Source organism: Streptomyces sp. NPDC107538 (genome assembly GCF_055657445.1).
Map to the genome: position 1 here is coordinate 971829 of NZ_JBVKAY010000001.1, position 52863 is coordinate 1024691.

Annotated in this window: 62 protein-coding genes and 1 pseudogene (2 of these 63 running past the window's edge); 32 read left to right on the forward strand and 31 right to left on the reverse strand. The window is 71.1% G+C overall.

Features of this window, described 5'->3' with window-relative positions:
• From ACZ7MG_RS04200 to ACZ7MG_RS04210, 3 genes are all read left to right on the forward strand, one after another.
• Positions 1-311 carry the final stretch of a MurR/RpiR family transcriptional regulator gene (locus ACZ7MG_RS04200; RefSeq protein WP_471392343.1) on the forward strand. The gene continues 631 nt to the left of window position 1, outside the view, so 311 of the gene's 942 nt are visible here — the last part of the coding sequence; its start codon lies off the left edge, out of view; the stop codon is at positions 309-311.
• A 51-nt stretch (positions 312-362) separates the two neighbouring features.
• Entirely contained in the window at positions 363-953 is a 591-nt protein-coding gene (locus ACZ7MG_RS04205; RefSeq protein WP_471392346.1) for a DinB family protein, read from the forward strand.
• A 104-nt stretch (positions 954-1057) separates the two neighbouring features.
• Positions 1058-1450 (forward strand): helix-turn-helix domain-containing protein, encoded by a 393-nt coding sequence (locus ACZ7MG_RS04210; protein ID WP_471392349.1) that lies wholly within the window; start codon positions 1058-1060, stop codon positions 1448-1450.
• A gap of 25 nt (positions 1451-1475) precedes the next feature.
• On the opposite strand, the gene ACZ7MG_RS04215 is transcribed toward ACZ7MG_RS04210, so the two are convergent.
• On the reverse strand, positions 1476-2069 hold the full coding sequence (locus ACZ7MG_RS04215; RefSeq protein WP_471392352.1) for a ClpP family protease: 594 nt from the start codon (positions 2067-2069) through the stop codon (positions 1476-1478).
• Positions 2069-2725: an ATP-dependent Clp protease proteolytic subunit gene (locus ACZ7MG_RS04220; protein WP_471392354.1), complete on the reverse strand. Its 657-nt coding sequence runs from the start codon at positions 2723-2725 to the stop codon at positions 2069-2071. Before ACZ7MG_RS04220 ends, ACZ7MG_RS04215 begins: the two co-directional genes overlap by 1 nt.
• Before the next feature lie 255 nt (positions 2726-2980).
• Between ACZ7MG_RS04220 and ACZ7MG_RS04225 the strand changes: the two genes are divergently transcribed.
• Positions 2981-3460: a VOC family protein gene (locus ACZ7MG_RS04225; protein ID WP_471392357.1), complete on the forward strand. Its 480-nt coding sequence runs from the start codon at positions 2981-2983 to the stop codon at positions 3458-3460.
• Between the two features lie 161 nt (positions 3461-3621).
• Positions 3622-4635 carry a TerC family protein gene (locus ACZ7MG_RS04230; protein ID WP_471392359.1) on the forward strand — a complete coding sequence of 338 codons (1014 nt, stop codon included), beginning with the start codon at positions 3622-3624 and terminating at the stop codon, positions 4633-4635.
• 18 nt (positions 4636-4653) lie between these two features.
• On the opposite strand, the gene ACZ7MG_RS04235 is transcribed toward ACZ7MG_RS04230, so the two are convergent.
• The 3 genes from ACZ7MG_RS04235 to ACZ7MG_RS04245 all read right to left on the reverse strand — a co-directional run bounded on the left by ACZ7MG_RS04235 (position 4654) and on the right by ACZ7MG_RS04245 (position 6920).
• A complete protein-coding gene (locus ACZ7MG_RS04235; RefSeq protein WP_471392362.1) occupies positions 4654-5583 on the reverse strand; it encodes an SGNH/GDSL hydrolase family protein in 930 nt (309 codons plus the stop codon).
• Between the two features lie 126 nt (positions 5584-5709).
• Positions 5710-6387 (reverse strand): DUF3105 domain-containing protein, encoded by a 678-nt coding sequence (locus ACZ7MG_RS04240; RefSeq protein ID WP_471392365.1) that lies wholly within the window; start codon positions 6385-6387, stop codon positions 5710-5712.
• A gap of 110 nt (positions 6388-6497) precedes the next feature.
• Positions 6498-6920 (reverse strand): DUF6153 family protein, encoded by a 423-nt coding sequence (locus tag ACZ7MG_RS04245; protein ID WP_471392367.1) that lies wholly within the window; start codon positions 6918-6920, stop codon positions 6498-6500.
• 198 nt (positions 6921-7118) lie between these two features.
• Between ACZ7MG_RS04245 and ACZ7MG_RS04250 the strand changes: the two genes are divergently transcribed.
• Positions 7119-7928, forward strand: coding sequence for a VOC family protein (locus tag ACZ7MG_RS04250; RefSeq protein WP_471392369.1), 810 nt, complete (start codon positions 7119-7121; stop codon positions 7926-7928).
• Positions 7929-8026: 98 nt separating this feature from the next.
• Positions 8027-8782: a ribonuclease H family protein gene (locus ACZ7MG_RS04255; RefSeq protein WP_471392372.1), complete on the forward strand. Its 756-nt coding sequence runs from the start codon at positions 8027-8029 to the stop codon at positions 8780-8782.
• A gap of 7 nt (positions 8783-8789) precedes the next feature.
• Here ACZ7MG_RS04255 and melC2 read toward each other — a convergent pair whose 3' ends face one another.
• Positions 8790-9614: a tyrosinase MelC2 gene (gene melC2, locus ACZ7MG_RS04260; protein WP_471392375.1), complete on the reverse strand. Its 825-nt coding sequence runs from the start codon at positions 9612-9614 to the stop codon at positions 8790-8792.
• Positions 9615-9670: 56 nt separating this feature from the next.
• Positions 9671-10030 (reverse strand): apotyrosinase chaperone MelC1, encoded by a 360-nt coding sequence (gene melC1, locus ACZ7MG_RS04265; protein WP_471392378.1) that lies wholly within the window; start codon positions 10028-10030, stop codon positions 9671-9673.
• A gap of 338 nt (positions 10031-10368) precedes the next feature.
• Between melC1 and ACZ7MG_RS04270 the strand changes: the two genes are divergently transcribed.
• Complete coding sequence (locus ACZ7MG_RS04270) at positions 10369-11580, forward strand: FAD-dependent monooxygenase (RefSeq protein WP_471392380.1); 1212 nt, start codon at positions 10369-10371, stop codon at positions 11578-11580.
• Positions 11581-11618: 38 nt separating this feature from the next.
• On the opposite strand, the gene ACZ7MG_RS04275 is transcribed toward ACZ7MG_RS04270, so the two are convergent.
• Entirely contained in the window at positions 11619-12245 is a 627-nt protein-coding gene (locus ACZ7MG_RS04275; protein WP_471392382.1) for an alpha-ketoglutarate-dependent dioxygenase AlkB, read from the reverse strand.
• A 96-nt stretch (positions 12246-12341) separates the two neighbouring features.
• Positions 12342-13016, reverse strand: a complete 675-nt coding sequence (locus ACZ7MG_RS04280; protein WP_471392384.1) for an AIM24 family protein — start codon at positions 13014-13016, stop codon at positions 12342-12344.
• A gap of 103 nt (positions 13017-13119) precedes the next feature.
• On the opposite strand from ACZ7MG_RS04280, the gene ACZ7MG_RS04285 reads away from it, so the two are divergent.
• On the forward strand, positions 13120-13791 hold the full coding sequence (locus ACZ7MG_RS04285; protein WP_471392387.1) for an NUDIX domain-containing protein: 672 nt from the start codon (positions 13120-13122) through the stop codon (positions 13789-13791).
• Positions 13792-13848: 57 nt separating this feature from the next.
• On the opposite strand, the gene ACZ7MG_RS04290 is transcribed toward ACZ7MG_RS04285, so the two are convergent.
• Entirely contained in the window at positions 13849-14766 is a 918-nt protein-coding gene (locus ACZ7MG_RS04290; protein ID WP_471392390.1) for a LysR family transcriptional regulator ArgP, read from the reverse strand.
• Between the two features lie 78 nt (positions 14767-14844).
• On the opposite strand from ACZ7MG_RS04290, the gene ACZ7MG_RS04295 reads away from it, so the two are divergent.
• From ACZ7MG_RS04295 to ACZ7MG_RS04305, 3 genes are all read left to right on the forward strand, one after another.
• The gene (locus ACZ7MG_RS04295) at positions 14845-15450 is read left to right on the forward strand and encodes a LysE/ArgO family amino acid transporter (protein WP_471392798.1); all 606 of its coding nucleotides are present in this window, start codon (positions 14845-14847) and stop codon (positions 15448-15450) included.
• A gap of 118 nt (positions 15451-15568) precedes the next feature.
• A complete protein-coding gene (locus tag ACZ7MG_RS04300; protein ID WP_471392393.1) occupies positions 15569-16897 on the forward strand; it encodes an MFS transporter in 1329 nt (442 codons plus the stop codon).
• A 117-nt stretch (positions 16898-17014) separates the two neighbouring features.
• On the forward strand, positions 17015-17983 hold the full coding sequence (locus ACZ7MG_RS04305; RefSeq protein WP_471392396.1) for an aldo/keto reductase: 969 nt from the start codon (positions 17015-17017) through the stop codon (positions 17981-17983).
• Between the two features lie 71 nt (positions 17984-18054).
• On the opposite strand, the gene ACZ7MG_RS04310 is transcribed toward ACZ7MG_RS04305, so the two are convergent.
• Entirely contained in the window at positions 18055-18393 is a 339-nt protein-coding gene (locus ACZ7MG_RS04310; protein ID WP_471392399.1) for an alpha-L-rhamnosidase C-terminal domain-containing protein, read from the reverse strand.
• Positions 18394-18485: 92 nt separating this feature from the next.
• Between ACZ7MG_RS04310 and ACZ7MG_RS04315 the strand changes: the two genes are divergently transcribed.
• On the forward strand, positions 18486-18716 hold the full coding sequence (locus ACZ7MG_RS04315) for a MafI family immunity protein (protein ID WP_471392402.1): 231 nt from the start codon (positions 18486-18488) through the stop codon (positions 18714-18716).
• 42 nt (positions 18717-18758) lie between these two features.
• Here the strand turns inward: ACZ7MG_RS04315 and ACZ7MG_RS04320 are convergent.
• A pseudogene (locus ACZ7MG_RS04320) lies at positions 18759-18928 on the reverse strand (IS5/IS1182 family transposase); the annotation flags it as partial.
• A 242-nt stretch (positions 18929-19170) separates the two neighbouring features.
• Between ACZ7MG_RS04320 and ACZ7MG_RS04325 the strand changes: the two are divergent.
• From ACZ7MG_RS04325 to ACZ7MG_RS04340, 4 genes are all read left to right on the forward strand, one after another.
• The gene (locus ACZ7MG_RS04325; RefSeq protein WP_471392405.1) at positions 19171-19914 is read left to right on the forward strand and encodes an NUDIX hydrolase; all 744 of its coding nucleotides are present in this window, start codon (positions 19171-19173) and stop codon (positions 19912-19914) included.
• On the forward strand, positions 19915-21078 hold the full coding sequence (locus ACZ7MG_RS04330; RefSeq protein ID WP_471392407.1) for a 5'-methylthioadenosine/S-adenosylhomocysteine nucleosidase family protein: 1164 nt from the start codon (positions 19915-19917) through the stop codon (positions 21076-21078).
• Entirely contained in the window at positions 21075-23054 is a 1980-nt protein-coding gene (locus ACZ7MG_RS04335; RefSeq protein ID WP_471392410.1) for a hypothetical protein, read from the forward strand. The genes ACZ7MG_RS04330 and ACZ7MG_RS04335 overlap by 4 nt, the downstream gene beginning before the upstream one ends.
• 86 nt (positions 23055-23140) lie before the next feature.
• On the forward strand, positions 23141-23674 hold the full coding sequence (locus tag ACZ7MG_RS04340; protein WP_471392413.1) for a hypothetical protein: 534 nt from the start codon (positions 23141-23143) through the stop codon (positions 23672-23674).
• 359 nt (positions 23675-24033) lie between these two features.
• On the opposite strand, the gene ACZ7MG_RS04345 is transcribed toward ACZ7MG_RS04340, so the two are convergent.
• Positions 24034-24534 (reverse strand): cyclodeaminase/cyclohydrolase family protein, encoded by a 501-nt coding sequence (locus tag ACZ7MG_RS04345; RefSeq protein WP_471392416.1) that lies wholly within the window; start codon positions 24532-24534, stop codon positions 24034-24036.
• A 116-nt stretch (positions 24535-24650) separates the two neighbouring features.
• The gene (locus ACZ7MG_RS04350; RefSeq protein WP_471392418.1) at positions 24651-25184 is read right to left on the reverse strand and encodes a MarR family winged helix-turn-helix transcriptional regulator; all 534 of its coding nucleotides are present in this window, start codon (positions 25182-25184) and stop codon (positions 24651-24653) included.
• Positions 25185-25223: 39 nt separating this feature from the next.
• On the opposite strand from ACZ7MG_RS04350, the gene ACZ7MG_RS04355 reads away from it, so the two are divergent.
• Complete coding sequence (locus ACZ7MG_RS04355; protein ID WP_471392420.1) at positions 25224-26249, forward strand: EamA family transporter; 1026 nt, start codon at positions 25224-25226, stop codon at positions 26247-26249.
• Here the strand turns inward: ACZ7MG_RS04355 and ACZ7MG_RS04360 are convergent.
• The gene (locus ACZ7MG_RS04360; protein WP_471392422.1) at positions 26234-26995 is read right to left on the reverse strand and encodes a DUF6193 family natural product biosynthesis protein; all 762 of its coding nucleotides are present in this window, start codon (positions 26993-26995) and stop codon (positions 26234-26236) included. The genes ACZ7MG_RS04355 and ACZ7MG_RS04360 overlap by 16 nt on opposite strands.
• 228 nt (positions 26996-27223) lie before the next feature.
• On the opposite strand from ACZ7MG_RS04360, the gene mraY reads away from it, so the two are divergent.
• Complete coding sequence (gene mraY, locus ACZ7MG_RS04365) at positions 27224-28291, forward strand: phospho-N-acetylmuramoyl-pentapeptide-transferase (RefSeq protein ID WP_471392424.1); 1068 nt, start codon at positions 27224-27226, stop codon at positions 28289-28291.
• Between the two features lie 61 nt (positions 28292-28352).
• Here mraY and ACZ7MG_RS04370 read toward each other — a convergent pair whose 3' ends face one another.
• From ACZ7MG_RS04370 to ACZ7MG_RS04380, 3 genes are read right to left on the reverse strand one after another with little or no spacing between them, the layout of a single operon-like run.
• Positions 28353-28952 (reverse strand): DUF6624 domain-containing protein, encoded by a 600-nt coding sequence (locus tag ACZ7MG_RS04370; RefSeq protein WP_471392426.1) that lies wholly within the window; start codon positions 28950-28952, stop codon positions 28353-28355.
• Between the two features lie 14 nt (positions 28953-28966).
• The gene (locus ACZ7MG_RS04375) at positions 28967-29386 is read right to left on the reverse strand and encodes an ATP-binding protein (RefSeq protein ID WP_471392429.1); all 420 of its coding nucleotides are present in this window, start codon (positions 29384-29386) and stop codon (positions 28967-28969) included.
• Positions 29383-29538: a hypothetical protein gene (locus tag ACZ7MG_RS04380; protein WP_471392432.1), complete on the reverse strand. Its 156-nt coding sequence runs from the start codon at positions 29536-29538 to the stop codon at positions 29383-29385. Before ACZ7MG_RS04380 ends, ACZ7MG_RS04375 begins: the two co-directional genes overlap by 4 nt.
• A 130-nt stretch (positions 29539-29668) precedes the next feature.
• On the opposite strand from ACZ7MG_RS04380, the gene ACZ7MG_RS04385 reads away from it, so the two are divergent.
• Positions 29669-30505: an SDR family NAD(P)-dependent oxidoreductase gene (locus tag ACZ7MG_RS04385; RefSeq protein WP_471392435.1), complete on the forward strand. Its 837-nt coding sequence runs from the start codon at positions 29669-29671 to the stop codon at positions 30503-30505.
• A gap of 26 nt (positions 30506-30531) precedes the next feature.
• Here ACZ7MG_RS04385 and ACZ7MG_RS04390 read toward each other — a convergent pair whose 3' ends face one another.
• A complete protein-coding gene (locus tag ACZ7MG_RS04390) occupies positions 30532-31944 on the reverse strand; it encodes a hypothetical protein (protein WP_471392437.1) in 1413 nt (470 codons plus the stop codon).
• A gap of 303 nt (positions 31945-32247) precedes the next feature.
• Between ACZ7MG_RS04390 and ACZ7MG_RS04395 the strand changes: the two genes are divergently transcribed.
• The 5 genes from ACZ7MG_RS04395 to ACZ7MG_RS04415 all read left to right on the forward strand — a co-directional run bounded on the left by ACZ7MG_RS04395 (position 32248) and on the right by ACZ7MG_RS04415 (position 35473).
• On the forward strand, positions 32248-33069 hold the full coding sequence (locus ACZ7MG_RS04395) for a helix-turn-helix domain-containing protein (protein ID WP_471392801.1): 822 nt from the start codon (positions 32248-32250) through the stop codon (positions 33067-33069).
• 3 nt (positions 33070-33072) lie between these two features.
• Positions 33073-33324, forward strand: coding sequence for a DUF397 domain-containing protein (locus ACZ7MG_RS04400; RefSeq protein ID WP_471392439.1), 252 nt, complete (start codon positions 33073-33075; stop codon positions 33322-33324).
• 230 nt (positions 33325-33554) lie between these two features.
• Positions 33555-34100 carry a hypothetical protein gene (locus ACZ7MG_RS04405; RefSeq protein WP_471392441.1) on the forward strand — a complete coding sequence of 182 codons (546 nt, stop codon included), beginning with the start codon at positions 33555-33557 and terminating at the stop codon, positions 34098-34100.
• Positions 34101-34134: 34 nt separating this feature from the next.
• Positions 34135-34944, forward strand: coding sequence for an SAM-dependent methyltransferase (locus tag ACZ7MG_RS04410; RefSeq protein WP_471392444.1), 810 nt, complete (start codon positions 34135-34137; stop codon positions 34942-34944).
• A gap of 103 nt (positions 34945-35047) precedes the next feature.
• Complete coding sequence (locus tag ACZ7MG_RS04415) at positions 35048-35473, forward strand: MarR family winged helix-turn-helix transcriptional regulator (RefSeq protein ID WP_471392447.1); 426 nt, start codon at positions 35048-35050, stop codon at positions 35471-35473.
• Here the strand turns inward: ACZ7MG_RS04415 and ACZ7MG_RS04420 are convergent.
• The 6 genes from ACZ7MG_RS04420 to ACZ7MG_RS04445 form a co-directional block, all read right to left on the reverse strand.
• Positions 35466-37211: a PP2C family protein-serine/threonine phosphatase gene (locus tag ACZ7MG_RS04420; RefSeq protein WP_471392450.1), complete on the reverse strand. Its 1746-nt coding sequence runs from the start codon at positions 37209-37211 to the stop codon at positions 35466-35468. The two genes, ACZ7MG_RS04415 and ACZ7MG_RS04420, sit on opposite strands and share 8 nt — an antisense overlap.
• Positions 37208-38296 (reverse strand): SpoIIE family protein phosphatase, encoded by a 1089-nt coding sequence (locus ACZ7MG_RS04425; protein WP_471392453.1) that lies wholly within the window; start codon positions 38294-38296, stop codon positions 37208-37210. The genes ACZ7MG_RS04420 and ACZ7MG_RS04425 overlap by 4 nt, the downstream gene beginning before the upstream one ends.
• On the reverse strand, positions 38296-38736 hold the full coding sequence (locus tag ACZ7MG_RS04430) for an anti-sigma regulatory factor (protein ID WP_471392804.1): 441 nt from the start codon (positions 38734-38736) through the stop codon (positions 38296-38298). The genes ACZ7MG_RS04425 and ACZ7MG_RS04430 overlap by 1 nt, the downstream gene beginning before the upstream one ends.
• Positions 38736-39176 (reverse strand): STAS domain-containing protein, encoded by a 441-nt coding sequence (locus tag ACZ7MG_RS04435; protein WP_471392456.1) that lies wholly within the window; start codon positions 39174-39176, stop codon positions 38736-38738. Before ACZ7MG_RS04435 ends, ACZ7MG_RS04430 begins: the two co-directional genes overlap by 1 nt.
• Positions 39173-40072, reverse strand: a complete 900-nt coding sequence (locus tag ACZ7MG_RS04440; protein WP_471392459.1) for an STAS domain-containing protein — start codon at positions 40070-40072, stop codon at positions 39173-39175. The genes ACZ7MG_RS04435 and ACZ7MG_RS04440 overlap by 4 nt, the downstream gene beginning before the upstream one ends.
• 70 nt (positions 40073-40142) lie before the next feature.
• The gene (locus ACZ7MG_RS04445) at positions 40143-41327 is read right to left on the reverse strand and encodes a PP2C family protein-serine/threonine phosphatase (RefSeq protein WP_471392461.1); all 1185 of its coding nucleotides are present in this window, start codon (positions 41325-41327) and stop codon (positions 40143-40145) included.
• A 63-nt stretch (positions 41328-41390) separates the two neighbouring features.
• Between ACZ7MG_RS04445 and ACZ7MG_RS04450 the strand changes: the two genes are divergently transcribed.
• Complete coding sequence (locus tag ACZ7MG_RS04450) at positions 41391-41864, forward strand: MarR family winged helix-turn-helix transcriptional regulator (RefSeq protein WP_471392463.1); 474 nt, start codon at positions 41391-41393, stop codon at positions 41862-41864.
• A 178-nt stretch (positions 41865-42042) separates the two neighbouring features.
• Here the strand turns inward: ACZ7MG_RS04450 and ACZ7MG_RS04455 are convergent, their stop codons facing one another.
• Complete coding sequence (locus ACZ7MG_RS04455; RefSeq protein WP_471392466.1) at positions 42043-42447, reverse strand: STAS domain-containing protein; 405 nt, start codon at positions 42445-42447, stop codon at positions 42043-42045.
• 118 nt (positions 42448-42565) lie between these two features.
• Positions 42566-43393, reverse strand: a complete 828-nt coding sequence (locus ACZ7MG_RS04460; RefSeq protein ID WP_471392807.1) for an RNA polymerase sigma factor SigF — start codon at positions 43391-43393, stop codon at positions 42566-42568.
• A gap of 384 nt (positions 43394-43777) precedes the next feature.
• Here ACZ7MG_RS04460 and ACZ7MG_RS04465 point away from each other — a divergent pair, with 384 nt between their 5' ends.
• From ACZ7MG_RS04465 to ACZ7MG_RS04475, 3 genes are read left to right on the forward strand one after another with little or no spacing between them, the layout of a single operon-like run.
• Positions 43778-44617, forward strand: coding sequence for a SigB/SigF/SigG family RNA polymerase sigma factor (locus ACZ7MG_RS04465; protein ID WP_471392468.1), 840 nt, complete (start codon positions 43778-43780; stop codon positions 44615-44617).
• 39 nt (positions 44618-44656) lie between these two features.
• Entirely contained in the window at positions 44657-44959 is a 303-nt protein-coding gene (locus ACZ7MG_RS04470; protein ID WP_471392471.1) for a DUF5133 domain-containing protein, read from the forward strand.
• A 39-nt stretch (positions 44960-44998) separates the two neighbouring features.
• The gene (locus tag ACZ7MG_RS04475) at positions 44999-45484 is read left to right on the forward strand and encodes an ATP-binding protein (protein ID WP_471392474.1); all 486 of its coding nucleotides are present in this window, start codon (positions 44999-45001) and stop codon (positions 45482-45484) included.
• Positions 45485-45506: 22 nt separating this feature from the next.
• Here ACZ7MG_RS04475 and ACZ7MG_RS04480 read toward each other — a convergent pair whose 3' ends face one another.
• The 3 genes from ACZ7MG_RS04480 to ACZ7MG_RS04490 form a co-directional block, all read right to left on the reverse strand.
• The gene (locus tag ACZ7MG_RS04480) at positions 45507-45941 is read right to left on the reverse strand and encodes an ATP-binding protein (RefSeq protein ID WP_471392477.1); all 435 of its coding nucleotides are present in this window, start codon (positions 45939-45941) and stop codon (positions 45507-45509) included.
• Between the two features lie 164 nt (positions 45942-46105).
• Positions 46106-47833 carry a PP2C family protein-serine/threonine phosphatase gene (locus tag ACZ7MG_RS04485; RefSeq protein WP_471392480.1) on the reverse strand — a complete coding sequence of 576 codons (1728 nt, stop codon included), beginning with the start codon at positions 47831-47833 and terminating at the stop codon, positions 46106-46108.
• A gap of 240 nt (positions 47834-48073) precedes the next feature.
• On the reverse strand, positions 48074-49162 hold the full coding sequence (locus ACZ7MG_RS04490; RefSeq protein ID WP_471392483.1) for a glutamate--cysteine ligase 2: 1089 nt from the start codon (positions 49160-49162) through the stop codon (positions 48074-48076).
• 192 nt (positions 49163-49354) lie between these two features.
• Between ACZ7MG_RS04490 and ACZ7MG_RS04495 the strand changes: the two genes are divergently transcribed.
• The 3 genes from ACZ7MG_RS04495 (at position 49355) to ACZ7MG_RS04505 (ending at position 52232) form a co-directional block, all read left to right on the forward strand.
• Positions 49355-49588 (forward strand): hypothetical protein, encoded by a 234-nt coding sequence (locus tag ACZ7MG_RS04495; protein WP_471392486.1) that lies wholly within the window; start codon positions 49355-49357, stop codon positions 49586-49588.
• Between the two features lie 329 nt (positions 49589-49917).
• The gene (gene rox, locus ACZ7MG_RS04500) at positions 49918-51345 is read left to right on the forward strand and encodes a rifampin monooxygenase (RefSeq protein WP_471392809.1); all 1428 of its coding nucleotides are present in this window, start codon (positions 49918-49920) and stop codon (positions 51343-51345) included.
• Between the two features lie 263 nt (positions 51346-51608).
• Positions 51609-52232 (forward strand): GNAT family N-acetyltransferase, encoded by a 624-nt coding sequence (locus ACZ7MG_RS04505; RefSeq protein ID WP_471392489.1) that lies wholly within the window; start codon positions 51609-51611, stop codon positions 52230-52232.
• 23 nt (positions 52233-52255) lie between these two features.
• On the opposite strand, the gene ACZ7MG_RS04510 is transcribed toward ACZ7MG_RS04505, so the two are convergent.
• On the reverse strand, positions 52256-52863 hold the 3' portion of the coding sequence (locus tag ACZ7MG_RS04510; protein ID WP_471392492.1) for a class I SAM-dependent methyltransferase. Its footprint extends 148 nt past the window's final position; only the last 608 of its 756 coding nucleotides appear in the window; its start codon lies beyond the right edge, outside the window — the gene reads right to left on this strand; its stop codon occupies positions 52256-52258.

Below are 52863 nucleotides of genomic sequence, written 5' to 3' on the forward strand. Positions count from 1 at the left end.
TGATCTTTCAACCGGGCCGCGCCCTGCACGAGTTGACCGTCCTCGTCGAGCGCGCGCGGGCGGTCGGCGCCCGGGTCGTCCTCGTCACCGACGAACTCGGCGAGGAGTTCGGCGACCGCGTCGACGCCGTCCTGACCGCCCCGCACACCCCCACGGGCATCACCTCGGAGGCCCTCACCCCGCTCGTCGTCGCCGACGTCCTGCTCCTCGCCCTGACCACCCTGGACGAGACCCGGGCCGTGGACACCTCCCACCAACTGACGGTGCTGCGTGAGCAGTTGATGCCCTCCAAGGGCAGCCGGAAGGGGTGACGAACGGAATGCGGTGGCGGACCGGGGCGGCGAGAGCCCATGATCCTCGGCATGAGTGACAGCTTGGAGACACGGCCCGACGAACCGCCCCTGCCGGAGCGGAAACCCGGCTGGGGCGACCGCTTCGTCGGCCCCGAGGGGGATCCACGCGGCGAAGGGGGCTTCGAGGGCGAGCGGGCCACCCTCGTCGGCTATCTGCGCAACCAGCGCCTCACCCTGGAGCTGAAGTGCGCGGGCCTCGACGCCGAGGCCCTGGCCCGCCGCTCGGTACCGCCCTCGAACATGTCGCTGCTCGGCCTCGTACGCCACCTGGCCGGCGTGGAACAGTACTGGTTCCGCGAGGCGTTGGCGGGCGAGCCGGCCCCGCGCCACTACCGGGCCGGCGACGACCCCGACGGCGACTTCAACGACGCCGTGGCCGACCCGGAGGCCGTAGCCGACGCCTGGCGCACCTGGCGCTCCGAGGTCGCCTTCGCGGAACGCCTAGTGGCCGGGGCCCCGGACCTCGCCGTCACCGGACGCCACGACGGCGAGCCCATCGCCCTGCGCGAAGTCCTGGTCCACCTGATCGAGGAGTACGCCCGCCACAACGGCCACGCCGACCTCCTGCGCGAACGCATCGACGGCCGCATAGGCCAGTGACGCCCGGAGCGGGTGACGGGTTGTGAGTTCTGGCTCCCGACGATTTCCCTCAGGGCGGAACGCCGCCCTCTTCCCCTCCCGCCCCGAGTTCCTAGGCTGAGGGGGTGAGCCGACAAGCGTCGAACGAAGCCCGAGTCATCCCCCTGCGCCCGGCGGCGGCCCGGCCCCGCCCGGCGACGGCCCCTCCGGCCGGCCCGCCCGCCAAGGAACCCCTCTGGCGCGACCTCGTCGGTGACGTCCTGCGCCGCGAACGCCTCGCCCAGGAACGCACGTTGAAGGACGTCGCCGACGAGGCCCGCATCTCGATGCCGTACCTGTCCGAGGTGGAACGGGGCCGCAAGGAGGCCTCCTCCGAGGTCCTCGCGGCAGCCGCCCAGGCGCTGGGCCTGAGCCTGGGCGACCTGCTCTCCCTGGCCCGGACCGAACTGACCCGCGGCACACCCAGGGCACCCAGGGCGTCCAGGGCCCCCTACAACGGCCTGTGCCTCGTGGCCTGACAGGGGATCGCCGTGCCGCGCCCCGTCAGGGGCGTCGGCTCAACACCTCGTCCGCCAGCCCGTACACCACCGCCTCCTCGGCCGTGAACACCTTGTCCCGGTCCATGTCGGCCCGCAGCTCCCGCGCCTCACGTCCGGTGTGCCGCGCCAGCACCCCCTCCACCTGGGCCCGGATCCGCACCATCTCCTTGGCCTGGAGCGCGAGATCGGACACCGTGCCCTGACGGCCCCCGCTCGCCGGCTGCCCCAGCAGCACCCGCGCGTGCTCCAGCACGAACCGCCGCCCCGGGTCCCCGCCCGCCAGCAGTACCGCCGCCGTCGAGGCCGCCTGCCCCACACAGAGCGTCGAGATCGGCGCCCGTACGAAGGTCATCGTGTCGTAGATCGCCATCAGCGAAGTGAACGATCCCCCGGGCGAGTTGATGTACACCGAGATCTCGCGGTCCGGCACCGCCGCCTCCAGATGGAGGAGCTGCGCGATGACGACGTTGGCCACCCCGTCGTCGATCTCCGTGCCGAGGAAGATGATCCGCTCGGACAGCAGCCGGCTGAACACGTCGTACGACCGCTCGCCCTGCGCGGTCCGCTCGACCACGTTCGGAATGGTGTAGGTCCCCATCACTGCAGTCCCATCCGTCGGCGCGAGGAGGCCGGCCGTACGTCGTCGAGCGACTCGACGACCCGGTCGACCATCCCGTACTCCTTGGCCTGCGCGGCCGTGAACCAGCGGTCGCGGTCGCCGTCCCGGGAGATCGTCTCCTCGGTCTGGCCGGTGTGCTCCGCGGTGATCCGCTCGATGGCCCGCTTGGTGAAGTCCAGGTTCTCCGCCTGGATCTCGATGTCGGCGGTGGTGCCGCCGATCCCCGCCGACGGCTGGTGCATCATGATCCGCGCGTTGGGCAGCGCGAACCGCTTGCCGTGGGTGCCCACGCTCAGCAGGAACTGGCCCATGCTCGCCGCGAAGCCCATCGCCAGGGTGGCGACGTCGTTCGGGATCAGCCGCATCGTGTCGTAGATGGCGAGCCCGGCCGTGACCGATCCCCCCGGGCTGTTGATGTAGAGGCTGATGTCGGTGCGCGGGTCCTCCGCCGACAGCAGCAACAACTGGGCGCAGACCCGGTTCGCGGAGACCTCGTCGACCTGGTTGCCGAGGAAGACGATCCGCTGGGCGAGCAGCTGCGCGGCGAGATGGTCGTCGAAGCGGGACGGCGGTGTGTCGCCCTCCTGCGCGTGCGGGGCGAGCGCGGGGGCCCGGCCGGTGAACGGGGGAGTCACGGTTCCTCCTCAGGGACGGTGGACGGAAGCGACCGTGCGGGCCGCTGCTTCCACCCTCCCCGTGAACCGGCCCCCACCAGGCCTTTCTCTGCCCACGGCAGATTCGCCGACAGCAGAGCCCCCGGTACCCGTCCCGCCCCGCACCCGTCCGCCGCACCGGATGTCCGCGTCACCGATGAGTTTCCGGACCAGGATCGGTCGATACGGATGACACACACCCAGGGGCGACGACAGCCCCCGCCGGAGGAGGCACCCATGTCCAGCGACGGATTCACCACCTGCCTGTGGTTCGACGGCCAGGCCGAGGAGGCGGCCGCCTTCTACGTCTCGGTCTTCAAGGACTCCCGGCTCGGCCGTGTCACCCACGTCGGCGAGGGCGCGCCCCAGCCGGCCGGTTCCGTGCTCACCGTGGACTTCGTGGCCAACGGCCAGCGGTTCGTGGCGCTGAACGGCGGCCCGATGTTCAAGTTCACCGAGGCCATCTCCTTCCAGATCCTCTGCGCCGACCAGGACGAGATCGACTACTACTGGAACAGCCTCACCGAGGGCGGCGAGCCCGGCCCCTGCGGCTGGCTCAAGGACCGGTTCGGAGTGTCCTGGCAGGTGTTCCCCGCCGAACTCATCGACATGATCAGCGACCCCGACCCGCAGGCGGCGGCCCGCGCGACCGCGGCGTTCATGGCGATGGGCAAGTTCGACCTGGCCGCCCTGCGGAAGGCGTACGCGGGGGAGTAGCCGCCCGCGCAACTCCTCGTCACCCTGGTGGGCGGTCCCCGCGACAGGGCCCCCACCAGGGCGCGCACGAGGATTTCGGCCATTCTTTACCCGATCCGGGTAGCGGATGCAAAGGTCTCCGGTGAGGCTTTCCTGTGCACCAGCTGTTACCCGGAGGAACCTTGAACGTCACCCTGACCACCTGGCTGCTCACCGTCGTCGCCCTGTGCGTGCTGGTGGGGGTCGACTTCTTCATCGGCCGCAAACCCCACGATGTGTCGATCAAGGAGGCGGGGATCTGGTCGGCCGTCTGGGTCGCCCTGGCGATCGCGTTCGGCCTGGTCCTCCTGGCCGTCGGCGGGGGCAAGCCCGCGGGCGAGTTCTTCGCGGGCTTCATCACCGAGAAGTCCCTGAGCGTCGACAACCTCTTCGTCTTCGTCCTGATCATGGCGAAGTTCTCGGTGCCCTCGCAGTACCAGCAGCGCGTGCTCATGGTCGGCGTGCTGATGGCGCTGGTCCTCCGGGCGATCTTCATCGCCGCCGGCGCGGCGATCATCTCCACCTTCTCCTGGGTCTTCTACATCTTCGGCGCGTTCCTGATCTACACCGCCTGGAAGCTGGTGGAGGACGCCCGCAAGGGGAGCCACGAGGAGGAGTACGAGGAGAACAAGCTCCTCAAGGCCGTGGAGAAACGATTCGGAGTGGCCGACCGGTACCACGGCACCAAGCTGTGGATCGAGGAGAACGGCAAGCGCGTCATGACGCCGATGCTGGTCGTGATGCTCGCGATCGGCTCCACCGACGTCCTCTTCGCCCTCGACTCCATCCCGGCGATCTACGGCCTCACCCAGGACCCGTACATCGTCTTCACCGCCAACGCCTTCGCCCTGATGGGCCTGCGCCAGCTGTACTTCCTCATCGGCGGCCTGCTGAAGAAGCTCGTCCACCTCTCCTACGGCCTGTCGATCATCCTCGGCTTCATCGGCGTCAAGCTGGTGCTGCACGCCCTGCACGAGTCCGGTGTCCACGTCCCGGAGATCTCCATCCCCTTCTCCCTGGGCTTCATCGTCCTGGTCCTCGCCGTCACGACCGTGACGAGCCTGTGGGCGTCGAAGAAGCAGCAGGAGGCGGAAGCGGCGGCGGCCGGGGCGGCGGCGGACGCGGGCGACGACGAGCCCACGTCGGAGCGGGTCTGAGCAGGGTCTGGGCGGGGTCTACGGACGGCTCGCGTCGGCGATGGCCCGGGTGATCTCCCGGGCCATCCGCGTGATCCCGGGGGACAGGACCGGGCAGGGCCGTGGCTTGGAGGTCGTCGGGGCGAGACAGAAGTGCAGGAAGTCCTCGTCGTGGTGGAGGGCGGTGCGGGACCGGCCGGGCTGGGTGCAGTAGCCGTCGTGCTCGCGCTCGTAAGCCGTGCACGGCAGGTACTGGGCCCACGTGTAGCGGTCGGTGGCCGGGCTCACCGCCTTGCCGGCGTCGGCGACCAGATCACCGGAGGCCTCGGCCTGCTTCTCGTACAGCGCGTTCACCCGGCGGATCCGGTCCGGTGTCATCGGGTCCGGGCCCTGCAGCACCCACACGATCGTTGGCCGGTGTGTGCCACCGGCGTTCGCGATCTGCTCGGTGAGCCGCTCGGCGGCGGCCGTGTACCGCCGGAAGTACTCGGCGCGCGCCTTGTCGTAGGTGACGCCGTCCATGCAGGGCGTGTAGTCCCAGGCGTTCCCCCAGAACTGCAGGACCACATAGTCCGGGCGCAGCCGCCGTACCAGCGCGGCGGCCTTGTCCCGCGGCGGGACCAGCGACCGGTCGGCGGTGCCCTCCAGGTAGTCGCACAGGGTGGTGCCCGAGTACGGGGCGCTCGTGTAGCGCGCGTCCAGGCCGTCCTTCAGTAATGTGCCCAGGACCTTCTGGTTCTCCGTGGCCAGCGAGTCCCCGAGGTAGAGCACCTCGGGTGCGGGCTTCGCCGGGTCGGTCTCTTCGGCGGGGGCGCCCGTGGCGGCCCGCTGACGTGTGGTCGACGACGGGTCCGGTGCCGCGGCCGACGGCGGGGCCTCGTCCGGCCCGGACGCCGGATCCCCGCACGCGCCGAGCAGCAGCGCGGCGAGCACCGCCCCGGCCACTCCCACGATCCACGGCTTGCGCATACGGCGACTCCCGCCCCGGCGTCGAAACGGTTCCCCAGGCAAGCACAGCCCGGGGCGGGGCGGAAGACCTGTGTCGGCCATGAGGCGCCCGGCACGGAACGCACCGGACGCCTCCGCCCGCTCAGGTCACGGCGTCATGCCGCCGGAGCACGCGGCCCCCGGCTCCGGCGTCTGCTCGCCCTGCACATACTTGTCGAGGAACTTTTGCACCCGCGGGTCGGACGCCTTGTCCACCTTCAACTGGTGCTCCCAGGCGCTCAGCACGATGGGCGAGGACTGGTCCTCGTAGGGGCTCATGAAGGTGTACGTCGTCTTCTTCACGAGGTCGGTCAGCGACGTGACGTCGGCCTTCGCCGCCTTGTCGTTGTACGTGATCCAGACCGCGCCGTGCTCCAGCGCGTGCACCGCGTTCTCGTTCGGCACGACCTTGGTGTACACCTGCTTGTCGCAGTTGACCCACACCTGGTTGTGGTCGCCGCCGACGGGCGGGCTCATCTTGTAAGTGACGGGCTCGGTGACATGGTTCTGGGTGAGCTTCGACCAGCTCTTCACCCCGTCGACCGGTGCCGCCTTCGCCTCCTCCTTCTCCTGCGCGGCGTCGATCAGGTACCAGCCACCGCCCACCAGCCCGGCCAGGATCACACCGGTGACCCCGAGCGTGAGCAGCCGCATACGCCGCTCCCGGGACTGCTCGGCCTTGCGTATCTCCTCGACGCGGGCCCGCCGCGCCGCCTCCCGGGCCTTGGGGCTGGTGTTCTTGCCCTTGGGCCCGTTGTTCTTGGCCTTCGACTTGGATGAAGCCATGGGGATCGTCCTTCTGCTCCCTGCCGTGTCCGCACGGGCACGGCGGTCCTGAAACGCGAGTCGTCGGTGGGCCCGTCGTACGGGTGTTCTGCCGTACGGGCCGGGCCGGTCTAGACGCGGAGCAACTGCAGTTCGTGGAGATCGGGAGGACGGGCCCGCCCCGGTTCCCGGGAGCGGCCGGACACGACCGGGGCCGGTTCCGTCGCGGGCTGCCAGGGCCCGGCGGCGTGGTCGGCACCGGGCAGCGACAGCTGGCCCAGCACGGCGGCCGGGTCGGCGGCGTGGCAGTCGTGCCCGCCGGGGCTGTGGTCACAGGGGTCGCGCTCCACCTGACCCGCCCGCGCGCCGTCCGGCCGCTCCACCGGCAGATCCGCCGACACCGAATGCGGGCGCGGCGCCGGAGCCTCACCGGGCGGTGAACCGGCGCAGAACAACAAGAACGTGGAGAGGGTCAGCGACACCACGAGCAGCAGACGCCACGACCGGCCCCGGGCGCACGGCAGCACCGCGGGACTGAACGGCCTGCCGGACATGGTGACACCTCACTAGTCGAGGCGAACGGGAGTGCGAGCGCCGCTGAAATTATCAGACGACGCACAGCCGTGGTCCCGTCCCACGGATCCCGTGCCGGTTTCACGTGGTCCGTCCCGTTCGGCGCGCGTCCCAGGCCGGTCCTGGCTAGCGTGAGAGCCGGGGAAACCACCCGTCGAACACCGAGGAGAGTGGCAGCCATGGCCGCACGTCCCGAGGGAACGCCCTGTTGGGCCGACGCGATGTTCAGCGACGTCGAGGCGGCGAAGAGTTTCTACGGCGACGTACTGGGCTGGACGTTCGGCGAGTCGTCCACCGAGTACGGCAACTACACCCAGGCGTACGCGGACGGCAAGGCGGTGGCCGCGGTCGTCCCGCCGATGCCCGGCCAGGAGGGCCAGTCCGCCTGGTGCCTGTACCTCGCCTCACCCGACGTGAACGCCACCGCCGCCAGGGTCCGGGAGAAGGGCGGCGAGGTGCTGATGGAGCCGATGCGGGTCGGCGAGTTCGGCTCCATGCTGCTGGCCCGCTCCCCGGACGGTGTCGTCTTCGGCGTCTGGCAGGCCGGCGTCCACGAGGGCTTCGAGACCATGGGCGTGCCCGGCGCCTACATCTGGGCCGAGGTCTTCACCCGTGAGCCCGAGAAGTCGGACGCGTTCTTCCCGGCCGTCTTCCCGTTCCAGGTCAAGCAGATGGAGGACCCGGACAACCCGCACATGAACTTCCGGGTCTACGACCTGGGGGAGGAGCCGCTCCTCGGCCGGATGGAGATGACCGCGGAGGACTTCCCGCCCGAGGTGCCCTCGTTCATCAACGTGTACTTCACCGTCCCCGACTGCGACGACGCGGTCGCCAAGGCCACCAAGCTGGGCGGCGTCCTGCGCTTCGGCCCGATGGACACCCCCTTCGGCCGCTTCGCCGCGCTCAGCGATCCGCAGGGCGCGTCGTTCTCGGTCATCGACGTCAGCAACGCCCAGGGCGAGATGCCGACGCTGACGGACGTGAGCTGAGCGGACGGGGACCGAGCGTACGGGGACCGAGCGGACGGGGAGGGTGGCGTGCGCGGGGGCGTGGGACCCGTGGACGGTCCCACGCCCCCGCGCATGGCATGATCGAGCGCATGCCGGAACGTGTTGTGGCCGCCTGCGACGGAGCCTCCAAGGGAAACCCCGGACCAGCGGGCTGGGCCTGGGTGGTCGCCGAGAACGACGAGATCCCCTCGCGCTGGGAGGCCGGCCCTCTGGGCAGGGCCACCAACAACATCGCCGAACTCACCGCGCTGGAGCGGCTGTTGGCCGCCACCGACCCGGCCGTCCCGATCGAGATCCGGATGGACTCCCAGTACGCGATGAAGGCGGTCACCACCTGGCTGCCCGGCTGGAAGCGCAACGGCTGGCGCACGGCCGCCGGCAAGCCGGTCGCCAACCAGGAACTCGTCGTTCGTATCGACGAGTTGCTCACCGGCCGCGCCGTGGAGTTCCGCTACGTCCCCGCCCACCAGGTCGACGGCGACCGCCTGAACGACTTCGCCGACCGCGCGGCCAGCCAGGCGGCGGTCGTCCAGGAACCCGCCGGCACCGAGCTGGGCTCCCCGGAACCCCCGGCCGCCCCCGACCCTGTCCCATCCCGTTGGAGCGCGGCGAAGAAGTCCGCGAAATCCGCGAAGGCCGGGAAGTCCGGCAGGTCCGGCACCCGGAACGGCTCGTCCTCGTCCTCGTCGTCGGGCTCAGCCCGCACCATCAAGGCGAAGTTCCCCGGCCGCTGCCTGTGCGGCCGTCCCTACGCCGCCGGTGAGCAGATCGCCAAGAACGACCAGGGCTGGGGCCACCCGGAGTGCCGTACGGCGGCCGCCGGGACGCCGTGAGCGCCGGTCAGACCGCGTCGAACGTGTAGTGCGCGGTGTGGTCCAGGAGCGCGGCCGGTGACGAGTCGTTCCACGGTTTCATGGTCTCGTTCAGGTCGACCACGTTCGGCGTCCCGGCGCCCGGTACGTACGCCGAGTCCGGGTGCAGCCGCTGCCAGTCGGCCCACAGCCGGTCGACGAACGCGTGGTGCAGCCAGAAGACCGGGTCGTTGGGGGAGACCCCGGTGCCCATCTGGCCGCCCACCCAGACATGCACCCTGTTGTGCAGGTTCACACCGCGCCACCCCTCCAGATGGTTACGGAAACCGTCCGAGGCGCTGTTCCAGGGCGCCATGTCGTACGTGGACATCGCGAGCACCGAGTCCACCTCGGCCCGGGTCGGCAACTGCCGTACCGCTCCGCCGAGGGAGCGCCGCAGATACGTGCGGCCGTCGATGCGTACGGTGATCGGCCAGTTCCCGGTGGACGCGGCGAACGGCCCGTCCATCACCCGCCCGTCGCGGCTGCGGCCGGTGCCGCCCAGGAAGTCGGGCGCCCACAGGGACGAGCGGGCGGTGCGGTCGGCCGTCCAGTCCCAGTAGGGGAGCGCGACGGTGGAGTCCACGGACTGCAGGGCCCGTTCGAACTCCAGCAGGAATCTGCGGTGCCAGGGCAGGAAGGACGGTGAACGGTGGCCCGTCCGTTCGCCGTTGTCGGTGTCGCCCAGGATGAAGGCGTTGTGCGTCGTGACGAACTCGTCGTAGCGGCCGGAGCGCTTCAGCGCGATCAGCGCGTCGACGAAGCGCCGCTTCTCGGCGGCGGTCAGGGTCGCCTGGTTCTTGCGTACGGTCATGGGTCTGCGGCTCCTTGCGGTGGTTCGGGCGGTTCAGGTGGTGCGGGTGACGCGGGTCAGTTGAAGGGGACGAGACGGGCGCCCTGGAGTTCGTCGACGGCGGCGCGGGCGGCGGCGCGCGGGGTCGGTACGGGGGCGTAGTGGCTGACGACGCTGATCCAGCTGCCGTCGGCGTTCCGCATCACATGCAGCTCGGCCCCGTCCACGAACACGGCGTACCCGGCGCCGTGGTGGTGACCGCCGCCCTCGGTGGCGTGGCCCTGTATCCGGCGGCCCCGGTAGACCTCGTCGAAGGCCTGCGGGTCGTCCTGGTGACCGCCGTGGTCGTCCGCGACCGCGGCGGTGAGCGGGGCGCCGGCGGTCGCGGCGAGCGCGGCGGCGCCGCCGAGGACGTGGCGGCGGGTGAGGTCGGGCATGCGAAAGCCTCCTGGGAGAGCGGGGGTTGATGTCCCGTCATGCCTATCGATCCGGTGGGGAACGGGAGAAATCCCAGGAAGTCGGTTGGCTCCGATCCGGACAATCCCTCATATGTCGTGCAAGGTTGAACAAAGATGATCTTGCTGTGGAGGCCTCGCGGGTGCGGGTGGAGGGGGATATTCCGCCCGGTGGGGGCGGTCGCACCGATGATCTTGCGGCATCGTGCCGGATCGCGTGGCCGGGGTCACGCGGGCGAAGTGACGTGAATCCGGAGCGCGCGTACGCTGCTACTCTTCGTGGTCAATTGATCGCTTTACGCAGCGAAATGGGAGTTCGCGTGAAGATCGCGTGCGTCGGCGGCGGACCCGCAAGCCTCTACTTCTCGATCCTGATGAAGCGGCAGGACCCGTCCCACGACATCACCGTCCATGAGCGGAACCCGGCCGGATCGACCTACGGCTGGGGCGTCACCTACTGGTCCGAACTGCTGGACAAGCTCCGCGAGAAGGACCCCGAGACGGCCCTCGCCATCAGCGAGAACTCCGTCAGCTGGAACAGCGGCGTGGCCCACGTCCGCGACCGGACGACCGTCCAGCCCGGCGACGACGGCTTCGGCATCGGCCGCCGTCGCCTGCTCGAGCTGCTCGCCGAACGGGCGCGGGCCCTCGGGGTCCGTGTCGCGTACGAGGACGAGGTCAAGGCCGACGATCTGCCGGACGCCGATCTAGTCGTCGCGGGCGACGGCGTCAACAGCGCGGTGCGTGAGCGGCACGCCGACCGCTTCGGCAGCGACATCACCCTCGGCCGCAACACCTACATCTGGCTCGGCACCACGAAGGTCCACGACGCCTTCACCTTCTCCTTCCAGGAGACCGACCACGGCTGGATCTGGGCCTACGCCTACCCGTTCAGCGACGAGCAGAGCACCTGCGTCATCGAGTGCTCCCCGCGCACGCTGAGCGGCCTCGGGCTGGACCGCATGGGCGAGGCGGACGGCCTGGCCCTGCTGGAGAAGCTGTTCGCCGACATCCTGGACGGCCATCCGCTGCTGGGCCGCGCCCAGGACGACGGCACCGCCCAGTGGCTCAGCTTCCGTACCCTGACCAACCGCACCTGGCGGCACGGCAACCTGGTCCTGCTCGGCGACGCCGCCCACACCACGCACTACTCCATCGGCGCCGGCACCACCCTCGCCCTGGAGGACGCCATCTGCCTGGCCGACGCCCTCGGCGCGCATCCGGAGACGGAGGCGGCGCTCGCCGCGTACGAGCGCCGGCGCAAGTCCGAGCTGCTGCGGCTGCAGAGCGCGGCCCGGCACAGCGCCCAGTGGTACGAGAACATCCAGCGGTACATCGATCTGCCGCCGGAGCAGATGTTCGCGCTCCTCGGCCAGCGGCACTCCCCGCTGCTGCCGTATGTGCCGCCGCAGCTCTACTACCGCCTCGACCGGGCCGCCGGCCGCCTGGAGGCGCTGCGCCGCCTCAAGCGCTGGCTGGGCCCGAAGCTGGCCCGCACCTCGCAGTCCCGCGCGCTCGCCGGCCGCAAGTAGCGGACGCCGGGCGCACGCCCTCTGCCGGGTGGACGCCCCTAACGCACTCCGTGCGGCCGGAACTGGATGCTGATGCGCGGCCCCACCGCCCGCGTGGACTTGGGGATCGCGTGGTCCCAGGTGCGCTGGCAGGAGCCGCCCATCACGATCAGATCGCCGTGCCCCTGCGGGAACCGCAGGGTCGGGCCGCCGCCGTGCGGGCGCAGGGCCAGATCGCGGGGGTCGCCCACGGACAGGATGGCCACCATCGTGTCCTCCCGGGCGCCCCGCCCGATCCGGTCGCCGTGCCAGGCCACGCTGTCCCGGCCGTCGCGGTAGTAGCAGAGCCCGGCCGTGGCGAACGGCTCGCCCAGCTCGGCGCCGTAGTGCGCGGAGAGCGCCGCGCGGGCCTCGTCCAGGACGGGGTCCGGGAGGGTGTCCTCGGCGCCGTAGTAGGCGAGCAGCCGGGGTACGTCCACGACCTGCTCGTACATCTGCCGTCGCTCCGCCTTCCAGGGCACCTCCCGGGCGAGCCGTGAGAACAGAGCGTCGGCCCCGCCGAGCCATCCGGGCAGCACATCGACCCAGGCCCCGGCGCCCAGCTCACGCCGGCGCAGCCCGTCGAGGGGGCCGAGGCGGAGGTCGTCGGACTGGTCGAAGAGGGAGCCCTGGAAGTGCGTGGCCATACCCGCAGCGTACTCCGAGATTCGAAAATCTGTTCGTTCGCTGGTCGGGGTGGGCCGCATCGCTGCTGGACGCGGGCCCCCTCTTCGCCCTCCGGCTCAGTGCTGCTGCGCCTGCGGGGTCACCTCGCTCGGCCGTACGACCACGAAGCCCTCGCCCTCCAGCTTCAGCTGCACGGCCTCGCCGGAGCCGCCGCGGATCATCGAGCCGAAGGACTGCGAGCGGTGCAGCGAGGTGTTGAGGTGGGCGGTCCAGCCCACGACCGCGTCCGTGTCGACGAACACCGGCAGCTGCGGCGAGACCGGGATGACCAGCGGGTTGCCGTCACAGACGAGGCCCAGCTTGCCCTGCCCCGTGAACACGCTGTTGAACAGGCCGCCGCCGGTCATGCCGGCACCCTTCACGGTCTTGATCTCGTACGCCAGCGAGGCGTCGAAACAGAGCACGTTGCGACCGTTGACGGTGAAGACGTCACCCGGCTCGATGTCGACGATGAAACAGTTCTGCGCCTCGTGCGCGAACCAGGCCTCGCCCTGACCGCGCACCGCCATCAGCGGCAGCCCCTCCCCGGTGACCGCGCGCTTGAGCATGCCGCCCACGCCCTGGCCCTTGCGTTCGAACTGGAGGTTCCCCCGGAAGGCGATCATCGCGCCCTGCCGGGCGAGCATCTCACCGTTGACGGCGTACTTGATCGACTTGGCGTTTTGGACGGTCATGCCCGGCGCGTAGGCGGGCTGGACCATGTTCTCGTTGGAGAAAAGATCGCTCTTCATACGGGCATGCTGTCCCGGAGTGCCCGGTTCCGCCAAGCGACGCGCGCATCAAGCGAATTGAGCGGCCTGACAACGTCTCGACCGGAATGGTAGAAGCGGACACATGACCAACAAGACCGTCGGCGTCGACACCCCGGACCGCCGGGGCCGTACCGGGCTCGACCGCACCGGCCGGGACCTCACCGGCAACCCGCGCGTCAAGGTGCGGGACGTCCAACTGCTCTCCAGCCACTGGTACGTGGAGCGCACCACGACCTTCGACTTCCAGCACGCCGACGGCACCTGGAGCACCCAGGAGCGCGAGACGCACGACCGGGGCAACGGCGCCACCGTCCTCCTCTACGACACCGACCGCGAAACCGTGCTGCTCACCCGGCAGTTCCGCTACCCGGTGTATGTCAACGGCCACCCCGACGGGATGCTGGTCGAGACACCGGGCGGGCTGCTGGACGAGGAGGACGAGCATCCCGAGGTCGCCGTGCGGCGCGAGGTCGTCGAGGAGACCGGCCACACCATCGGCGAGATCCAGCACGTCTTCGACATCTACATGAGCCCCGGCTCGGTCACCGAACGCGTCAGCTTCTACGCCGCCCCGTACGGCCCCTCGACCCGCACGCACGAGGGCGGCGGCCTCGACGAGGAGGGCGAGGACATCGAACTCGTCGAACTGCCCTTCCGCCGGGCCCTGGAGATGATCCGCACCGGCGAGATCGCCGACGCCAAGACCATCATGCTGCTCCAATGGGCGGCGCTGGAGGGGCCGTTCCAGCGCTGACCGGCGCGACCGCGGCCGTTGCCGTCGCCGTCAGACGCTCTCCCGTCCCGGTGGTCGTCAGACGCTCTCCAGCGCCTCGGCGGCCTCCGCCGCGACCGCCTCCGCCACGGCTGTCAGCGCGGGGGAGTCGAGCTTCCACTGCTGCCAGAACAGCGGGGCGTCCATGGTCCGTTCCGGTGCCAGATTGACGAGGCGGCCCGCGTCGAGCAGCGGCTCGGCCTGCACGGCGGGCACCATGCCCCAGCCCATCCCGGTGACCACGGCGTCCACGAAACCCTCCGAGGTCGGCACATAGTGCCGTCGCGCACCGGCCGGGCGGCCCCGCGTCAGCCGCCGTACGAAGGCGTCCTGGAACTCGTCGCGCCGGTCGAAGAACACCACCGGCGCGTCCACGATCACGTCCTTCAGCGGCACCCCCGACCCGGCGCCGAGCCACCGCTCCGCGAACGCGGGCGCCGCACAGGGCACGTACCGCATCCGGCCGAGCGGCCGCACCGAGCAGCCCGCCACGGCGTCCGGAGCCGAGGTGACCGCCGCCATCACCAGCCCCTCGCGCAGCAGTCGGGCGGTGTGCTGCTCGTCCTCGCGGAGCAGCTCGTAGCAGGGCCGCAGCCCCTCCGGCACCCGGATCAGGGCGGGCAGGAACCAGGTGGCCAGCGAGTCCGCGTTCACCGCGATCGACACGCGCGTGGTCGCGGTCTCCCCGCCGCCGGTCATACCGAGCGCGGCGTGCGCGTCGTGTTCGAGGCGGGCCAGCTGCCGCGCGAACCGCACGATCACCTCACCGGACTCGGTCGGCCGTACCGGCTTCTCCCGGATCAGCAGCACCCGGCCGACCCGCTGCTCCAGCGCCTTGACCCGCTGGCTGACCGCCGACGGCGTCACATGCAGGGCACCGGCCGCCGCGTCGAACGTACCTTCGTCCACCACCGCGAGCAGGGTGCGCACCAGATCGAGCGGAAGCTGAGACATCACAAGCGCTAATGATACGTAAGAATCTTTAGCTGTACGCATGGCCCAGGGTTTCCTAGCGTCGTGGCTGTGTTCAGCGAAATGACCGCCCTCGCGGCCGGATTCGGCACCGGCCTGTCCCTGATCGTCGCCATCGGCGCCCAGAACGCCTTCGTCCTGCGCCAAGGCCTGCATCGCGACGCCGTCCTCCCGGTCGTCGCGATCTGCGCCCTCTCCGACGCACTGCTGATCGCCCTCGGCATCGCCGGCGTCGGCGCGGTGGTCGTCGCCTGGCCCGGCGCACTGAAGGCCGTCGCCCTGGTCGGCGGCGGCTTCCTCCTGGTCTACGGCGCCCTGGCCGCCCGGCGCGTCCTGCGGCCCGGCGACGACGCGCTGCGCACCGAGAACGGGTCGGCGGGCACCCGGCGCCGGGCCGTCCTCACCTGCCTCGCGCTGACCTGGCTCAACCCGCACGTCTACCTGGACACCGTGTTCCTGCTGGGCTCCCTCGCCTCCGACCACGGCTCCCTGCGCTGGACCTTCGGCCTGGGCGCCGGCCTCGCCAGCCTGTGCTGGTTCGCCGCCCTCGGCTTCGGCGCCCGGCTGCTCAGCCGCCACCTGGCCCGCCCCTCGGCCTGGCGCGTCGTCGACGGCCTGGTCGCGGTGACGATGCTCGTGCTCGGCGGGATGCTGATCGCCGGAGCGTGAGCCGGCGTGATGGGTGCGGACGGCGACAGCATGTGAGACGGCCGCGTAATCGCCTGTCCCGGCGGTGGTGATCTCCGCGATAGTGGTGCCCGTATCGAAAGATGTATCGAGCATCAGGATGCCCGTGGACACCACCAAGAGCAGCGCCGGCGACGACACCGCACCGGAGGACGACGACACGGCACCGGGGGACGGGGCGCCGCCACCGCCCCGTCGGGGCTGGCGCCGCTGGGCGATGGACACCCGCCCGCTGCGCCGCCCCGCCTACCGGCGCCTGTGGTCCTCGACCATCGTCACGGCCGTCGGCAGCCAGCTCACGGCCGTCGCCGTGCCCAAGCAGATCTACGACATCACGGGCTCCTCCGCCTGGGTCGGCTACGCCAGCCTCGCCGGACTGCTGCCCCTGGTGGTGTTCGCGCTGTGGGGCGGCGCGGTCGCCGACAGCGTGGACCGCCGCACCCTGCTGCTCGTCACCAACACCGGTATCGCCGTCACCTCGGTGCTCTTCTGGGTGCAGGCCGTCACCGGGCTCGAATCCGTCTGGGCGCTGATGGCCCTGCTCGCCCTCCAGCAGGCCTTCTTCGGCCTCAACTCACCCGCCCGCAACGCCTCCATCGCCCGACTGGTCCCCGCCGGTGAACTGGCCGCCGCCGCGGCCCTCGGCTCGACCGTGATGCAACTCGGCCTGGTGGCCGGCCCGTTGCTCGCCGGCGCCCTCATCCCGGTGATCGGCCTGGCCGAGCTGTATCTGATCGACGCCCTCGCCCTCTGCATCACCCTCTGGGCGGTCTACAAGCTCCCCTCCCTGCCACCCCTGGACACGGCGACGCCCCGGCGGGCGGGCTGGCGCGAGGTCCTCGCCGGCTTCCGCTACATCGCCCTGCACAAGGTGCTCCTGCTGTCCTTCCTCGCCGACATCATCGCGATGGTCCTGGGCATGCCCCGCGCCCTCTTCCCTCAGCTCGCCGCCACCACGTACGCGCCCTACGGCGAAGGCCTCGCCCTCGGCCTGCTGTTCGCCGCGATCCCCATCGGCGCGGTCGTCGGCGGCCTCATGTCGGGCACCTTCTCCCGCTCGAACCGGCACGGCCTCATGGTCATCGCGGCCGTACTGGCCTGGGGCGCGGCGATCACGGGCTTCGGGCTGAGCAGCAGTCTCTGGTTCGCCGTGCTGTTCCTCGCCGCCGCCGGGGTCGCCGACATGGTCTCCATGGTCTTCCGCGGGGCCATCCTGCTGTCCGCCGCCACCGACGAGATGCGCGGCCGGATGCAGGGCGTCTTCACCGTGGTCGTGGCCGGCGGTCCCCGCCTCGCCGACGTCCTGCACGGCACCGCCGGGGCGGCCTTGGGCGCCCGTACGGCCGTCGTCGGCGGCGGACTGCTCGTCATCGTCGCCGTACTGCTCCTGGCGACGGTGACCCCGGCCCTGCGGCGGTACCGGATCTGACCGACCGGCACCTCCGCCCTCGCCCGACCGGCACCTCCGCCCTCGCCCGACCGACGGGTACGCCCGCTCCTCCCTAAGCTTGGTCAGCCGCACACCCCGCAGACAGGAGTCGCAACGATGCAGTACGTGAAGCTCGGCTCGACGGGTCTGGACGTGTCCCGGATCTGTGTCGGATGCATGAGTTTCGGCCTCCCCGACCGAGGCACGCACGAGTGGACCCTGGACGAGGAGGCCTCCCGCCCCCTCATCCGGCAGGCGCTGGACGCCGGGATCAACTTCTTCGACACGGCGAACATCTACTCCGACGGCACCAGCGAGGAGATCGTCGGCCGCGCCCTCGCGGAGTTCGCGCGCCGCGAGGAGATCGTCCTCGCGACCAAGGTGAACGGCGCCATGCACCAGGGCCCGAACGCCGCGGGCCTCTCCCGCAAGGCGATCATGACCGAGATCGACAACAGTCTGCGGCGCCTCGGTACCGACTACGTCGACCTCTACCAGATCCACCGCTTCGACCCGCACACTCCGGTCGAGGAGACGATGGAGGCCCTGCACGACGTGGTGAAGGCGGGCAAGGCCCGCTATCTCGGGGCGAGTTCGATGTACGCCTGGCAGTTCGCCAAGATGCAGCACGCGGCCCGGTCGAACGGCTGGACGCGGTTCGTGTCCATGCAGAACCACTACAACCTCCTCTACCGCGAGGAGGAGCGCGAGATGCTCCCGCTCTGCGCGGACCAGAGCGTCGCCACCCTGCCCTGGAGCCCGCTCGCCCGGGGCCGCCTCACCCGCGACTGGGACACCGTCACCGCACGCACCGAGACCGACAACTTCGGCAGGACCCTCTACCAGGAGGGCGACCGCGAGATCGTCGACACCGTCACCCGCATCGCCGCGGAACACGACGTCCCCCGCGCCCGCATCGCCCTCGCCTGGCTGCTGAACCGCCCCACCGTGACCGCCCCCATCGTCGGCGCCACCAAGCCCCACCACCTCGCCGACGCGGTGGCCTCCCTCGACGTCACCTTGACGGAGAAGGAGACAGAGGAACTGGAGCGGCCGTACACGCCTCGGGGGATCAGCGGCCACTGAGACCAAGGCCGCGTTCGGCTTCGGGCGCCCCCCCCGCGTGGGAGCACCGCGCGGGGGTGTCGGCGGGTCGGTCATGCCGGGCCGGTGAAAGTCCATTCCCCGTGCCCGACACGGAAGACGGCGAACGCCGGGTCGCCGCGCAGGAACTGCGCGCCCTTCGGCGCGGTCACCTGGTCGCGTGCCCTTCCCGGTACGTGCACCTCGGCCGTCGAGCCCACCGGCACCCGTACCGAGAGCCGCAGTTCCCGGCCCAGCCGCGACCAGGACACGGCGGCCTCGCCGCGCACCGTACGGATCGACGTACGGGCCCAGTTCACTCCAGTACGGGCGTCGGGGCGTACGGAGAAGGTGCGGTAGCCGGCGTCCCCGGGGCGCAGCCCGGCCACGTTCTCGTACAGCCACTGCGCCACGGTGCCCAGGAAGTAGTGGTCGCGGGAGCGTGTCCTTGATGCTCGTAGCTATAGCCGAGGGGCAGCTCGTGAGCCTGTCGTATCGAGCGCGTGTGGCTGCGCTTCTGGGGGACTCTCCGCTGACCTCGGAGGCTGTCATCGCGGATGAGCGCGACCTGGGCTCGCATGGTGAAGAGGCGTTGGCGTTCGACACGATGTGCTCGTGGATCTATGAGGACGCTCTGCCCCTCACCCGGGAGTACCACGCTCGACTGGTGGCGCTGGCCACAGAGATGGAGACCCCGACGTCCGTGCAACGACTCGACGAACTGCTGGTCGACTGACATCAGACTCTCGACGATCTTGCTGAGAGAGTTGATCCTCTCCGTGGCTGGCGTGATCGGGTCCAGTTGCCGCATGGTCAGGTTCGTCTCCGGTAGTGCACCGCAACGACAAGCACCCGCTCGGCCAGCGGCAGACTCAACAGCCGACCCTGCAGGGTGTTATTGCTGCCCCACTCGCGCATCGCCTTCAGTAGCCGCGCGAACTGGGTCATCCGCAGTCCCGTAAACGTCTCCACCCACACCCGTTCAGCCCTCAACACCTCTCCAGGAACGCAAGTACTCGTCCCCGAGCTGCTTCGACGCGACACCGAACCAGCAGGCCACGGTCGCCCCGCGCCGGGCCGCAGGGCGGACGCCGAGTCGAGCGCGCGGAGCGCCTGCGCCCTACAGCATCAGCGGGCCTCTGCGCTCCCCTTCTTGTCATAGTGACAGGAATTGAAGTAGCTTAAGCAGTATGCAAGTTGACGTGTGGTCACCTACACCCGTACTGCTGACGGTCGATCTCGTGATCCTGACGCTGCGTGAGGGGCGCCTGTGCGTCCTGCTCGTGGAGCGGGGTGAAGATCCTTTTCAGGGCATGCAGGCTCTGCCTGGCGGATTTCTCAGTCACGCTGGTGAGGAGATCCTGGACGCCGCCCACCGTGAGTTGAGTGAGGAAACCGCTCTGGGTGCCGGGTCGGTGCATCTTGAGCAGTTGGCCATCTACGGGGATGCAGCCCGTGATCCACGGGGGCGAGTCGTTTCCGTGGCCCACTTGGCGATCGCACCGGGACTCCCTGAACCGGTGGCGGGAACGGATGCCGTGGATGCTGCGTGGGTTCCAGCGGAAGCCGTTCTGTCCGGTGAGGTGGAACTGGCCTTCGATCACCGTCGGATTGTGACGGACGGAATCGAACGCGCTCGCACCAAGCTCGAATTCTCGGCGCTGGCCACGGCATTCTGCGGAGGGATCTTCACCATAGCCGAGTTGCAGAAGGTGTACGAGGCGGTTTGGGGCACCGAACTTGACACCCGTAATTTCTATCGGAAAGTCCAGGCTGTAAAGGGATTCATCGTCCCCGCCGGATCGGGACGCAGGACCACGGGAGGACGGCCCGCGCGGTTGTACCGGGCCGGATCGAAGACGGTGTTGTCCCCACCGCTGATCCGCCCTGTGCCGTCTGGGATGGAAGAGGACACGGGAGAGGAAGGGGAATAGATGTCGAATGACCTGGTGGTGATTCTCACCGCCCTCAATCTCGAGTACGAGGCTGTGCGCAGGAAATTGGCCGGTCCACAGCTTCACCGTCATGAGCGTGGAACGCGGTTCGAGGTGGGAACCGTGCAGGGCACTTCATGTCGTGTCGCGCTCGGTCTGGCGAACAAGGGGAATCATTCCGCAGCAGTGATCGCTGAGCGTGCGATTCAGGAGTTTTCGCCCGTGGCCGTGTTGTTCGTCGGCGTCGCAGGTGCCCTGTGGGACACCGCCAGGCTGGGCGACGTGGTGATGGCGACGCACGTGTACGCCTACCACGGCGGGACCAGCGAGGACGACGGCCTCAAGGCCCGTCCTCGGGTGTGGGAGACGGCGCACGGTATCAGCCAACTCGCCTCGCATCTGGCTCGCGTGAACGACTGGGCCGACTACACACCCGGTCATGGACGCGCGCCGCAAGTGCACTTTGGTGCGATCGCCGCCGGCGAGGTCGTGCAGAACTCGACGATCTCGGCCGAGGCGCGGTGGATCCGGCAGCACTACAACGACGCGCTCGCGATCGAGATGGAGGCCGCCGGTGTGGCGCAGGCCGGGCATCTCAACGGGGCACCAGTGGCCATCATCCGGGGGATCAGCGACCGAGCGGACGGCACGAAGGGCAGCGCGGACGACCGTAATTGGCAGCCACGGGCGGCAGCGAGCGCGGCGGCATTCGCCACACAGCTGGCCGTGGAACTGGTGAGGGAACAGGAGCAGATCGCGATGTCCAAGGCAGACAGGGCCCGTACGGCCGACGGACTCAAGGAGCACGTCAGCAATACCGCGCACAGCAGCACCGTTGGCATCATGGCCGGCTCGGTCACCGGGAGCAGCGTCTATTTGAACGTGGACCCGAAGATTACCGGTCCGGCGGACTTGGTCGCGGAACTGGACAGATTTCGGGAGCATCTGAAGCTTCACCACGCCGAGGGCGCCCCCGACGACGACACCTACCGGGAGGCACTGGCCGAACTGAGCTTTGCCCGCCGGGCGGCAAGGGAGAATACGCCCGAATCGTCCAAGAGGGCGAGCATGGCACTCAAGAGGTTACGCGGTCTGATCGCGGAGTTGCCCGAGCTGGTGGCCAAGCTGGCACCACTGGTTGTCGCGGCGGGTGACTTGTCATGATCGACGGCAGCGGTGTCACGCACAATTCGGCCAGCTACTCCACCGTCGGAATCCAGGCCGAGACCGTACATGATTCCAGCATCTACTTCGTCCATCCTGATGCGTCGCCTCACGAGAAGTGCAGCGTCGGTGTGCGGTTCCTGGAGGATGGCATCCCCAGCCGTGCCCGCGACATGATCAGTGACGCGATCGCCCACGGATACGACAACGCGGAGGTCCGTTTCCACTGGGTGCTCGCCATGCTCAGTGGACGCGCCTACCACGACCTCAGCACCGAAGAACTCCATCGGCTGCACCATGCTTCGGGGCTCGTACGGAACTACGCTGACGGAGAGTGGAAAGACGCTCTGCGCATCGCTTTCGAACTGCTGGCGATGCTCAGCACCGCGGATGGCGACACAAGACGCGTACTGGAGCGGCTGCGGGCCCTGTCACCTCGTCGGCGTGACGCGATCCTCCGCCACTTCGACCTCGTACTCACCGGAGGGCTGAAGGACGGCCTGTGGGCCGAGAACCGCGAGCGGGCAGAGACAGATCGCTTCGCCAACGAACGGGTCAAACGGGTCTGGGCCTATTTCGAACCCGATCCGATCGGGGCACGCGCCATGCCGCCCCGTCCGAGCACCGCCGCTGCTGCCCGAGCAGCCCTCCCGGTCCGAGCCGGACTGTTCGCCGTCAGCAGCGCATGCCTCTGGATCCTGGCGCTGATCGCGAATCCGGCCGCGGCCGTCATCGAGTTGCTGGTGGCACTCGGCGCGGGCCTGGCTGCGGCTCTCTTCGGCAGCCGATGGTGGTACCAGGAACATCAACTGAAGGCCAAGAACGCTCAGCCCCACATCCCGCACACACGCGATCCCGCCTCTCCCGGGGACGGGTTCACCAACCGTGTTCGTCATTCGTTCGACCATTACTTCAGTGTCCGCGCGCCCCATGGATTCGCCCCGCAGGAATGGCTCGGACATACGGTCCACATCCGCAACAGCCTCGTCGCCGAGATCGCGCTCCTCTACCGCGAGAGCCGAATCAGTGTGGATCGGGTCAACTGGCTGATCCGTCATCTCGCTGAGGATGCCCGAGACCGCTACAACAGAGGAACTCTGTTCGACCAACGCCACCAGAACCAGACGGCTGCGGTGGCACAAGGGCTGTGCGTGATTGCCCTTACAGCTCTCGGCGTCACCACTCTAGGCCTGCTCGGGACAGTGGCCGCAGGGTCCGGCGAGTCGCTGGCGCTGGCTGTCCTGGCCTTAGTCGGTGCGGTCTGGTCCGGACGCGCGGCCGCTTTCTCGTGGCTGGAGGCCCGAGGCGAAGAGCGCCGAATGGCCGAGGAAACACAGAAATATCAAGAGCAGTTGACCGCGCGGCAAGTCGCGTACCAGAACTGGAAGTCGTTTCTGGACACCACGCGACCCAGCGAGCCGGAAATGGAGAACTGGCTCACCCGCGACAAGACGTTGTTCGTCGACGAAGCACTCCGCCACCACCAGCTCACCTGGCGCGATCTGATCACCCACGCCATTCTGATGACACCCGCACGCCCCTACAAGCGAGGGCGGGTGAAGGGTGGCCCCTGGCGCTACTCGCGCTACAACTTCCGTCTTTTCCTGGTCACTCAGGATGGCGTTCGTGAAATCAGTACGGAATTTGATTTCACCGATGCGAGACGCGAGAAAGAGCAGCGAAGCAACTACAGGTTCGACGCTTTTTCCTCCGTGCAGATCACGGAACGCGCCGATGTCGGCTACGACCTGGAGCTCATTCTCTCCAACGGGCCGGCCAGACACATTCGTGTCAAGGACGCCGACACCCATCAACTGGCACCGGACGAAAACGCCCGGGAAATCTCCGAGATCAACCTTGCTTCGGCTGGTTTCACCCATACCTTCCGCCTCTTGGAAGGAATCGCGGCGGACGGAAAGGGTTGGCTCGAACGAAACAATCCAAATAACCTGCCACCCTTCCGTGCTGCCGACTGACGCTTCCGGGTCCTCGGGACAGGCAGCGACCGGAGCCCTACCCGCCTACTCATCAGCTCAGCCGGAACCCCAGCCCAGGAATGGCCATGGCCGCCCCAGAAGACCTCACCGAGAGCAAACTGCTGCTGGCCGAGTACGACCGCATCAAGGAGGAGCAAAAAACCCGGATAGGATTTCGCGACAACCTGCTCTACTTCACGCTCGCCGCGTCCACTGCGGTCCTGGCGCTCACCGTCCAGAGCAGTCAGGCTCAACTGCTGCTCGCCATCCCTGTGATCTGCCTGGTCCTGGGCTGGACCTACCTGGTCAACGACGAGAAGATCTCGGCGGTCGGTCGCTACATCCGCGATCAACTGGGACCGCGGCTGGCCGAACTCAGCGGCGCTCACGGCGCAGTGTTCGGCTGGGAGATCTACCACCGCGACGATGCGAGCCGCACCACGCGCAAGCGGCTACAGACCGCTGTGGATCTGTTCATGTACGTGGCTTTGCCGATGATCTGCGTGACCGCATTCTGGTGCTCTGCCGCAGTCCAGCCACTACTCGTGATCGTCTCCCTCGCGCAGACGCTTGCCCTGGCAGTACTGGGGTGGCAGTTCCTTCGCTATGCAGAGCGGTAGCGCTACTGCCACCACGTTCAATCGGCCGTCCCGACCGGTACGGCCGAATATGCCTCCGCGGCGCTGGAAAACAAGTCGAAACCTCAGAGCTACGGGCGACTCGGGGCGGCAGGGGCCGCGTGTGCCGGGTGTCTGTCTGCAGAAGCACCGCCATGGCCGGTTTCCCGGCAGAGCGACGCACCAGACCCGGCCGCTCTCGCTGTACCGACCGGGAGACCTAGCCGAAGCGGAGCCCGAACGCGCCGGGGCGGAGGGCACCGACACGGATCCGTTCCCAACGGCGCTGATCCGTCCACGCAAACGGACATGAAGCCCGAGGCCGATTCGAACCCGCGCCACCCGCTTCAGGAGCGCGGGGCTCACAAGCGGGTGTACTCCAGGCGGACTGTGGTGGCGAGGCGGGTCAGGGCCTCTTCGGCGCCCTCGCGGTCGGTTTTGTCGAGGAGGGCGAGGGCGTCGGCGGCGGCGACGCGGACTCGCTGGGGTACCTCGTCCAGCGCGGCCATGCGGTAGGCGATGGTGCGGCGGGCCGCGCGCTCCTCGGCGCTGACGCCGTTCGGGCCGGTGCGGGGGAAGACGGCGGCCTCGTAGGCGGTGACATGGATGAGCACGCCGTGCGCGATGCCCTCGGCGTAGCCCCGCTGCCCGGCCTGCCGCTGGGCCATGGTGAAGTGCGCCATGGCCCGCCGCCGCACGATGAGCGAGCCCACCATGCCGACGAGCCCGGCGCACAGCGCCGCCCCCAGGGCGACGACACCGCCGCCGATCACCGCGCCGATCAGGGCGCCGCCCGCCATCAGCAGACAGGTCAGCCCGGTGGTCAGCATCATCAGTGCGCGCGCGGGAGTGAAGGAGGCCATGACGTGCAGTGTCTCAGCCCGGGAGGGGTGCGCGGGCGGTGGGCCGGTGGGGAGGGGTGGGGGGAGGGGCGATGTGGTCCGTGCCGGACGGTCGGTCTGTGCCTGCCCGCGACGCGTCACCCGCTGCTGGAGGGCCCCGGACGGTCCACGCGGGAGAGCCATGACGTGAGCACCGTTTCGAGTGACCCGGCCTCGGCCTCCGTCAGCAGATCCAGCAGGCGGCGCTCATTGTGCATGTGCTCGGTGAACGCCTCGTCGATCAGTTCGCGCCCCGGCCGGGTGAGCGCGACGATCCGGCCGCGCTGGTCGTCCTCGGCGCGGCGGCGGGTGACCAGCCCGGCCCGCTCCAGACGGTCGATCCGCTTCGTCATCGCGCCGGTGGTCACCATGGTGTGCGCGGCGAGTTCCCCGGGCGCCCGTTCGAACGGCGCCCCGGCCCGGCGAAGGGTGGCCAGCACATCGAACTCGCCCTCGCTCAGCCCGTAACGGCCGTAGACGAGACACAGCTCCTCGGTGAGCCGGTCCGCCAGGCGGTGCAGCCGGCCGATCACCCCCTGCGGGCCGACGTCGAGGTCGGGCCGCTCACGGCGCCAGTCGGCCTGGATACGGGCCACGCGGTCCTGCGGTGCTTGGTTCGCCTTCGCCTCCATGCCCCCATGATAGCTTCCCGGGAAGTTATATTGGCTTCCATGGAAGCCAATGCGCGATGGGTGGCGCTGACCGCGGTCGCGCCGGTGGCCTGGGGCGCCAACTACTTCGTCACGCACGAGTACCTCCCGGCGGACAGCCCGCTCTACGGCGCCGCCCTGCGGGCCCTCCCCGCCGGCCTCGTCCTGCTGGCCCTGTGCCGGCGGCTGCCGCGTGGCGCCTGGTGGGGGAGGGCCGCGCTGCTGGGGCTGCTCAACGTGAGCGTGTTCTTCGTGCTCGTCTACGCCGCCTCCCAGCTGCTGCCGACGAGCGTCGCCTCGACCGTCATGGCCGCCGCCCCGCTGACGATGATGCTGGTCGCCTGGCCACTGGTCGCCGAACGGCCCGGCCGCGCGCATCTGGCGGGCGCCGCGATCGGGCTCGGCGGGGTCTGTCTGATGCTGCTCGCCGGGACGGCGGGCGCGGGCCTCCCCGGCGTTCTCGCCTCGGTCGCCGCCATGCTCGTCTCGTCCTTCGGCCACATCCTCGCCAAACGCTGGAACGCCGGCACCGACGTCCTCGCCTCCACCGCCTGGCAGCTCACCGCCGGGGGCCTGCTCCTGCTCCCGGTCGCCGCCGCAGTGGAGGGCCCGCCGCCCGCGCTCTCCCCGGGAGCCCTCCTCGCCTTCGCCTACGTCTCCCTCGTCGCCACCGCCCTCGCCTTCGTGGCCTGGTTCACCGGGCTGCGCCATCTGCCCGCCGGCACCGTGGGTCTGATCGGCCTTCTCAACCCCGTCACCGGCGTCCTCCTCGGCACGGCCGTCGCCGGGGAGAGCCTGACGGTCCGGCAACTGTGCGGGCTGCTCCTGGTCCTGGTCGGCGTCGTCCTGGGCCGCCCCGGACGGAGGGCCCGACGGGACGGGGCCGGCCCACGACAGGAGGCCGGGCCGGAAGACGGTGCGATGGCCGGGCCGGAGGACGGTGCGATGGCCGGTCCGGCGGCCGGTCCGGTGGCCGACTCACCCGGGAGTTCGCGGAGTTCGCGGAGTTCGACGAGTTCGACGAGTTCGCCTCAGTCCCCGAGCTGATCCGCTTTCACCCCGAGCGTGACCGGGCCCAGGTCCGACGGCAGGTGGCGTACGGCGATCGCCACCGCCTCCGCCGCGGTGGTCGCGCGGGCGAGGACGGACTCGCCCGTGAGGTCCTCCGACAGCGTGAACCGGTCGATGTCGAGTGCCGTCACGATCGGACCGACGACGGTCAGATCGCGACGGGTGGTGGTCGAGAAGCGCAGCGCCCAGTGGCTGGTGAAGGGGTAGAGGGCGCGCAGCGCGGGTTCGGCGTACGCCGCCTCGATCAGCGCGCGGTAGGCGTCCCCGGGATACTCCACCGTGCGAGCCTCGGTACGCAGATGCCACCACTCCGACTCCGTCAGCAGCGCGGGATCGTCGTCGGGCACCTCGAAACGGCCGGTCGGTTGCACGAACGGGGCCGCCCGGCGGATGTCGTCCAGCGCCAGGCCGTCGTGCCATGCCTGCGCGGCTGCGGCGATCTGTGCCAGGTCGTCGGTGTCGCCCTTGATGAGGGCCATGCCCTGGTAGGACTCCTCGCCCCGGATCGACCACTGTCGCTCGACCACCCACGCACTGACGCTCAGCGCGTTGCGGTGCGGCAGGATGCTGTCGACAGCGGCGTGCATCACGGGCTGAGAGCCCGCGGACTCCACCGGCGCGGAGAAGAGGCCCTCTCCCAGGGCGCCGCGGAGGGCCGCGGCGAGGCTGCCGTGAGCCGCGACATCGGGATACAGCTCGGCTGGATCGGGGCGGGTGACCATGACGGCCATTGTGTCGCCCCGTTCCGTCCCGAACCACCCACCGCCCCCGACCACCCATCGCCCCCGCCCGCCCCCGCGCTCGCCAACTACCCACCGCAATACGAAGATCATGTGACTGCATAGGGTGGGGCCCGTGAGAACCAGCGACACCTGTGACACCTGTGGCACCCGCGAAACCGGTGAGGCCGTCGCGTGTCAGAGCGCGACCGAGGGGGAGACCGCCGTCCGATGAACCAGATCCTGTACGCCGGGGCCATCGGCCTGTTCCTGACGCTGATCGGCACCCCGCTGCTGATCAAGCTGCTGGCCCGGAAGGGCTACGGGCAGTACATCCGGGACGACGGGCCACGCGGCCACGCGGGCAAGCGCGGTACCCCCACGATGGGCGGCATCGCCTTCATCCTGGCCACCGTCGTCGCCTACGGCGCGACCAAGGTCATCACCGGGGAGAGCCCGACGTACCCGGGGTTCCTGGTGCTGTTCCTGATGGCGGGCATGGGTGTGGTCGGGTTCCTCGACGACTACATCAAGATCGTGAAGCGGCGTTCGCTGGGGCTGCGGGCCGGGGCGAAGATGGCCGGGCAGCTGATCGTCGGGATCGTGTTCGCGCTGCTCGCCATCCGGTTCGCGGACGAGCGGGGGCAGACGCCGGCCTCGCTGAAGCTGTCGTTCGTCACGGACTTCGGCTGGACGATCGGGCCGGTGCTGTTCGTCGTCTGGGCCCTGTTCATGATTCTGGCCATGTCGAACGGGGTGAACCTGACCGACGGTCTGGACGGTCTCGCCACCGGCGCGTCGGTCATGGTGTTCGGCGGCTACACCTTCATCGGGCTGTGGCAGTTCCAGAACTCGTGCGCCAACGCCATGGAACTGACCGACCCCGCCTCCTGCATAGAGGTACGCGATCCGCTCGATCTCGCCGTGGTCGCCGCCGCGTTGATGGGTGCCTGCTTCGGGTTCCTGTGGTGGAACACCTCGCCCGCCAAGATCTTCATGGGCGACACGGGGTCCCTCGCCCTCGGCGGTGCCCTCGCCGGCCTCGCGATCTGCTCCCGCACCGAACTGCTGCTGGCCGTCCTCGGCGGGCTGTTCGTCCTCATCACCATGTCGGTCGTCATCCAGGTCGGCTCGTTCAAACTGACCGGCAAGCGCGTCTTCCGCATGGCCCCGCTGCAGCACCACTTCGAACTCAAGGGCTGGTCCGAAGTCCTCGTCGTCGTCCGTTTCTGGACCATCCAGGGCATCTGCGTGATCGCCGGCCTCGGCCTGTTCTACGCGGGCTGGGCGGCGAGCTGACCCCACCAGGCGCCGGGGCGCTCCGGTCCGTACCAACACCCCGGCCTCGACGGTCTGTTGGTCACAGACCGCCGCTCGGCCCCAACCCGCTGCGTACCGCCCGGAGGTGTTCGGTGAGGGGGCCGAGGCCCACGTCGTGGCGGCGTTCGTCGACTGTCTCGGGGTGGCGGACGGGGTAGGGGAAGAGGGTGCCGGGGTTGATGCGGGTGCCGTAGAACTGGGGCTGGCCGAGGGCCACCGCGCAGTGGTCGGCGATATAGGCGTGGTGCACGGCGGGGCAGCGGCCGTCGGCGACCGCCTCGGCGATCAGGTCGCGGCAGGTGAGCTGGAAGCCGAGGTCGGGGGCGTGCAGCAGAAGCATCAGGGCCGCCGTGGAGGCGGGTTCGCCGACCGACGCGGCGGTGGGCCAGCCATGGCGGGCGACGATCGAGCGCAGGGCGTCCCCGTTGCCGGCCTGGCACTCGGCGATCCGGGCGCGGGCCCGCGCGGTGGGCGCGGACCGGGCCTCGTGGGCCAGCCGCCGTTCGTCCTCGGCCCTGCGGATCAACTCGGCGGCGAGGCCCCGCCTCCGGGGCGGAGCGGCGTCGTACGCCGGCTCCGGAGCCGAGGGGGTGACGGGCTCCGGTGCGCGGGGTGGGACGGGTCGCGAGGTGGGTTCCATGGCCGGGGCGCCCTTCACACCGGCTCCCGGACGGCGAGCGAGAACCACACTCTCTTGCCCGCGTCACCCGGTTCCGGCGGATCGGTGCCCCAGTCGTCGGCCAGCGCGGCGACGATCGACAGTCCGCGGCCCGACTCGGCGAACGCGCTGACCGCCCGGGGGCGGGGCGGCGCGGGCGAGGGGTCGGCGAGCGTCACCCGCAGGGCCTGCCCGGACCATTCGACGACGACGCCGATGGTGTCGTCCGGATCGGCGCTCGCGTGCCGGACCGCGTTGGCGAAGAGTTCGTCGGTGGCGAGGACCGCGTCGTCGAGGAGCGCGGAGAGTTCCCACCGGGTGAGGTGCGCCGCCATCGTGCGCCGCACCCGGGCGGCGCACGAGGGGTGTGCGGGTACCGCCATCCGGAAGAGGCGGGACCGCTCGATCGCGATCAAGGCAGCCTCACCGCGCCCGGCGACCCGTCCGCGCCCGGCGACCGGTCCCCGTCCACCGCGGCGGACGGCGCGTCATGGACGCTCCAGCCGGGGTCGTGCGCTGCCGCGGCAGGGGTCCGTCGGCGGGGCGGGCCGACACTGACTGCCGTCATCGGTTCTCCTCCGGATTCTTGGGGGGTGCTGTTGTCGAAGACAACAGCACCGGCCACACAAAAGACCAGGTGGTGGAGGGGTTGTGCAGTTGCGGGCGGGTAGTGGCGCCCGCTGTGTAGGTTCCCGACCATGGTGAACGTGCGCGGCAGGGCAGTGGTGGTCACCGGCGGCAGCCGGGGTCTGGGCGAGAGTGTCGTACGGCTGCTGCTCGCCGAGGGTGCCCGGGTGGCGACCTGCGCGCGGGAGCGGGCGGGGCTGCGGGCGCTGGCCGCCTCCTTGACCGGGGAGGAGCGGGAGAGGCTCTTCACCGACGCGCTCGACGTCACCGAACCCGGACGCCTGGAGGACTTCGTCACAGCTGCGGCGAAACGTTTCGCCTCCGAGGGGGTCCCGCCGTACGAGGGCGGTCCCGCCCGGGTCCCGCCGCACCCGGGCGGTCTCGACGGCGTCGTCGCCTGTGTCGGCGGCTCCCGTGGCGGCGCGTTCGAACTGGCCGACAGCGCCGACTGGACGGCCACCTGGGAACTGAACGTCGGACACACCGCCCGCCTCGTCCGCGCGGCCCTCCCGCATCTGCGTACGGCCGGCGGCGGCTCGGTCGTGCTGATCGGCTCGATCTCGGGCTGGAAACCGGGACCGCCCGCCCAGTACGGCGTGGCGAAGAGCGCCCTGATCCAGCTGGCCGCCTCCCTGGCCCGCGAACTGGGCCCGGACCACATCCGCGTCAACACCGTCTCGCCGGGCTCGATGCTGATCCCGGGCCGCCGCTGGGACCGTATGCGCCGCGAGGACCCCACGGCGTACGAGGCCTTCGCCGGGGCGGAGCTGCCGACCGGCGCCCCCGTCACCCCGCACGAGGTCGCCCGCACGGTGGTGTTCCTGCTCTCCGACTGGGCCACGGGTGTCTCCGGCGCCCACCTGCCCGTGGACCGGGCCCAGAACGCGCCCTCGCCGTACGGCTATTGACGCTCCGTCACCTCAGGGCGCCGCCGTCAGGCGGCCGCCCCCAGCACCACCCGCGAGCGGCGTTCGAAGTCCTGGACGACGGGCTCGTGGCGGCGGGAGGACAGGCGGCCCCGGAAGTCGCGGAGGGCCTGGATGGAGCGTTCGCTGTGCACCCCGCTGAGCGCTTCGAGGGCGTCGTCGGCCGTGGCGATGGCCTCGTCCAGACGGTTCTGCTGGAGGTGGGCCGTCGCGAGGACGGACCGGCTGATGGCCTGACGGCGGCGGCGGTCGGCGTGGGCGCGCACCGACTCGCTCGCGGTGTGCTCCGCCTGCGCGGCCAGGCCCAGGTCCCGGAAGCAGACCGCGGACTCCGCCTGGAGGTAGTGGTGGTCGAGGAACCGCACCCAGGGCGACTCCTGCGCCGCGCCCCGGCTCGCGTCGAGCTGCCTCTCGGCGGCGCGCAGCGCCTCGGCGGTCTCCCGGGGCCGGCCCAGCGCCGCGTGCCCGCGCGCGGACATCGCGTGCAGCCGCATCAGCCCCAGCGGGCTGCCCGAGTCCTTGGCGGTGGCGACCCCGGCCCGCGCCAGCGCCACCCCCTCGTCGGGGCGGCCGAGGCTGGTCGCCAGATGGGACAGCCCGGCCAGGATCTGGCCGCCCAGCACATGGTCACGGCCCTCCGCGCAGAGCCGCAGCCCCTGCGTCATGTACCGCTGGGCCAGGCCGTACTCCCCGGCGTCGTACGAGCTCCAGCCCGCCATCGCGGCCAGCCGGGCGGCGGCGGCGAACAGCTCGCGCCGGTGGTGCGGCGGCAGACCGCGCTGCTGGAGCAGCGGGATGACCTCGGTGGTGAGGTACTGCACGATGCTCGTGCGGATGCCGCCGCCCCCGTAGTGGTTGTCCATCTCGTCGAACATGCGGAGCATCGCGTGCACCTGCTCCACCGGCCCGCCGCCCGACACCGGCGCGAGCCTCGGGGCGTCCCGGCTCTCCACCAGCCAGAGCAGCCAGGCCCGCTGAGGGTTCGTCAGGGCACCCGGCACGAACGGCACCGAACCGAGCAGGCTGCGCCGGGAGATGTCGGTGGAGCCCAGCTCCGCCAGGGTGTGCAGGGTCTCCGACACGTTCTCGACGAACATCAACGCCCGTCCCGTCACCGGCCGTCCGCGATCGAGCGGAAAACCGAGGTCGGCCGGAGTGAGCGCGCGGCCCAGCCGTTCGCCGAGCACCGCGGCGATCAACTCCGGTGTGTTTCCCCGTGGTTGCTGGCCCTGGAGCCAGCGGGTGACGGAGGCCTTGTCGTAGTTGGTCTCCGCGCCTTGGCAGCGGCCCAGATCGTTGACCCGCAGGGCGAGGGAGGCGTACGAGCAGCCGGCCTCCTTCAACGCCGCCGCCAGCGGCTTGTTGGGCCCGACGGCCCCCTTGGCCGGGTTCCTAGGTAATCCGTTCGTCACGGCGGCCATCCAGGTCTCGCATCGTGTCGGCGCGCGAATCGGCCCCTGCCCGCCGTGGCGCCAACTCCTGGGCGGGCCGGAGGAGTTCGAGGGACGCTGCGCACGGTGTGCGGCAGGTCACTCGATCACTATGGTGGCCGAACAACTCAGCCCGCAACCGGCGTTCTGATAATTTCAAAATGAACCGCGAGGACCTGTCCGTGTCAACGGATCGCATGGCACACTGCACGCTGTGAATCCCGCCCCGGGAGGTTGCACGTGAGTGAGACCCGCGTCGGAGGGAGCGCCCCTGCGGCGCCCACGGTCCTGCGCATGGTCCTCGGCAAACGGCTCCGCCAGCTGCGGGAGCGGGCCGGAGTCTCCTTCGACGAGGCCGCCCGCGCCATCGAGGTCACCGCGCTGACGGTCCGCCGGATGGAGAAGGCCGAGGTCGGCCTCCGCATCCCCTACGTGAAGGAGCTGCTGCGCACCTACGGGGTCTCCGGCACCGAGATCGAGGGCTTCCTCGCCCTGGCCCGCGAGGCCAACCAGCCCGGCTGGTGGCACAAGTTCCGCGATGTGCTGCCCGAATGGTTCAGCGCCTACGTGAGCCTGGAGAGCGAAGCCGCCGTCATCCGCCTCTACGAACCCCAGTACGTGCCAGGCCTGTTGCAGACCCACGACTACGCCGCCGCCCTCATCCGGGTCGGCTTTCCCAACGCGAGCCCCGAGGAGGTCGAACGGCACGTCGCCCTGCGCCTGAGGCGTCAGGACCTGCTGGCCAAACCCGAGGCACCGGCCGTCTGGGCCATCCTCGACGAGACCGTGCTGCGCCGGCCGGTGGGCGGCCCGGAGGTGATGCGGGCCCAGCTCGACCGGCTCGCGGAGGCGACGGAACAGCCCAAGATCAGGATCCAGATCATGCGGTTCGCGGCCGGGCCGCACCCCGGTGCGTACGGCCCGTTCCACTACTTCCGGTTCGGTTTCTCCGAACTCCCCGACATCGTCTACACCGAGGGCCTCGCGGGCGCTCAGTACGTCGATCAGCCCGTGGACGTCGTGACCTATCTGGAGGTCCTGGACCGGATGTCCGTGCAGGCGGAACCGGTCGCTCGGACCAGGGACATCCTGGCGGCACTACGCAAGGAGTTGTGACACATGGCAAGGACAACCGACGGACCCGTCCACAGCGGTATGCCCGCGGCCGAGCTCGGCGTGGAGGGGTGGCGTAAGCCGTGGAGCGGGACGAATGGTGGTTCGTGTGTGGAGGCTAAGCGGCTGCCTGACGGCCGCGTGGCCTTCCGGCAGTCCACCGATCCGGACGGGCCGGCCCTCGTCTACTCGCGGGAGGAGATGGTGGCGTTTCTGGAGGGGGCGAAGGCGGGGGAGGCGGACTTTCTTATCGCCTGAGGGGGCGGGAGTTCGGGTTCGTCGGCGGGTGCGGGTTCGGTGGGGGTTCTCGCGCAGTTCCCCGCGCCCCTGAGAAGCCGGGGCTGCGCCCCGTGCTACTCATCCCGGTCGGAGCCGCCGCGCGGATCACTACGCCCGCACAACCGGACAACCCGTGCGTGCACTCCCGTCACCTGTCGGCCGTGCCCAGACTGGTCGACGACCGCCGCGCACCACCCGAAGGGAGCGGCATGCGTACGCCGCCTCGTGCCCCGGGCCGCTCCCGAGGGGTGGGGACGACACCGTCACCCCTGCCCGCGCTGACGCCGTACCGGACCCTGATCGTCGAGGGGCACGAAGGTCCCGGACGGGATCGGCTGGTCGCCGAGCTGGCGCACCTCGGGTTCGAGGTCCGGCGGTTGCCGGCCGCCCTGCACCACCTGGACCCGGCCCTGCCCTGCCGTGAACTGCTTGCGGGGCCGGGCCGGTTGGCCGTCGACGGCAATCTCATCGCGGAACTCGTGCACGGACCGCTGCGCCGGGGCCGCTCCCGGGTCACCTGGATGCACGCCCTGGACCTCGCCGACGCCGTCGCCGAACGCGACGGGGCCATGCTCCACCTGACCACGTCCGAGGTCACCGAGGCCGCCACCGCGTACGCCCGTGTCTTCCGCACCCTGGCCCAGCACGTTCCCGTGGTGACCCTCGACATCGGCGAACCGGGCGGCCCCATCCGCGCTCCCGCATCCCGCTCGTCCCAACTCTGGTGTAGCACGCGGCAGTTGACGATAGGTTAGCGACGACCACGCGATGTGAGGCAGGAGAGTCCCCATGGCAGAAGGCCACCCCACTCCCGATCAGGAAGCCCTGTCGAAGATCGACACCACGGTGCCGCACTCGGCCCGCATCTGGAACTACTGGATGGGCGGCAAGGACAACTACGAGGTCGACCGCGAGGCAGGCGACGCCTACCGGGAGATCGCCCCCAATATCGAGTCGATGGCCCGCGCCTCCCGTGTCTACCTCATTCGCACGGTCACCTTCGTGGCCCGCGAGCGCGGGATCCGCCAGTTCCTGGACATCGGCACCGGCCTTCCGACGTACGACAACACCCACCAGGTCGCCCAGAAGGTCGCCCCGGAGTCCCGCATCGTCTACGTCGACAACGACCCGCTGGTACTGCGCCACGCGCAGGCGCTCCTCACCAGCACCCCCGAAGGGGTCACCGACTACGTCGACGCCGACCTGCACGACCCGGACAGCATCCTCGAAGCCGCCGCGAAGATCCTCGACTTCGACAAGCCGGTCGCGCTGATGCTGATGGGCATCCTCGGCCACATCCAGGACTACGAGGAGGCCCAGGACATCGTCCGCCGCCTCCAGGCCGCCCTGCCGTCCGGCAGCTACTTCGTCCACTACGACAGCACGGACACCGACGCCGAACTCAAGCGCGCCCAGGAGGGCTACGACGACACCGGCGCCGTCCCGTACGTGCTGCGCAGCCCCCGCCAGCTGCACGCCTACTACGAGGGCCTGGAGCTGCTGGAGCCCGGCATCGTCTCGTGCCCGCTGTGGCGTGCCGAACCGGGCACGGATCCCGAGCCGACGGACGTGTACGGGGGAGTGGCCTACAAGGCGTAGCGGCACCGGCCCGGCGGGGAGGCGGCCGGGGCGGCGCGGGAGGTGATGCGGGAGCGTGCGATGAGGGCCGTGTACTCCGGAGCACTTCGGGTAGGCCCCCCGCATGACCGGCCCCGCCGACCTCGACCGGCAGGTTCTCGACGCAGTGGAGAACCTGGTGCCGCTCTGGTTCTCGGCGGTCGAGGACGTCGTCCCGCGGCTGTCCCCGCGACAGATCCTGGCGCTCCGCGCGATACGCCGTCGGCCCGAGCTGAACCTGACCGCCCTGGCGGAGCAGCTCGGCATCGGCCTGCCCACGGCCAGCCGGCTCTGCGACCGGCTCGAAGCCGCCGGCCTGCTCCAGCGCTGTGTCCACCTCGACGACCGGCGCGAGGTGCGGCTGCTGGTGACCGAGCGCGGACTCGGGTTCCTCGTCGAGGTCACCGAGCGGCTGTCGGCGCGGCTCGGCGACGTCCTGGCGGCGCTGCCGGCGGCCGAGCGCGCCCGGGTCGAACAGGTACTCAAGGCCCTCGGCGGCCCCGTCAGTTGAGCGGTGCCGTCACCCGCCCCGCCTCGCTGTGCACATGGCACAGCAGCAGACACACGTCGTCCTCGTGCTCGTCGTCCAGCAGGGGTTCCAGGAGCCGGTCGGCGGACTCCTCCAGATCGTCGTCGAGGGTGGTGGCCGGGAGCCCCCCGAGGGCCGAGGCCAGCCGCTCGATACCCGGGTCGATGCCCTGCGCCCGGCGTTCCACCAGCCCGTCCGTGTACAGCGCCAGGGTCGAGCCGGGCGGCAGCGGGACGGTGTGATCGGCGATCTCCTGCCGCAGGGGGATGCCGAGCATCGCGCCGGGCTTGGCGTCCAGGATCCGCACCCGCCCGTCGGGTGAGCGCAGCACCGGCGGCGGATGCCCCGCGGCGGCCCAGGTGAGGGTGGGCTCCCGCGGATGGAATCGGGCGATGACGGCGGTGGCGTACAGGTCGGGCTGCAGATGGTGCAGGAACAGATGGAGATGGGTGAGGAGCTGGCCGGGCGTCTTGCCGTCGACGGCGTAGGCGCGCAGCGCGGTCCGCAGCTGGCTCATCATCACCGCGGCGTGCAGCCCGTGCCCGGTGACGTCACCGATCACGGTGATCAGACTGCCGTCCGGCTGGCGGAAGGCGTCGTACCAGTCGCCGCCGATGTTCATGCCCCGGGTGGCCGGCAGATAGCGCGCGGCCAGCCGCAGGCCCGGTGTGGTGGGCAGCTCGGTGAGCAGGGCCCGTTGCAGGGTCTCGGCGATGTCGCGGTTGTGCTCGAAACGCCGGGCGTTCTCCAGGGCGACCCCGGCCCGCCGGGCCAGCTCGATCAGCATGAACGCGTCGTCGGCGTCCCAGCGTTCGTCGTCGGGCGGCGACAGCGTCAGCACACCCAGCGGCGCGCCCCGCGCCGTCAACGGCACACACAGCAGAGGCCGGTCGGGGTGCAGTGCCGAGGGCGGCTGGTCGTCGACCCCGGGCAGCCCGCCGGGGTGGTCGGCGGCGTACTGGGGGCGCCCCCGGCGTGCCGCGACGACGGCCGCGGCCGGTCTCGGCCCGCCCCCGGCGACCTCGCCCTCCCCGTCGAACAGCCATACGTCGGCGGTGCGGGCGTACCGGGGCACCAGGAGCGAGGGCAGCAGCCGTACGATCGCGTCCGGGTTGAGGGACGCGGTCAGCGCGGCGCTGGCGTCGGCGAGGAAGGTGAGCCGGCCGCGCGCGTTCTCGGCCTCCCTGCGGGCCTTCTGCTCGGCGGCGAACAGCTCGCGCTGCGCCCGCCCGGCCGCGTCCAGCTCGGCGTGCAGCGCCAGGACGCCCTGGTTGGTCTGGTGCAGCTCCTCGCGGTGGAACGCGACCAGCGCCTCCTGCTCGTCGAGCCTCTCCAGCAGCAGCGCCGCGTCCTCGTCCGCCCCGAACAGGGCCTCCGCGAACGTCGCCGGATCACCGGCCACATGCTCGCTGTCCGGCAGCCGCCCCTCCTCCGAGCAGGCGACCGTCAGCCGCCAGGGCTGCCGGTACTCGCCCGGCCGCCGGTTCTCCGACGTCACCTCGACCAGGAACCGGCAGCCACCGGGCCGCGCCGTCGTGGCCCGCGCGGTCAGCAGCCAGGTGCCGCCCTTGGTGAGGCACTGCCGCAGCTGCGCGGTGAGCACGGACACCAGCCGCGCCCGGTCGGTCGGCGAGACGCCGTGCGCGCCGGCCAGCCGCGCGGTCGCGATACGGGCCCGCGCGGCGTCGGTGACGGAACTGACATGCCAGGTACGGGTCATGGGCGGCGGTCCGGCGGGGAGGGGACCAGTACGGCGACGGTGGTGTCGTCGCGTACCGGCCGGGCGGGGCTGCTCGCGTCGCGCACGATCACGGCGGCGATCACAGCGGGGTCGAGGGTGGGGCTGTGGGCGGCGGGGCCCGGACTCCAGCGGCTGGGCAGACCGTCGCTGTGCAGCACGAGCAGACAGTCGTCCCCCCAGGCCGTCTCGTGCTGCGGGAGACGCGCGGCCCGGTGCGCGCCGACTATGCCCGGCCGCGACAGCAACGGCTGCCAGTCCGCGCCGGTCCGCAGCCGCGCCCCGATGTTGCCGATGCCGGCGAACAGCAACCGCCCCGCCGCGACGTCGAGTTGGGCGACGGCGACGGCCGCGCCCCGGGTGTCGCGCAGCGCGCCCTCCAGCCGCCGCAGCAGCTGCGCGGGGGGCAGTTCGGGCGCCCGGTACAGCTGCTCCACGGCCGCCGAGGAGGCACGGGCCGCCGCCATCCCGTGGCCCAGGCCGTCGGCGAGCATCAGGGTGGTGAGGTCGCCCGACCGGGCCCAGGCCCAGGCGTCGCCGGAGAACTCCGCGCCGGCGAAGGGCACGTTGACGCCCCCGGCGCGGACGGCAGCGGCCCCGGCCTTGGCCTCGGCGGGGGAGGGGGCGGGGGTGGCGCGGCGTGCGGGCCGGGCGCCGAGCCGGGCCAGGGCGATGGTGCCCCGGCCGACCGTGCTGTGCAGGTCGAAGTCGTCGGCGACCCGGCGGCAGGTGCCGAGGCCCGCGCCGAGCGAGGCGGTCGTGGAGAACCCGTCGCGCAGCGCGCCCGCGACATCGCGGACCCCCGGACCGTGGTCGATCGCCGCGATCTGCACCATCGGGGCCGCGCCGTCCGGCCGTTCCGGCGCGGGCCGGGACACCACGTCCAGCAGTATCAGCCCGCCCCCGGCGTGCTTGAGCAGATTGGTCGCCAGCTCGGTGGCCACCAGCGCACAGCCCGCGGTGCGGCCCTCGTCCAGCCCGGCCCGCGCCGCTGCGGCCTCGGCGGCCACCCGGGCGTCGCGCACCCGGGTCGAGTCGTGCACCGGAACCTCCCAGACGCGCGGCATCAGCGCTCCTCGCGCGGGCGCGGCGTGCCCGCCAGCCAGGACGTCACCGTGACCGTGGTGCCGGACCCGGGGCGGCTGTCGATCGTGAACTCGTGCACCAGCCGCCGGGCGCCGCCCAGCCCCATCCCCAGGCCCTCGCCGGAGGTGTAGCCGTCGATCAGGGCCTGGTCGAGGTCCGGGATGCCGGGCCCCTCGTCGCTGAACGTCAGCCGCAGCCCGCGTGCGCCGCCCTTGTCCACCGGCTCGCACTCCATCTGGCCCCCGCCGCCGTGGACCAGGGTGTTGCGGGCCAGTTCGCTGGCCGCGGTGACCAGTTTGGTCTGGTCGACCAGACCGAAGCCGAGCTGGGCGGCCGCCTGCCGCACATGCTGACGTACCCACACCAGATCGAGATCCGAGTGGATCGGCAGGCAGGCGGAGATGCCGCCGGCGGTCTGCATCACGGACTCTCCTGGCGGGCATGCCCTCGGCGGGGGAAGGTCGGGTCCGATTCACCGAGGAGCCGCATCGCGTCCTCGGTGCTGAGCGCGGTACGCAGCCCTGGCAGGGTCAGCCCCAGCTCCACCAGGGTGATCGCCACGGCCGGACGCATCCCCGCCACCACCGTCCCGGCGGCGAGCAGACTCGTCTGGGCGGCGATGTCACCGAGCACCCGGCCCAGGAACGAGTCGACCATCTCCACCCCGGAGAGGTCGATGACCACACCCGTGGCGCCGCTGCGCGCGACCGTGTCGCTGATGTCCTGCTGGAGCTGCTCGGCCGCGCCGTCGTGCAGATCGCCCTGGAGCGACACCAGCAGCACATTGCCGAGCTTGAGCACGGGGACGGGTGCCCCGTACGCGGACGGTCCGCCGTATCCGGCGAAGAGACCGCCGCTCACCTGCGCCCCGAACCGGCGCCGTCGTGGGACACGATGTCCGTGCCCAGTTCCCTGAGCGCGTAGGCCAGGGCGTCCGCGAGGCTCGTGCGGGTGAGCACCGAGCTGAGGTCGATGCCCAGATGGACGATGGTCTGCGCGATCGGCGGCCGGATGCCGGAGACGATGCACTCGGCGCCCATCAGCCGCGCCGCCGCCACGGTCTTCATCAGGTGCTGGGCCACCAGGGAGTCCACGGTGGGCACCCCGGTGATGTCCAGGATGGCGAACCGGGCGTGCTGCTCCACGATCGAGTCGAGGAGCCGCTCCATCACCACCTGGCTGCGGGCGCTGTCCAGGGTGCCGATCAGGGGGACGGCGACGATGCCCTCCCACAGCTTGATCACCGGAGTGGCCACCTCCATCAGCTGCAGCCGCTGCCGGTGGATCAGCTCCTCGCCCTCGCTGAGCGCCGTCTCCAGCACCACCAGCCGCAGCGTCCCCATCAGCACCGTCAGGGTGGTGGTGCACTCCCGCAGATGTGTGGCCGGCGCGGCGGGGAACTCGGCGACGAGCAGCTCGGTGACGGGCGGGCGCAGCGCGTCCACCTCGGCGGAGATCTGGGTGACGGTGGAACCGGCCCGCGCCCGGGAGGCCGCCGTCCGGGCCAGCTGCTCGCGGACGACGTGGAAGCCGCCGGACTCGGCGTCCTCGACACTGTCCGCGGCGGCCACGGCGGCGAGCGCGTCCACGACGGCCCGGCCCGCCTCCACCGCCTCGTCCCGGGAGTGGGTGAAGACGGTACGGAACAGCGCGGCGTCGGCCCAGCGCTGGGCGATCTGTTCCTGGCGGTTGCGCAGGAAGCGCGCGACCTCCTGGGACGGTGTCAACTGCTGGCCTGCCGTGTCCTGTTCCGGCACGGGTCTCTCCTCACATGGTGGTGCGCCTCCCCGCTCCGGGAAACGACTGGTGGACGGCTGACGGACGGGTTCATCGAGGGGGCGGGCCGGCCTCCCATGGTCCGAACCAGTCGAGACAGACCACGAGCGCGTCGTCGTCCGCCACGGGCGTGCCGCGATGGCCGGACAGTTCCCTGAGCACCGCGCCGGGTACATCGGCGGCGGGCAGCAGCCGGGTGGCGTTGACCGCGCGGGCGAGCGCCCGTTCCCCGTACTCCTCGCCGCCGGGCGTGACGACGGAGTACACCCCGTCGCTGACGAAGACCAGCCGGTCGCCCGGTTCGACCGTCACCTCCTGCGCGGTGTACTCCGTCTCCTCGAACATCCCCAGCGGCAGCTGCGCGTCCAGGGCGACCACGGTGACGCTCCCGTCGCGCAGCAGCAGCATCCGCGGGGAGCCCGCGTCGACGATCTCCAGGCGGCCGGTGCGCAGATCCAGATCCAGCAGCAGCACCGACAGATGCGAGGCCCCGCCGTACTGGGCGTGCACGGCCTGGTCGGCCAGCGCCGCCTGGTCGGCGATGGACAGGCCCGCCCGGCGGGCGTTGCGCAGCGCGTTGATCCCCAGCTGGGTCAGCAGGGACGCCTCGATGCCCTCGCCCATGCCGTTGGTGACGTACAGCATCAGCCGGTCCGCGTCGGCGGACCAGTCGAAGTTGTCGCCGAAGATGGCGTACGCGGGCTCCAGTTGACCGCCCAGCGCGTACTCGGGCCGGGTGGCGGACCGCCCCGGCAGCAGCTGCCACTGCATCTCCGCCGCCAGGGTCAGCCGGCTGGAGCGACGGGCCCGGACATACACATCGGTGTCGCGCTCCGCGACGATCAGCTCATGCCCCAGCACCCCGGCCAGCTCGGCCAGTTCGCCGAGGCACTCCTCGGCCTGCGCGGCGGACGGCAGGGTCAGGCTCAGCACGCCCAGCCGGTCACCGCGCACGCTGACCGGCAGATGCGCCCGCACCCGGCCGTCGCCGAGCCGCTCCACGTACGGTTCCTGCGCCCCGAACGCCCGGCCGGCCGGACCGTCGTGCACGGGCAGCGGCTCCGGCGGGTCGGGGCGGACGGACGCGGGCCGCAGCGCGGTGAGCGAGTAGTCGGCCAGGTAGAACTCGACGTCCCGCGCCGCCCAGTCGTCGGCCAGTACGGCACGGAACGCGTCCACCAAGTGGTGCGGAGCGGCGGAGCGAAGGGCTCGTTCGGCCGCCACGAATCTGTTCACGATGTCGGATACGCCATTCTTGCCAGAGCTGACAGTGTTCGAAATGCCTGGAAGAGTGGGCCCGTGACTTCCTCCTCCACCCCGCGGCCGGACGAGGTGGCGCGTGTGACCTCCGAGGCGGCCGAGCTGCTGGAGGTCCTGTGGGGGCGCGCCTCGACGGCACCGGTGTCCGCGTCCCAGCTCCGGGTGCTGTTCATCCTGGAGCACAACGACGGCATCAACCTGCGGATGCTCGCCGACGCCCTCGGCTCCACACCGCCCTCCACCAGCCGGCTGTGCGACCGCCTGGAGGCGGTGGGTTTCGTCGTGCGCCACACCAGTACGGCCAGCAGGCGCGAGCTGTGTCTGCGGCTGAGCCGGCGCGGACAGTCCTTCTTGCTGGACCTGCGCGCCCGCCGGGAACGCGCCCTGCGATCCGTGCTGGAGCAGATGCCCGCCACGCAGCGGACCGCGCTCCTGGAGGGGCTGGGCGCGTTCTGCGCCGCCGCGGCGACGGAGATCCACGAGGGCGACGCCACGGACGCGCGGAGCGCCTGACCGCCGCCGGCCCGATCCCGGTTCGACAGCCTCATCCCGACCTTTCCCACACTCTTCGCCCGGCTCACTCTGTTGCCTTCCGGCCATAGTTGTCAAACGACAACTGTTGCCCATGTGCGTGCCCCACGCGCCGACGGACCACGCCAAGTCGCGTCCTCCTTCGGCGCGTTGCCGACCGCTACTCCTGCGCCGGAGGTTCGTCCGGATGCGGGGCCACCTGTCCGGAATCCACGGCGGCCAGCGCTTCGTCCACGCTGTCCACCGTGGCCACGGTGAGGCTGACACCGGTGAGATCGAGTATCCGCCGTACGGCCGGTGCCGGGGCGATGACATACACCCCGCCGGGAATCCGCCGCACCTCCTGATACGTCCGCAGGATGATGTTCATGCCGGACGAGTCCATGAACGGGACCGCCGACACGTCCAGCAGGAAGTGCCGTCGGCCGTGGCGCAGTTGGTTCGCCAGATGATGCTGCAGCTCGGTCGCCGTGTCGATGTCCAGTTCCCCTTCGATCGTGAGCAGCACGGCGTCGTCCCGGGGCAGATCGACCTTGATCGACAGGGGGTTGTGGGCAACGGACACGAGAGTCTCCCTAGGCGCTTGACCGACCGGGGCGGGTGCCCCGATCCGCGGATTCGACGCATCGTTCGGCGATGCGCCCGTGCGCATACCCGCGAATCGTCCGGACACACAGGCCCGATCAGGCGACTCCCGGCTCCAGGAGCCCCGCCCGCAGCCGCTTGATGATGCGGCTGATCAGCCGGGACACATGCATCTGGGACACCCCGAGCTGCTCGGCGATCTGCGACTGGGTCTGCTCCTCCACGAACCGCAGATGCAGGATCCGCCGCTCCCGGTCGTCGAGTTCGGCGATCAGCGGCGCCAACGAGTGGAAGTCCTCGACGAGTTGCAGCGACGGGTCCTCCTCGCCGATCAGATCGCCCAGCACGGTGTCGCCGTCCTCACCGCCGTCGGAGGTGAGCGCCGCGTCGAGCGAGGAGGTGTTGTAGCCGTTGGACGCCTTGCGCGCCTCGATGACCTCCTCCTCGGACAGCGACATCAGCTCCGACAGCTCACGCGTCGTCGGCATCCGGCCCAGCCGGGACTGCAGCTCGTCCGTCGCCCGGGCCAGCTCCACCCGCGCCTCCTGCAGCCGCCGCGGCACATGCACCGCCCAGCTGGTGTCCCGGAAGAACCGCTTGATCTCGCCGACGATGTACGGCACGGCGAACGTGGTGAACTCCACCTCCCGGGACAGCTCGAACCGGTCGATGGCCTTGATCAGTCCGATGGTCCCGACCTGGACGATGTCCTCCAGGGAGTCCTCACGGCCGCGGAAGCGCGAGGCCGCGTACCGGACGAGGGAGAGGTTCATCTCGATGAGCGTGTTGCGCACGTACTGATACGTGTGCGTGCCCTCGTCCAGGATGGCCAGCCGGTCGAAGAACTGCCGGGACATCTCCCGGGCGTCCTTGGGCCTCACCTGGGACGGGTCCTCGATCAGGGGCAGGTCCACCCCCTCCGCCATGACCCTCCCCTGTGCCGTGGCCGTAGTACGTGCCGTCACGGCTGCCATGCTGTCCACCCCTCTCGCCCGAAGCCTTGTCGCCACCCCACGCTTGCCCCACAACCCGCGAGTCAGTCCCCCTCAAACAGGAAAGGGACCGTGGCGCTCCCCACTCTGGCCGGAAGTCACCGCCGGACCGGGTGACCGGGATCACCCGGCCCTGGCGATCCGTCACCCCGGATGCGCGGACCGTTGTTTGCCCGCCGGGTCGCGGGGCAACCGAAGTTCCACGCCTCCGTACCGGAGGCACGTCGGCGGGAGCGGTGTTCCGCGTACGGGCCCTGGTCGCCCGCCCACCGCTTCCCGCCGCGAGTCCCTGAAAGCGTCGTTCAGGAGCGATTTCCCATGCTGGTCAATGTGTCCGCACCCGGTTCAGCAACTTCCGTCCGTCCCGGCACCCCCGACAGGAGGGCGCACGACGACGCCCCCGACACCGCCACCGCCTTCGCCCGGCTCGCCGCGATGGACGCGGGACCCGAACGCGACCACGTACGGGACGAACTCGTGCGGGTCTGGCTGCCCATGGCGCACCGCATCGCCGGCCGCTTCCGCAACCGCGGCGAGTCGCTGGAGGACCTGCGCCAGGTCGCCGCGATGGGCCTGGTCAAGGCGGTGGACCGCTACGAGCCCGAACGCGGGGCGTTCGAGAGCTACGCCGTGCCCACCATCACCGGCGAGATCAAGAGGCACTTCCGCGACCGGATGTGGACCCTCCGCGTCCCCCGGCGGGTCCAGGATCTCCGCAACAAGGTGCGCGTGGCGCGCCGCGAACTGATCCAGACCTCCGGCGGCTCCGCCGAACCCTCCATCGCCGACATCGCCGCCCTCGCCGGGCTCACCGAGGAGGAGGTCAACGCCGGGATGGAGGCGCTCGACAGCTTCAGCGCGCTGTCGCTGGACGCCGAGATGTCCTCCGGCGACGACGGCTACAGCCTCGCCGACACCCTCGGGGCGCCCGACTCGGCGTACGACGTGGTCGTGGACCGGGAAGCGGTGAAGGAAGGACTGCGCCGGCTGCCCGAACGCGAGCGCGCCATCCTCTACATGCGCTTCTTCGAGGACATGACGCAGAACCGCATCGCCGACCGCCTCGGCATCTCCCAGATGCATGTCTCCCGCCTCATCAGCCGCAGCTGCGCCCGCGTCCGCGAGGAGGCCCTCGGCCGCGCCACGCCCTCCGCCTGAGCCGTACGCCGTCGCCCCGACCACCCAGGAGAGCCACACATGCTGACGCCCCATCCCGCGACCCTGCGCAAACTCGTCGACGAGTACGAGTCGCTCGCAGCCCACGAGAGCGAGCGGGGCGACCCCCAGGCGGTGCGCCGCGCGCAGGACCTGGCGTACACGCTGTGCGTGTCCACGGGCACCCGCGACGTCCACCGGGCCCTGGAGACGGCACGCGCGCAGCTCGCCGCCGCGCAGGCGGACGCGACCGCCGAGCTGTGCGGGAGGCGGGTGGTGCTCCCGGGCGCTCCCGGGAGTCATGGTCCGGTCCCGAGCGGGTATGCGGCGCTTCATGAACAGTGATGAACCGAGCTGTCCCGCGTCGTCGACCCCGTATCTGCCATGATACCGATGGAACGTCACCCGCTCATGGACCACGACCTCATGAACCACGACACCGGTCCCGTTCAAACGCCGTCCGGGCGGCCGGCCCGGCCGCCCGCGGCGATCACCACCGCCGCGGCCGCCCGCCGCCATGTGCGGGAGTTCGTGGGCAAACGGTGGCGTTCCCCGGCCGGACCGCCGAGCGAGCAGTCGATGATCGACCTCATCCTCGTCGTCTCCGAACTGGTCACGAACGCGCTCCGGCACGGCGGCGGCATCGCCGGCTTCGACGTCGCCCTCACCCCCGAGGGCGTACGGCTGAGGGTGCGGGACCACAGCACCGCCGTGCCCGTGGGCCGGCACGGGCCCGGAGTGCTGCCCCGGGTCCACGAGGGCAGCGGCTACGGCTGGCCCCTGATCAACCGGCTGTCCCGCGAGGTCGACGTCGAGCGCCGCACGTCCGGCGGCAAGACCATCAGCGTCCTGGTGCCGCTGGCCTCCTGAGCCCTCACCAGGGCCTGGGTCCTCACCAGGGCAGGAAGACGTGGACGTCCTTGCCGTGGTCGTGCACCACCACGCTGACCTCCTCGCAGAGCGTCTGGATCAGATACCAGCCGATACCGCCGCCGCCCTTGCTGGGGCTGAAGGGGCGCGGCGCGGGCGAGGTCCTGCTCGTGTCCCCGAGCGTCACATGGACTCCGTCCAGGGTGCGGCGCAGCGTCAGCTCGAAGCGCCCCGGCGCGTACTGCACCGCGTTGGCCGCCAGTTCCGTGACCACCAGCAGGATGTCGTCCCAGTGCTCCGTGGCGGCCGGCGGTTCGCTGCGCGCGAGGGCGCTCAGGAACCCCTCCGCGGCCGTACGGGCCCCCGTCACGTCGCCGAGTTCTCCGTCGAAGGCGGCGTGGCTGTCGTGGATCTCCTCGGCAGTCAGTTTGTCGTCCCTACATGGCTCTGTGGACATCTCGTCGTCCCCGGTTCGGCTGCTTGAGGCGGACGCGATGCCGCGTTCCCCTCCGACGCTCGTGTTTCCCGTGAGGTCGGCGGCTACGCGTGCGAAAGCGTAGGGAAATGTGGGGCATTGGAGAAGACGGCCGTCCCTCCGGGCCCCCGGCGGGGGCGGGCGCTCTACCGGTCACCCGTCTCACCGTCCTCGGCCGGGGTGCGGAACACGAGCAGTGCCACGTCGTCGTCGTTGTCGACGGGACGGGCGCGCTCCAGGAGCAGATCGCAGAACACGTGCAGCGGCCGGTGGGCGAGCGCCGCCGCGTGCTGGCGCAGCCGGGCCAGACCCCGGTCGAGCGTGTGCCCCGGCGACTCGATCAGACCGTCCGTGTACAGCACGAGCGTGGACAGCGGCGGGAGCGGGGTGAGCGTGTCCGTGCGCGCCCGTGTCAGGCCCGTGCCCAGCAGATGGTCGTGCTCCTCGTCCAGGAACCGGGACCGCCCGTCATGGGTGATCAGCAGCGGCGGCGGATGCCCGGCGTTGGTCCACCGCAGCGCCCACCCCTCGGCGCCCTTCTCGACCCGACCGAAGATCAGGGTGGCCATGGACGCCTCGGCCACGTTCACCACGGCCTGGTCCAGCCGCTCCACGATCTTGCTCGGCGGCTCCTCCAGCGCCCAGGCGTAGGCCCGGAGCATGTTGCGGACCTGCGCCATCCCCGCCGCCGCGTCGATGTTGTGCCCGACGACGTCGCCGATGGCCACCGCCGTGGACCTGTCGGCCAGCGAGAACACGTCGTACCAGTCGCCGCCGACCTGCGAGGACTCCGACGCCGACTCGTACCGCGCCGCCATCCGCAGACCCGGCACCTCCGGCATCTGGGGCAGCAGATGACGCTGCATGGTCTCCGCGATGTGCCGCTGCCGCTGGTACAGCCGTGCGTTCTCCAGGGCCAGCCCGGCCCGGCGGGCGATGTCCTCCAGCAGCGACAGCTCGGAGTCGGTGAACGACCCCGGCCGGTCGCTGAGGCCCAGCGTGAGGGCGCCGAGCACCGCGCGCGGCCCCCGGATGGGCGCGATGGCCGCCGACCGCAGCCCCGTCTCCTGGAACAGCTTCTGCTGGGCGACCGTGATGCCCGAGTCCGCCGGCCCCTGGTAGGTCTCGGGCCCGGCCAGTGTCGACGCCGCCCCGCGCAGCGCCCGCGACAGCGGCATGAGCGACTCCTCGTGCACCGGCGGCAGCGGACCCTCCAGTTCCTCCCGCCGCACCACGGCGCCGTCGCGATGGGTCGCCACCGTGGTCCGCCACACGTCGTCGCTCTCGGTGATCAGGTCCACGATCGCCCAGTCCGCCAGCCGGGGCACCACCAGCCGCACCAGGCGCGCGACCGCCTCGTCGGCGTCCAGCGTGGAGGTCAGCCGGGTCGTCGTCTCGGCGAGCAGGGCCAGCCGGTCCAGCTGGGACAGGGACGACGGCTCGGCGGTCAGCGGCGGGCCGCCGCCCGGCGCGCTGTCGTGGAAGAGGACCACCGCGCCGATCCCGCCCCCGTCCAGCCGGCACGGGGTGACCAGCCAGGTCACCGGCAGCAGTGTGCCGTCGCCGCGCCGGAACCACTCGCGGTCCCCGCCGCCCGTACGGCCGCTGAGGAAGGTACGCATCATCGAGCACGCCGCCCGGGGCATCGTCTGCCCGAGATGGTCGCGGTGCAGCAGCCCGTGCGCGTCCCGGCCGACGAGTTCGCCGGCCGACAGGCCGAGCAGGGCCTCCGCCCGCGCGTTCACCGTGACGACGGTGCCGTTGTCGTCCACGACGTACAGGCCGGCGTGCAGGAGATCGGGCAGCCCGTCCGGCGACCGCCCGGCCGTACCCGGCGGCTGCCCCTCGGCGTTCTCCGGACTCCACGCGCTCATGCTCGGGCTCCTCCTGCTCCGGTCGTGGACGGCACGGTCGTACCGGCGGACGGATCCGCCGTACGTGCTGCACGCATTACCCCGTCCCGGGCGACCTACGCGCGAAAGGTCCCGACCCGCAGGTGGGGACCTGTCCGCGCACCCTCCGGACCGCCGGGTGCCGGGCACGCGCGGCGACGCCCCGGACACCGCTCGCACCCGGGGGCGCACGGCCCGGGGCCCGCGGGTGCGTGCCCGGAGTCAGGCCTGGGTGTGCCGTACGCACGCCGCGACGACCTCGCGCAGGCTCCCCGTCCGCTCCAGCACCTCGCGCTGCACCCGGGCCCCGTTGCCGCGCCCCATCAGCGCGGCGACCGCCTCCCGGACCAGATCGGCGTCCCCGTGGTCGACGAGCGCGTCGTCGACGTGGTCGAGGAGCGCGCGGATCACGTCGACGGCGGGCCGGGGCCGCATCGTCGAGGGGTCGAGCAGGTTCGCCGTCATCCCGGAGCGGGAGGCCCGCCAGGTGGCCAGCCGCAGCAGCCCCGTGCTGTGGCCGAGCGGCTCGGCACCGGCCCGCCACTCCCGGGCCGCCGTCTCCACCAGCCCCCGGGCGAGGGCCGCGACGAGGACCGCGGTGTCGGGGTGCAGACAGACGTCCGCGACCCGGATCTCCACGGTCGGATACCGCTGGGACAGCCGCGCGTCGAAGTAGACCATGCCCTCGTCGCGCACGACACCCGTGGCGATCAGATCCTCGACGCAGCGGTGATAGCTATCCGCCGAGCCGAGGACGTCCGTCGGCCCGGCCATCGGCCACATGTCCCACACCTGGCTGCGATAGCTGGCGTACCCGGTGTCGTGGCCCTGCCAGAAGGGCGAGTTGGCGCTCAGGGCTCGCAGCACCGACAGCCACGGCCGGATCCGGTCCAGGACCGCGACCGCCTCCTCGTCGGACTCCACCGACACATGGACATGGCAGCCGCAGACCAGCTGCACCTGGGTGGACAGGCCGAACTCCCGTGCCATCCACCGGTACCTGCTGTTCATGGTGATCGTCGGGCTCACCGGCAGCGGCGACGTGGCCAGCGCCACGACCGCGCCGCCCAGCCCCTCCGCGTGGCGCGCCGCGTCCTTGCGGCAGCGGATGATCTCCGCCCCGAGATCGGCCATCGACGACTGCGGATGCGTGGCGAACTCCACCTGCTCGTCGTGGAGCTCCTTCTCGAACACGTCCTGCCCCGAGCCCTCCTTCGCGGCCCGGGCGAGCACCGCGGCGGCCCGCGCCTGTGGCTCTCCGCTCTCGGGATCCACGAGCAGGAGTTCCTCTTCGACTCCGACGGTACGCACGTCATCCGGCCCTTCCGCGTGAGGTCGCTGGGTGGTGACTTGCCGTGTGCCCTCGGACGATGCCGGGACACCTCACCGGGCGGAACGGGTGCCCCACCCGTGTACGCGAGGACGGTCCGGGTACCCGTGGGGCGCTTCGGGAGCCGTGCCGGACGCGCACGGCACCCTGTCCGCGACACGGAGGAGGAGAACGTGACCAGCAGCACCGAGACGGGCCGTGTGACCGGTACCGCCGACAAGGACTACAACCTGATCTGGTACGTCGAGGCCTGCCTGGACAACGCGCTGCGCCTGGAGACCTACATCCAGGACGCGGAGCGGGAGAAGGACACCGAGGTGGTCGAACTGTTCCGCAAGGCGCAGGCCGACAGCCGCAAGGGTGCCGACCTCGGCAAGCGGCTGCTGCGCCGGCGCCTGGACGGCTGACCGCCGTCCCGGGCCGGCCACGGTTCGGGAGACCATCGGACACTCCGTTCCCGGTACAGCGCCATTGTGGGCACGGCGCGTGCCGTCACGCGAACCGGAGGGTGTGGACTTCCCGTCCCCTGGCGCCGGGGGGGGGGGGGCGGAGCCGGAGGACGGCGCCGGAAAAGACAAAGGCAAGGAGGTCGCCGCTCCTTGCCACTCTCAACGTATAGCGCACCCGGGGGCTTGCGGCAAGACCCCGCCCGTGCCGCAGAATCGCCGACCGAGGCGAGAAGCCGAGAAGGCGAGAGGCCTCGAAGAGGCGAGAATCTGCGCACATGGGGGTTGAGATGATCGACGTCATCGTCGTCGGCGGCGGACCGACCGGGCTGATGCTGGCGAGCGAACTGCGGCTGGCCGGGGTCGAGACGGTCGTTCTGGAGAGGCTCACCGAGCCGACCGGGGAGTCCCGGGGGCAGGGCCTGCACGCGCGCAGTGTCGAGGTGATGGACCAGCGCGGTCTGCTGGACCGGTTCCTCGCGGTCAGCAAGAAGTTCCAGGTCGGCGGGCTCTTCGGCGGCATCATGAAACCGTGGCCGGAGAGCCTGGACACGGCCCACGCGTACGGCGTGGCCACCCCGCAGCCGGTCACCGAGCGCATCCTCCAGGAGCGCGCCCTCGAACTCGGCGCCGACCTCAGGCGCGGCCACGAACTGATCGGTCTGAGCCAGGACGAGCACGGCGTGACCGCCGAACTGGCGGACGGCACCCGGCTCGGCGCACGCTACCTCGTGGGCTGCGACGGAGGCCGCAGCACGGTGCGCAAGCTGCTCGGTGTCGGCTTCCCGGGCGAGCCCGCCAGGGTCGAGACCCTGCTGGGGGACATGCGGGCGACCGAGGACCCGGAGACGATCGCCGCGGCCGTCGCGGAGGTCGCCAAGACCCAACTGCGGTTCGGCCTCGCCCCGTTGGGGGACGGGCACTATCGCGTCATCGTGCCCGCCGACGGCGTGGCCGAGGACCGTGCGGCCCCGCCGACCCTCGACGACTTCCGGCGGCGGCTGCGGGCCTTCGCGGGCACCGACTTCGGGGTGCACTCCCCGCGCTGGCTCTCCCGGTTCGGCGACGCCACCCGGCAGGCCGAGCGCTACCGGGTCGGCCGGGTCCTGCTGGCCGGCGACGCGGCGCACATCCACCCGCCGACCGGCGGACAGGGGCTCAACCTCGGGGTGCAGGACGCCTTCAACCTGGGCTGGAAGCTGGCCGCCGCGGTCAACGGCTGGGCCCCGGAAGGGCTGTTGGACACTTACCACGCCGAACGGCACCCGGTGGGCGCCCGGGTCCTGGACAACACCCGCGCGCAGATCACCCTGCTCGGCTCCGAGGCCGGGCCGACCGCGCTGCGGGACCTGCTGTCGCGGCTGATGGACTTCGAGGACGTGAACCGGTACATCACCGGAATGATCACCGCCGTCGACGTCCGCTACGACCTCGGCGAGGGCCACGACCTGCTCGGCCGCCGGATGCGGGACGTCCAGCTGAAGCGGGGGCGCCTGTACGAGCTGACACACGACGGCCGCGGCCTGCTGCTCGACCGGACCGGCGGGCTCTCGGTGGAGGGCTGGGCGGACCGCGTCGACCACGTCGTCGACACCGCCGAGGAACTGGACGCGCCCGCGGTGCTGCTCCGCCCCGACGGCCACGTGGCCTGGGCCGGCGAGAACCAGCGCGACCTGCTCGCCCACCTCCCGCGCTGGTTCGGCACACCCACCGGCTGAACGAGACCGCAAGGGGCGGCACGGGCGGCTCGCGCACAGGGGCGCTCCGGGGCGGCCCGACCGACGGGGGAGCGCCCGGGAGGCGCGGGCCGGTTCGTGCCGCCCGGGGGTGTGGGCCGGTTCGTGCCGCCCGGGGGACGGGCCGATTCGTGTCGCCCGGGCCCCTCGTAGGCCCGCCGCCCGGGCCCCGCGTGGGCCGGTTCGTGCCGCCACGAGGCTCCGGACGGTTGCCGGGGCCGTCCCGTCCCGCGCACGATGCTGCGATGACCTCGCCTCCCGTCGTACGCCCGTACCGCCCCGAGGACCACGACGCCCTCCACGAGATCTGTATCCGGACCGCCCACAACGGCGGCGACAGCCGCACGGCCTACAAGGACCCCGACGTGTTCCCGGCCACCTTCGCCGCACCGTACGCCCACCTGGAACCGGAGCTGACCTTCGTCCTCGACGACGGTCACGGGCAGGCCGTCGGCTACATCCTCGGCACCGCGGACACCCCCGCCTTCGTAGAGGACTTCCGCACCACGTGGCTGCCCCTGGTCGAGGACCGCTTCCCACCGCCCGCCGGCCCACCCGCCACACCGGACGAGGAGATCGTCCACCTCCTGCACCACCCCGAGCGCATGATCCTGCCCGAACTCGCGGCCTACCCCGCCCACTTGCACATCGACCTGCTCCCCCCGTGGCAGGGCCGGGGCCACGGCCGCGCCCTGACGCACACCTTCCTCCGGGCCCTGCACACCGCGGGGGTCCCGTCCGTTCACCTCTCGATGCTCACCGCCAACACTCCCGCCCGCGCCTTCTACGACCGCCTCGGCTTCCACGAGATAGCCGTCCCGGACCCCGGGCCGGTGACCTATCTGGGGCGCCCCGTGATCGACAGCTGACCGCCGCCGTCCTCGGAGGAAGGTCAGCGGACGGCGGCCAGGACATGGCTCGGGCCCACCTGCCAGACCGGGCCGACATGGTCGAAGCCCGCCTCGCGGAGCAGGGCGACATGGCCGGACAGGGTCAGGTCGTTGCCCTCGCAGCGGGGACGGCCGCCCTCGTCGGGCCGGGAGAGGAGCGGGGCCAGCTCCGGGTCGGTGGCCGCGCTCGACCACCAGGACTCCCAGTCCTCGTCGAGGGGCGCGGCACTGCGCGCGGCCCGGCGCCGTCCGATGTCGAGCGCGAGTTCGGACACCTTTGCCGAGTCCGGGCTGATGTGGTCACCGTTGATCAGGATGCCGCCGGGCCGCAGCAGCCCGGCGAGTTCCCGGTAGACCCGGCGCAGGGTGTCAGTGCCCAGGTAGTGCAGGGCGGTGGTCGACACCACCGCGTCCACGGGGCGGGCCAGGGCCAGCGTGTCCAGCCAGCCGGGTGCGCCGATCAGGGTCCTGACGTACCTGAGGGCGCTGCCGTAGTGGGCGCTGCCCAGTTCCAGCAGGAGCGGATCCGCGTCCACGGCGAGCACCTCGGCCGTGGGCAGCCGGCCGGCGAGGCGGGCCGCCAGACAGCCCGGGCCGCTGCCCAGGTCGA

Coding starts and splice junctions, on each gene's coding strand:
- ACZ7MG_RS04345 (WP_471392416.1), bottom strand. CDS start 24,534: ATGGCCTCCTTCACTCCCGCGCGCGCACTGATGATGCTGACCACCGGG.
- ACZ7MG_RS04425 (WP_471392453.1), bottom strand. CDS start 38,296: ATGCCGCGCGTCTGGGAGGTTCCGGTGCACGACTCGACCCGGGTGCGC.
- ACZ7MG_RS04325 (WP_471392405.1), top strand. CDS start 19,171: ATGCAAGTTGACGTGTGGTCACCTACACCCGTACTGCTGACGGTCGAT.
- mraY (WP_471392424.1), top strand. CDS start 27,224: ATGAACCAGATCCTGTACGCCGGGGCCATCGGCCTGTTCCTGACGCTG.
- ACZ7MG_RS04340 (WP_471392413.1), top strand. CDS start 23,141: ATGGCCGCCCCAGAAGACCTCACCGAGAGCAAACTGCTGCTGGCCGAG.
- ACZ7MG_RS04280 (WP_471392384.1), bottom strand. CDS start 13,016: ATGAAGAGCGATCTTTTCTCCAACGAGAACATGGTCCAGCCCGCCTAC.
- ACZ7MG_RS04400 (WP_471392439.1), top strand. CDS start 33,073: ATGGCAAGGACAACCGACGGACCCGTCCACAGCGGTATGCCCGCGGCC.
- ACZ7MG_RS04205 (WP_471392346.1), top strand. CDS start 363: ATGAGTGACAGCTTGGAGACACGGCCCGACGAACCGCCCCTGCCGGAG.
- ACZ7MG_RS04485 (WP_471392480.1), bottom strand. CDS start 47,833: ATGAGCGCGTGGAGTCCGGAGAACGCCGAGGGGCAGCCGCCGGGTACG.
- ACZ7MG_RS04415 (WP_471392447.1), top strand. CDS start 35,048: ATGACCGGCCCCGCCGACCTCGACCGGCAGGTTCTCGACGCAGTGGAG.
- ACZ7MG_RS04405 (WP_471392441.1), top strand. CDS start 33,555: ATGCGTACGCCGCCTCGTGCCCCGGGCCGCTCCCGAGGGGTGGGGACG.
- ACZ7MG_RS04420 (WP_471392450.1), bottom strand. CDS start 37,211: ATGACCCGTACCTGGCATGTCAGTTCCGTCACCGACGCCGCGCGGGCC.
- ACZ7MG_RS04240 (WP_471392365.1), bottom strand. CDS start 6,387: ATGGCTTCATCCAAGTCGAAGGCCAAGAACAACGGGCCCAAGGGCAAG.
- ACZ7MG_RS04215 (WP_471392352.1), bottom strand. CDS start 2,069: ATGGGGACCTACACCATTCCGAACGTGGTCGAGCGGACCGCGCAGGGC.
- ACZ7MG_RS04430 (WP_471392804.1), bottom strand. CDS start 38,736: ATGCAGACCGCCGGCGGCATCTCCGCCTGCCTGCCGATCCACTCGGAT.
- ACZ7MG_RS04395 (WP_471392801.1), top strand. CDS start 32,248: ATGGTCCTCGGCAAACGGCTCCGCCAGCTGCGGGAGCGGGCCGGAGTC.
- ACZ7MG_RS04410 (WP_471392444.1), top strand. CDS start 34,135: ATGGCAGAAGGCCACCCCACTCCCGATCAGGAAGCCCTGTCGAAGATC.
- ACZ7MG_RS04470 (WP_471392471.1), top strand. CDS start 44,657: ATGCTGACGCCCCATCCCGCGACCCTGCGCAAACTCGTCGACGAGTAC.
- ACZ7MG_RS04380 (WP_471392432.1), bottom strand. CDS start 29,538: ATGACGGCAGTCAGTGTCGGCCCGCCCCGCCGACGGACCCCTGCCGCG.
- ACZ7MG_RS04350 (WP_471392418.1), bottom strand. CDS start 25,184: ATGGAGGCGAAGGCGAACCAAGCACCGCAGGACCGCGTGGCCCGTATC.
- ACZ7MG_RS04360 (WP_471392422.1), bottom strand. CDS start 26,995: ATGGTCACCCGCCCCGATCCAGCCGAGCTGTATCCCGATGTCGCGGCT.
- ACZ7MG_RS04250 (WP_471392369.1), top strand. CDS start 7,119: ATGGCCGCACGTCCCGAGGGAACGCCCTGTTGGGCCGACGCGATGTTC.
- ACZ7MG_RS04335 (WP_471392410.1), top strand. CDS start 21,075: ATGATCGACGGCAGCGGTGTCACGCACAATTCGGCCAGCTACTCCACC.
- rox (WP_471392809.1), top strand. CDS start 49,918: ATGATCGACGTCATCGTCGTCGGCGGCGGACCGACCGGGCTGATGCTG.
- ACZ7MG_RS04385 (WP_471392435.1), top strand. CDS start 29,669: ATGGTGAACGTGCGCGGCAGGGCAGTGGTGGTCACCGGCGGCAGCCGG.
- ACZ7MG_RS04275 (WP_471392382.1), bottom strand. CDS start 12,245: ATGGCCACGCACTTCCAGGGCTCCCTCTTCGACCAGTCCGACGACCTC.
- ACZ7MG_RS04300 (WP_471392393.1), top strand. CDS start 15,569: ATGCCCGTGGACACCACCAAGAGCAGCGCCGGCGACGACACCGCACCG.
- ACZ7MG_RS04505 (WP_471392489.1), top strand. CDS start 51,609: ATGACCTCGCCTCCCGTCGTACGCCCGTACCGCCCCGAGGACCACGAC.
- ACZ7MG_RS04330 (WP_471392407.1), top strand. CDS start 19,915: ATGTCGAATGACCTGGTGGTGATTCTCACCGCCCTCAATCTCGAGTAC.
- ACZ7MG_RS04225 (WP_471392357.1), top strand. CDS start 2,981: ATGTCCAGCGACGGATTCACCACCTGCCTGTGGTTCGACGGCCAGGCC.
- ACZ7MG_RS04285 (WP_471392387.1), top strand. CDS start 13,120: ATGACCAACAAGACCGTCGGCGTCGACACCCCGGACCGCCGGGGCCGT.
- ACZ7MG_RS04245 (WP_471392367.1), bottom strand. CDS start 6,920: ATGTCCGGCAGGCCGTTCAGTCCCGCGGTGCTGCCGTGCGCCCGGGGC.
- ACZ7MG_RS04480 (WP_471392477.1), bottom strand. CDS start 45,941: ATGTCCACAGAGCCATGTAGGGACGACAAACTGACTGCCGAGGAGATC.
- ACZ7MG_RS04475 (WP_471392474.1), top strand. CDS start 44,999: ATGATACCGATGGAACGTCACCCGCTCATGGACCACGACCTCATGAAC.
- ACZ7MG_RS04355 (WP_471392420.1), top strand. CDS start 25,224: ATGGAAGCCAATGCGCGATGGGTGGCGCTGACCGCGGTCGCGCCGGTG.
- melC1 (WP_471392378.1), bottom strand. CDS start 10,030: ATGCCCGACCTCACCCGCCGCCACGTCCTCGGCGGCGCCGCCGCGCTC.
- ACZ7MG_RS04295 (WP_471392798.1), top strand. CDS start 14,845: ATGACCGCCCTCGCGGCCGGATTCGGCACCGGCCTGTCCCTGATCGTC.
- ACZ7MG_RS04305 (WP_471392396.1), top strand. CDS start 17,015: ATGCAGTACGTGAAGCTCGGCTCGACGGGTCTGGACGTGTCCCGGATC.
- melC2 (WP_471392375.1), bottom strand. CDS start 9,614: ATGACCGTACGCAAGAACCAGGCGACCCTGACCGCCGCCGAGAAGCGG.
- ACZ7MG_RS04465 (WP_471392468.1), top strand. CDS start 43,778: ATGCTGGTCAATGTGTCCGCACCCGGTTCAGCAACTTCCGTCCGTCCC.
- ACZ7MG_RS04370 (WP_471392426.1), bottom strand. CDS start 28,952: ATGGAACCCACCTCGCGACCCGTCCCACCCCGCGCACCGGAGCCCGTC.
- ACZ7MG_RS04460 (WP_471392807.1), bottom strand. CDS start 43,393: ATGGCGGAGGGGGTGGACCTGCCCCTGATCGAGGACCCGTCCCAGGTG.
- ACZ7MG_RS04255 (WP_471392372.1), top strand. CDS start 8,027: ATGATCGAGCGCATGCCGGAACGTGTTGTGGCCGCCTGCGACGGAGCC.
- ACZ7MG_RS04235 (WP_471392362.1), bottom strand. CDS start 5,583: ATGCGCAAGCCGTGGATCGTGGGAGTGGCCGGGGCGGTGCTCGCCGCG.
- ACZ7MG_RS04390 (WP_471392437.1), bottom strand. CDS start 31,944: ATGGCCGCCGTGACGAACGGATTACCTAGGAACCCGGCCAAGGGGGCC.